The 55,893-nt window shown below is 47.7% G+C and carries 64 protein-coding genes and 1 tRNA gene (2 of these 65 running past the window's edge); 33 read left to right on the top strand and 32 right to left on the bottom strand.

The features are described from left to right. Positions 1-2,455 carry the 5' portion of an ATP-dependent chaperone ClpB gene (gene clpB / locus NWE96_02150; GenBank protein ID MCW3982780.1) on the bottom strand. The gene continues 140 nt to the left of window position 1, outside the view, so only the first 2,455 of its 2,595 coding nucleotides appear in the window; it begins with the start codon at positions 2,453-2,455; its stop codon lies off the left edge, out of view. A gap of 27 nt (positions 2,456-2,482) precedes the next feature. Between clpB and NWE96_02145 the strand changes: the two genes are divergently transcribed. From NWE96_02145 to NWE96_02135, 3 genes are all read left to right on the top strand, one after another. Then, a complete protein-coding gene (locus NWE96_02145) occupies positions 2,483-2,632 on the top strand; it encodes a hypothetical protein (GenBank protein MCW3982779.1) in 150 nt (49 codons plus the stop codon). Between the two features lie 86 nt (positions 2,633-2,718). Beyond that, positions 2,719-2,952 (top strand): AbrB/MazE/SpoVT family DNA-binding domain-containing protein, encoded by a 234-nt coding sequence (locus tag NWE96_02140; protein MCW3982778.1) that lies wholly within the window; start codon positions 2,719-2,721, stop codon positions 2,950-2,952. Next, positions 2,945-3,331, top strand: coding sequence for a PIN domain-containing protein (locus NWE96_02135; GenBank protein ID MCW3982777.1), 387 nt, complete (start codon positions 2,945-2,947; stop codon positions 3,329-3,331). Before NWE96_02140 ends, NWE96_02135 begins: the two co-directional genes overlap by 8 nt. Before the next feature lie 258 nt (positions 3,332-3,589). Here the strand turns inward: NWE96_02135 and NWE96_02130 are convergent, their stop codons facing one another. Both NWE96_02130 and NWE96_02125 read right to left on the bottom strand, forming a co-directional pair. Then, the gene (locus tag NWE96_02130) at positions 3,590-4,012 is read right to left on the bottom strand and encodes a hypothetical protein (GenBank protein MCW3982776.1); all 423 of its coding nucleotides are present in this window, start codon (positions 4,010-4,012) and stop codon (positions 3,590-3,592) included. Between the two features lie 200 nt (positions 4,013-4,212). After that, complete coding sequence (locus tag NWE96_02125) at positions 4,213-4,536, bottom strand: hypothetical protein (protein MCW3982775.1); 324 nt, start codon at positions 4,534-4,536, stop codon at positions 4,213-4,215. A gap of 564 nt (positions 4,537-5,100) precedes the next feature. Between NWE96_02125 and NWE96_02120 the strand changes: the two genes are divergently transcribed. The 10 genes from NWE96_02120 (at position 5,101) to NWE96_02075 (ending at position 11,412) form a co-directional block, all read left to right on the top strand. Beyond that, a complete protein-coding gene (locus NWE96_02120; protein MCW3982774.1) occupies positions 5,101-5,475 on the top strand; it encodes a prefoldin subunit beta in 375 nt (124 codons plus the stop codon). 18 nt (positions 5,476-5,493) lie between these two features. Next, on the top strand, positions 5,494-5,781 hold the full coding sequence (locus NWE96_02115; GenBank protein ID MCW3982773.1) for a DUF3194 domain-containing protein: 288 nt from the start codon (positions 5,494-5,496) through the stop codon (positions 5,779-5,781). Further along, complete coding sequence (locus NWE96_02110; GenBank protein MCW3982772.1) at positions 5,778-6,773, top strand: DHH family phosphoesterase; 996 nt, start codon at positions 5,778-5,780, stop codon at positions 6,771-6,773. Before NWE96_02115 ends, NWE96_02110 begins: the two co-directional genes overlap by 4 nt. A gap of 158 nt (positions 6,774-6,931) precedes the next feature. Further along, positions 6,932-7,783 (top strand): ATP-binding cassette domain-containing protein, encoded by an 852-nt coding sequence (locus NWE96_02105; protein ID MCW3982771.1) that lies wholly within the window; start codon positions 6,932-6,934, stop codon positions 7,781-7,783. Next, positions 7,780-8,604, top strand: a complete 825-nt coding sequence (locus NWE96_02100) for an energy-coupling factor ABC transporter ATP-binding protein (protein ID MCW3982770.1) — start codon at positions 7,780-7,782, stop codon at positions 8,602-8,604. Before NWE96_02105 ends, NWE96_02100 begins: the two co-directional genes overlap by 4 nt. Continuing rightward, positions 8,601-9,392 carry an energy-coupling factor transporter transmembrane protein EcfT gene (locus NWE96_02095; protein ID MCW3982769.1) on the top strand — a complete coding sequence of 264 codons (792 nt, stop codon included), beginning with the start codon at positions 8,601-8,603 and terminating at the stop codon, positions 9,390-9,392. The genes NWE96_02100 and NWE96_02095 overlap by 4 nt, the downstream gene beginning before the upstream one ends. 58 nt (positions 9,393-9,450) lie before the next feature. Continuing rightward, positions 9,451-9,678, top strand: a complete 228-nt coding sequence (locus NWE96_02090; GenBank protein ID MCW3982768.1) for a DUF433 domain-containing protein — start codon at positions 9,451-9,453, stop codon at positions 9,676-9,678. 13 nt (positions 9,679-9,691) lie between these two features. Beyond that, positions 9,692-10,048 (top strand): DUF5615 family PIN-like protein, encoded by a 357-nt coding sequence (locus NWE96_02085; GenBank protein MCW3982767.1) that lies wholly within the window; start codon positions 9,692-9,694, stop codon positions 10,046-10,048. A gap of 56 nt (positions 10,049-10,104) precedes the next feature. Beyond that, positions 10,105-10,980, top strand: a complete 876-nt coding sequence (locus tag NWE96_02080; GenBank protein ID MCW3982766.1) for a TIM barrel protein — start codon at positions 10,105-10,107, stop codon at positions 10,978-10,980. Between the two features lie 144 nt (positions 10,981-11,124). Continuing rightward, entirely contained in the window at positions 11,125-11,412 is a 288-nt protein-coding gene (locus NWE96_02075; GenBank protein ID MCW3982765.1) for a hypothetical protein, read from the top strand. 2 nt (positions 11,413-11,414) lie between these two features. Here NWE96_02075 and NWE96_02070 read toward each other — a convergent pair whose 3' ends face one another. The 4 genes from NWE96_02070 to NWE96_02055 form a co-directional block, all read right to left on the bottom strand. Next, entirely contained in the window at positions 11,415-12,884 is a 1,470-nt protein-coding gene (locus NWE96_02070) for a B12-binding domain-containing radical SAM protein (protein ID MCW3982764.1), read from the bottom strand. Positions 12,885-12,912: 28 nt separating this feature from the next. Beyond that, entirely contained in the window at positions 12,913-13,935 is a 1,023-nt protein-coding gene (locus NWE96_02065) for a cobalamin biosynthesis protein (protein MCW3982763.1), read from the bottom strand. A gap of 61 nt (positions 13,936-13,996) precedes the next feature. Further along, positions 13,997-14,506: an Lrp/AsnC family transcriptional regulator gene (locus NWE96_02060; GenBank protein ID MCW3982762.1), complete on the bottom strand. Its 510-nt coding sequence runs from the start codon at positions 14,504-14,506 to the stop codon at positions 13,997-13,999. Positions 14,507-14,509: 3 nt separating this feature from the next. Then, positions 14,510-14,992, bottom strand: coding sequence for an Lrp/AsnC family transcriptional regulator (locus tag NWE96_02055; GenBank protein MCW3982761.1), 483 nt, complete (start codon positions 14,990-14,992; stop codon positions 14,510-14,512). A 509-nt stretch (positions 14,993-15,501) separates the two neighbouring features. Between NWE96_02055 and NWE96_02050 the strand changes: the two genes are divergently transcribed. From NWE96_02050 to NWE96_02040, 3 genes are read left to right on the top strand one after another with little or no spacing between them, the layout of a single operon-like run. After that, positions 15,502-15,870, top strand: coding sequence for a hypothetical protein (locus NWE96_02050; protein ID MCW3982760.1), 369 nt, complete (start codon positions 15,502-15,504; stop codon positions 15,868-15,870). A gap of 17 nt (positions 15,871-15,887) precedes the next feature. Continuing rightward, positions 15,888-16,382, top strand: coding sequence for a GNAT family N-acetyltransferase (locus NWE96_02045; protein MCW3982759.1), 495 nt, complete (start codon positions 15,888-15,890; stop codon positions 16,380-16,382). Continuing rightward, a complete protein-coding gene (locus NWE96_02040; GenBank protein ID MCW3982758.1) occupies positions 16,379-17,434 on the top strand; it encodes an L-threonylcarbamoyladenylate synthase in 1,056 nt (351 codons plus the stop codon). The genes NWE96_02045 and NWE96_02040 overlap by 4 nt, the downstream gene beginning before the upstream one ends. A gap of 1 nt (position 17,435) precedes the next feature. Here the strand turns inward: NWE96_02040 and NWE96_02035 are convergent, their stop codons facing one another. The 4 genes from NWE96_02035 to NWE96_02020 all read right to left on the bottom strand — a co-directional run bounded on the left by NWE96_02035 (position 17,436) and on the right by NWE96_02020 (position 21,128). After that, entirely contained in the window at positions 17,436-18,335 is a 900-nt protein-coding gene (locus NWE96_02035) for a glycosidase (GenBank protein MCW3982757.1), read from the bottom strand. Positions 18,336-18,351: 16 nt separating this feature from the next. After that, positions 18,352-18,765, bottom strand: a complete 414-nt coding sequence (locus NWE96_02030; protein MCW3982756.1) for a CBS domain-containing protein — start codon at positions 18,763-18,765, stop codon at positions 18,352-18,354. Between the two features lie 70 nt (positions 18,766-18,835). Continuing rightward, positions 18,836-19,813 (bottom strand): hypothetical protein, encoded by a 978-nt coding sequence (locus NWE96_02025; protein ID MCW3982755.1) that lies wholly within the window; start codon positions 19,811-19,813, stop codon positions 18,836-18,838. Positions 19,814-19,820: 7 nt separating this feature from the next. Next, a complete protein-coding gene (locus NWE96_02020; protein MCW3982754.1) occupies positions 19,821-21,128 on the bottom strand; it encodes a glycosyltransferase family 4 protein in 1,308 nt (435 codons plus the stop codon). Positions 21,129-21,210: 82 nt separating this feature from the next. Between NWE96_02020 and NWE96_02015 the strand changes: the two genes are divergently transcribed. Beyond that, positions 21,211-22,104, top strand: a complete 894-nt coding sequence (locus NWE96_02015) for a glycosidase (GenBank protein MCW3982753.1) — start codon at positions 21,211-21,213, stop codon at positions 22,102-22,104. Between the two features lie 157 nt (positions 22,105-22,261). Here the strand turns inward: NWE96_02015 and NWE96_02010 are convergent, their stop codons facing one another. Further along, on the bottom strand, positions 22,262-22,516 hold the full coding sequence (locus NWE96_02010; protein ID MCW3982752.1) for a type II toxin-antitoxin system RelE/ParE family toxin: 255 nt from the start codon (positions 22,514-22,516) through the stop codon (positions 22,262-22,264). Next, positions 22,494-22,703 carry a hypothetical protein gene (locus NWE96_02005; protein MCW3982751.1) on the bottom strand — a complete coding sequence of 70 codons (210 nt, stop codon included), beginning with the start codon at positions 22,701-22,703 and terminating at the stop codon, positions 22,494-22,496. The genes NWE96_02010 and NWE96_02005 overlap by 23 nt, the downstream gene beginning before the upstream one ends. Before the next feature lie 140 nt (positions 22,704-22,843). On the opposite strand from NWE96_02005, the gene NWE96_02000 reads away from it, so the two are divergent. The 3 genes from NWE96_02000 to NWE96_01990 all read left to right on the top strand — a co-directional run bounded on the left by NWE96_02000 (position 22,844) and on the right by NWE96_01990 (position 24,478). Then, the gene (locus NWE96_02000; protein ID MCW3982750.1) at positions 22,844-22,969 is read left to right on the top strand and encodes a hypothetical protein; all 126 of its coding nucleotides are present in this window, start codon (positions 22,844-22,846) and stop codon (positions 22,967-22,969) included. 659 nt (positions 22,970-23,628) lie between these two features. Continuing rightward, positions 23,629-23,958, top strand: a complete 330-nt coding sequence (locus tag NWE96_01995) for a four-helix bundle copper-binding protein (GenBank protein MCW3982749.1) — start codon at positions 23,629-23,631, stop codon at positions 23,956-23,958. A 34-nt stretch (positions 23,959-23,992) separates the two neighbouring features. Next, positions 23,993-24,478 carry a hemerythrin domain-containing protein gene (locus tag NWE96_01990; GenBank protein ID MCW3982748.1) on the top strand — a complete coding sequence of 162 codons (486 nt, stop codon included), beginning with the start codon at positions 23,993-23,995 and terminating at the stop codon, positions 24,476-24,478. Positions 24,479-24,625: 147 nt separating this feature from the next. Here NWE96_01990 and infB read toward each other — a convergent pair whose 3' ends face one another. From infB to NWE96_01970, 4 genes are all read right to left on the bottom strand, one after another. Continuing rightward, positions 24,626-26,413 (bottom strand): translation initiation factor IF-2, encoded by a 1,788-nt coding sequence (gene infB, locus NWE96_01985; GenBank protein ID MCW3982747.1) that lies wholly within the window; start codon positions 26,411-26,413, stop codon positions 24,626-24,628. 126 nt (positions 26,414-26,539) lie between these two features. Beyond that, on the bottom strand, positions 26,540-26,740 hold the full coding sequence (locus NWE96_01980) for a hypothetical protein (protein MCW3982746.1): 201 nt from the start codon (positions 26,738-26,740) through the stop codon (positions 26,540-26,542). A 190-nt stretch (positions 26,741-26,930) separates the two neighbouring features. Continuing rightward, complete coding sequence (locus tag NWE96_01975) at positions 26,931-27,389, bottom strand: hypothetical protein (protein MCW3982745.1); 459 nt, start codon at positions 27,387-27,389, stop codon at positions 26,931-26,933. A gap of 241 nt (positions 27,390-27,630) precedes the next feature. Further along, the gene (locus NWE96_01970; GenBank protein MCW3982744.1) at positions 27,631-28,590 is read right to left on the bottom strand and encodes an elongation factor Tu; all 960 of its coding nucleotides are present in this window, start codon (positions 28,588-28,590) and stop codon (positions 27,631-27,633) included. Positions 28,591-28,848: 258 nt separating this feature from the next. On the opposite strand from NWE96_01970, the gene NWE96_01965 reads away from it, so the two are divergent. Both NWE96_01965 and NWE96_01960 read left to right on the top strand, forming a co-directional pair. Then, positions 28,849-28,926, top strand: a tRNA-Pro gene (locus tag NWE96_01965). Between the two features lie 146 nt (positions 28,927-29,072). Further along, positions 29,073-29,408, top strand: a complete 336-nt coding sequence (locus NWE96_01960) for a zinc-ribbon domain-containing protein (GenBank protein MCW3982743.1) — start codon at positions 29,073-29,075, stop codon at positions 29,406-29,408. On the opposite strand, the gene NWE96_01955 is transcribed toward NWE96_01960, so the two are convergent. Next, positions 29,405-30,097: a hypothetical protein gene (locus NWE96_01955; protein MCW3982742.1), complete on the bottom strand. Its 693-nt coding sequence runs from the start codon at positions 30,095-30,097 to the stop codon at positions 29,405-29,407. The genes NWE96_01960 and NWE96_01955 overlap by 4 nt on opposite strands. A 9-nt stretch (positions 30,098-30,106) precedes the next feature. Then, on the bottom strand, positions 30,107-31,531 hold the full coding sequence (locus NWE96_01950) for a B12-binding domain-containing radical SAM protein (GenBank protein ID MCW3982741.1): 1,425 nt from the start codon (positions 31,529-31,531) through the stop codon (positions 30,107-30,109). A gap of 389 nt (positions 31,532-31,920) precedes the next feature. Here NWE96_01950 and NWE96_01945 point away from each other — a divergent pair, with 389 nt between their 5' ends. Then, positions 31,921-33,081: a hypothetical protein gene (locus tag NWE96_01945; GenBank protein ID MCW3982740.1), complete on the top strand. Its 1,161-nt coding sequence runs from the start codon at positions 31,921-31,923 to the stop codon at positions 33,079-33,081. Between the two features lie 192 nt (positions 33,082-33,273). On the opposite strand, the gene NWE96_01940 is transcribed toward NWE96_01945, so the two are convergent. Continuing rightward, on the bottom strand, positions 33,274-33,495 hold the full coding sequence (locus tag NWE96_01940; GenBank protein MCW3982739.1) for a NifU family protein: 222 nt from the start codon (positions 33,493-33,495) through the stop codon (positions 33,274-33,276). Between the two features lie 186 nt (positions 33,496-33,681). Here NWE96_01940 and NWE96_01935 point away from each other — a divergent pair, with 186 nt between their 5' ends. Beyond that, positions 33,682-33,963, top strand: coding sequence for a hypothetical protein (locus tag NWE96_01935; protein MCW3982738.1), 282 nt, complete (start codon positions 33,682-33,684; stop codon positions 33,961-33,963). A 122-nt stretch (positions 33,964-34,085) separates the two neighbouring features. On the opposite strand, the gene katG is transcribed toward NWE96_01935, so the two are convergent. Continuing rightward, on the bottom strand, positions 34,086-36,254 hold the full coding sequence (gene katG, locus NWE96_01930; GenBank protein MCW3982737.1) for a catalase/peroxidase HPI: 2,169 nt from the start codon (positions 36,252-36,254) through the stop codon (positions 34,086-34,088). 71 nt (positions 36,255-36,325) lie between these two features. Here katG and NWE96_01925 point away from each other — a divergent pair, with 71 nt between their 5' ends. Further along, positions 36,326-36,760 carry a transcriptional repressor gene (locus tag NWE96_01925; GenBank protein MCW3982736.1) on the top strand — a complete coding sequence of 145 codons (435 nt, stop codon included), beginning with the start codon at positions 36,326-36,328 and terminating at the stop codon, positions 36,758-36,760. 11 nt (positions 36,761-36,771) lie between these two features. Here NWE96_01925 and NWE96_01920 read toward each other — a convergent pair whose 3' ends face one another. The 5 genes from NWE96_01920 to NWE96_01900 form a co-directional block, all read right to left on the bottom strand. Then, positions 36,772-37,149: a response regulator gene (locus tag NWE96_01920; protein MCW3982735.1), complete on the bottom strand. Its 378-nt coding sequence runs from the start codon at positions 37,147-37,149 to the stop codon at positions 36,772-36,774. Positions 37,150-37,206: 57 nt separating this feature from the next. Then, on the bottom strand, positions 37,207-37,452 hold the full coding sequence (locus tag NWE96_01915) for a hypothetical protein (GenBank protein ID MCW3982734.1): 246 nt from the start codon (positions 37,450-37,452) through the stop codon (positions 37,207-37,209). Positions 37,453-37,610: 158 nt separating this feature from the next. Then, positions 37,611-39,266, bottom strand: coding sequence for a hypothetical protein (locus NWE96_01910; GenBank protein MCW3982733.1), 1,656 nt, complete (start codon positions 39,264-39,266; stop codon positions 37,611-37,613). A gap of 101 nt (positions 39,267-39,367) precedes the next feature. Continuing rightward, positions 39,368-41,341, bottom strand: coding sequence for a ferrous iron transport protein B (gene feoB, locus NWE96_01905; protein ID MCW3982732.1), 1,974 nt, complete (start codon positions 41,339-41,341; stop codon positions 39,368-39,370). Positions 41,342-41,351: 10 nt separating this feature from the next. Then, positions 41,352-42,077 (bottom strand): metal-dependent transcriptional regulator, encoded by a 726-nt coding sequence (locus NWE96_01900; GenBank protein ID MCW3982731.1) that lies wholly within the window; start codon positions 42,075-42,077, stop codon positions 41,352-41,354. A 167-nt stretch (positions 42,078-42,244) separates the two neighbouring features. Between NWE96_01900 and rtcA the strand changes: the two genes are divergently transcribed. The 3 genes from rtcA (at position 42,245) to NWE96_01885 (ending at position 44,670) form a co-directional block, all read left to right on the top strand. Further along, positions 42,245-43,279, top strand: a complete 1,035-nt coding sequence (gene rtcA / locus NWE96_01895; protein MCW3982730.1) for an RNA 3'-terminal phosphate cyclase — start codon at positions 42,245-42,247, stop codon at positions 43,277-43,279. A 5-nt stretch (positions 43,280-43,284) separates the two neighbouring features. After that, entirely contained in the window at positions 43,285-44,355 is a 1,071-nt protein-coding gene (locus NWE96_01890) for a class I SAM-dependent methyltransferase family protein (protein MCW3982729.1), read from the top strand. Positions 44,356-44,469: 114 nt separating this feature from the next. After that, on the top strand, positions 44,470-44,670 hold the full coding sequence (locus tag NWE96_01885; GenBank protein ID MCW3982728.1) for a hypothetical protein: 201 nt from the start codon (positions 44,470-44,472) through the stop codon (positions 44,668-44,670). A gap of 4 nt (positions 44,671-44,674) precedes the next feature. On the opposite strand, the gene NWE96_01880 is transcribed toward NWE96_01885, so the two are convergent. Beyond that, positions 44,675-45,109, bottom strand: a complete 435-nt coding sequence (locus NWE96_01880) for a DUF371 domain-containing protein (protein ID MCW3982727.1) — start codon at positions 45,107-45,109, stop codon at positions 44,675-44,677. Positions 45,110-45,112: 3 nt separating this feature from the next. Then, on the bottom strand, positions 45,113-46,075 hold the full coding sequence (locus NWE96_01875) for a helix-turn-helix domain-containing protein (protein ID MCW3982726.1): 963 nt from the start codon (positions 46,073-46,075) through the stop codon (positions 45,113-45,115). Between the two features lie 220 nt (positions 46,076-46,295). Between NWE96_01875 and glmS the strand changes: the two genes are divergently transcribed. Beyond that, on the top strand, positions 46,296-48,125 hold the full coding sequence (gene glmS, locus NWE96_01870; protein MCW3982725.1) for a glutamine--fructose-6-phosphate transaminase (isomerizing): 1,830 nt from the start codon (positions 46,296-46,298) through the stop codon (positions 48,123-48,125). Positions 48,126-48,148: 23 nt separating this feature from the next. After that, complete coding sequence (locus tag NWE96_01865) at positions 48,149-48,289, top strand: hypothetical protein (GenBank protein MCW3982724.1); 141 nt, start codon at positions 48,149-48,151, stop codon at positions 48,287-48,289. A gap of 1 nt (position 48,290) precedes the next feature. Here the strand turns inward: NWE96_01865 and fen are convergent, their stop codons facing one another. The 4 genes from fen to NWE96_01845 form a co-directional block, all read right to left on the bottom strand. Beyond that, complete coding sequence (fen, locus tag NWE96_01860) at positions 48,291-49,319, bottom strand: flap endonuclease-1 (GenBank protein ID MCW3982723.1); 1,029 nt, start codon at positions 49,317-49,319, stop codon at positions 48,291-48,293. A gap of 311 nt (positions 49,320-49,630) precedes the next feature. Continuing rightward, on the bottom strand, positions 49,631-50,494 hold the full coding sequence (locus tag NWE96_01855; GenBank protein MCW3982722.1) for a hypothetical protein: 864 nt from the start codon (positions 50,492-50,494) through the stop codon (positions 49,631-49,633). 24 nt (positions 50,495-50,518) lie between these two features. Next, positions 50,519-52,798 (bottom strand): hypothetical protein, encoded by a 2,280-nt coding sequence (locus tag NWE96_01850; protein MCW3982721.1) that lies wholly within the window; start codon positions 52,796-52,798, stop codon positions 50,519-50,521. Positions 52,799-53,074: 276 nt separating this feature from the next. Continuing rightward, on the bottom strand, positions 53,075-53,248 hold the full coding sequence (locus NWE96_01845; protein MCW3982720.1) for a hypothetical protein: 174 nt from the start codon (positions 53,246-53,248) through the stop codon (positions 53,075-53,077). 133 nt (positions 53,249-53,381) lie between these two features. On the opposite strand from NWE96_01845, the gene topA reads away from it, so the two are divergent. The 3 genes in view from topA to NWE96_01830 are tightly spaced (each overlapping or abutting the next) and all read left to right on the top strand, a layout consistent with a single transcriptional unit that may run on beyond the window. Further along, a complete protein-coding gene (gene topA, locus NWE96_01840; GenBank protein ID MCW3982719.1) occupies positions 53,382-55,454 on the top strand; it encodes a DNA topoisomerase I in 2,073 nt (690 codons plus the stop codon). Next, complete coding sequence (locus NWE96_01835) at positions 55,451-55,693, top strand: hypothetical protein (protein ID MCW3982718.1); 243 nt, start codon at positions 55,451-55,453, stop codon at positions 55,691-55,693. Before topA ends, NWE96_01835 begins: the two co-directional genes overlap by 4 nt. Beyond that, a protein-coding gene (locus NWE96_01830; GenBank protein ID MCW3982717.1) for an OST3/OST6 family protein crosses the window boundary here: on the top strand, positions 55,665-55,893 show its 5' portion. The gene runs 194 nt beyond the window's last position; only the first 229 of its 423 coding nucleotides appear in the window; it begins with the start codon at positions 55,665-55,667; the stop codon falls past the right edge of the window. Before NWE96_01835 ends, NWE96_01830 begins: the two co-directional genes overlap by 29 nt.

The following is a 55,893-nucleotide window of genomic DNA, read 5'->3' as shown; positions in this document are numbered from 1 at the left end:
CTCCGAATTGTGGGTCAAAGCCAACTTTGGCAATGTGGTCGATGGCTTTCTTTGTGAACTCCACTTTAACGTTGTTCTTCTCAAGCATCCGCTGCACGGCTTGGAGTTGGTTTTCGACGATTTTTCGGACTTCGGCTTCGGTCAACGGCTGGAACATGATGATTTCGTCGATGCGGTTGAGGAATTCGGGGCGAATGGTTTTCTTGAGGAGACTCAGCACTTGCTCTTTGGTTTGGTTCCAGATTTCGTCGCGGTTTTGGGCGGTGGCGCGTTCGAGGTTTTCTTGGATGAGGTGCGAGCCGATGTTTGAGGTCATGATTATGATGGTGTTCTTGAAGTCTACGGTGCGGCCTTTGTTGTCGGTTAATCTGCCATCGTCAAGCACTTGGAGCAGAATGTTGAAGACGTCTGGGTGTGCCTTTTCGATTTCGTCTAGCAGCACCACTGCGTAGGGTTTGCGTCGGACGGCTTCGGTGAGTTGTCCGCTTTCTTCGTAGCCCACGTACCCCGGAGGCGCCCCCACCAGTCGAGAAACGGTGTGGCGTTCTTGGTACTCGGACATGTCGATGCGTATCATGTTGTTTTCGTTGTTGAATAGGAACTCCGCCAGCGCTTTGGCCAACTCGGTTTTGCCGACGCCTGTGGTTCCGAGGAAGATGAATGAGCCGATGGGGCGTTTGGGGTCTTGAAGTCCCGCGCGGCTGCGGCGAATCGCGTCTGATACCGCTTGGATGGCTTCTTCTTGCCCTACGACGCGTTTGTGCAGTTCGGTTTCGATGTTTAGCAGTTTTTCTTTTTCGCTTTGCAGCATGCGGCTTACAGGGATGCCTGTCCAGTGGGAGACGACTTCTGCGATTTCTTCTGCGTCCACTTCCTCGTTGACCAGCGGTGAATCCTTTTGGATCTCCGAGAGCTTCTGCTTGAGCGTCTCGATGGCGCGGTTGTTTTCTGGGATTCTGCCGTAACGAATTTCCGCTACTTTGCCGAGGTCGCCGTTGCGGTTAGCTTGCTCTTCTTCAAACTTGAGCTGTTCGATTTCGTTCTTTTTCTTCTGAATCTGCTCTACGATGTCTTTTTCGGCTTGCCATTTTGCGCGGAGTTTGTTGCGTTCTTCGCTGAGGTTGGCGATTTCCTGGTTGAGGGCTTTGAGTTTGGTTTCGTCTTTTTCGCGTTTTATGGCTTCCCTCTCGATTTCCAATTGGCGTATCTTCCGCTCAATGGTTTCGAGTTCTTCGGGGGCAGAGTTGATTTCTAAGCGGAGTTTGGAGGCGGCTTCGTCGATGAGGTCTATGGCTTTGTCGGGGAGGAAACGGTCGGATATGTAGCGTTGGGAGAGTTCAACGGCTGCGATGATAGCTTCGTCTTTGATTCGGACGTGGTGGAACACTTCGTAGCGTTCTTTAAGCCCTCTAAGGATGGAGATTGCTGCCAACGTGTCGGGTTCGTTAACCATAACAGGCTGGAAACGCCGCTCCAGCGCTTTATCCTTCTCGAAGTATTTTTGGTACTCTTTGAGGGTTGTTGCGCCGATTGCCCGCAACTCGCCCCTTGCCAGAGCAGGCTTGAGAATGTTGGCAGCATCCATTGCGCCTTCGCCTCCGCCCGCACCGACCAGGGTGTGGATTTCGTCGATGAACAGGACGATTTCGCCTTCGGAGGAGACGACTTCTTTTATGACGCTTTTTAGGCGTTCTTCGAATTCGCCTTTGTATTTGGCTCCTGCTATGAGTGCGCCCATGTCAAGCGAGTAAATCAGCTTCGACTTCAAATTCTCGGGGACGTCGCCGTTGACTATGCGGTGCGCTATGCCCTCCGCTATGGCGGTTTTACCCACGCCTGGCTCGCCGATCAAAATTGGGTTGTTCTTGGTGCGCCTGGAGAGGATTTGCAGCACGCGACGGATTTCTTCATCTCTGCCGATGACTGGGTCGAGTTTGCCTGTTTTTGCCCGCTCGTTGAGGTTAATCGCGAAACGGTTCAGCGCGTTGTAGGTTTCATCTGCTGTTTGAGAATTCACAGTTGATCCCTTCCTCAATTGCTTGATTGCTTCTTTAAGTTCGTTTTCCCTTACCCCGCTGCTCTGAAGCAAGCGAGAAGCAGGGTCGTTTAGTGAGAGGATTGCCAAGAGGAGTTGTTCGATGGAGACGAATTTGTCTTGGCTTTGGGCGGCTAGCTCTTGTGCCTTGTGGAGTGCCTTGTTGGAGTTTGTGGAGAGGTACGGTTCGCCGCCTGTGACCTTGGGCAACCCCGCAATCAGCCGATCCAGCGACGCCCCAAGCGTCTGCATATTGACGCCTAACTGCTTAAGCAAGTAGGGCACAACGTTCTCATCCACCGTCAACATGGCTTTTAGTATGTGGGCTGGTTCGATGGCTTGGTTCTGGTTCGAAGAGGCGATTTCGAGGGCTTTCTGGATGGCTTCCTGAGATTTAACTGTAAAATTGTTGAGACTCATCAATATTGGATTTTTAACCCGAAATATATGAACCTTATCTCAAAAGATACAGTTGCTTCGGCGTTTGAGATGCGAGAAATGGTTTGTGTGCCTGTGGTTGCGTTTGCCATTTTCGACGGCGGAGAGGTGGCGGTGGCGAGTGGCTACTTCGAGCGACTATGGATAGCCCTGAATTAGGTCATGAGTTTCTCAGGTATTTGGAATCATACCGATCTGCGAATCCTTAAGTAATACTTTTAAGTTTGTATTACTGTGCCTCAAGTATGACTACGGAAGAAGTTGTAGTTACAAGAAAAGGGCAAGTCACCATACCCGTTAAAATCAGGAGAAAATTCAAAATAGAGGAAAACTCCAAAGTCAAAATCGTCGAAGAGGAAGGCAAGATAGTCATAAAAAAACAGCCAAGCTTTCTTGATTTAATCGGAAGCAGTGCAGGAAAAGCAACCGTAGAAGAAGCAAAAAAATGGTTAGATCAAATGAGAGAAGAAGATGCCTAAACGTCTGTATGATACACGCTTCTTCGCGGAGTCCTTCTACACAACTGACCCACAGTTAGCCAATAAACTCAGGGAAGAATTTAAGTCACAAAATGAAAAGTTTGTTTCCTCTTTAACTGTCCATGAAATCTACCGACTCGTTTTGAGAACAGATGGCAAAGTGGTTGCAGCGTTGAGAAGCAGCACGATTAAGCGGGATTTTCAAGTTGTCGATGTCAACTACGAGATTGCTGTTAAGAGTGCAGAGTTGAGGAGCAAGCATCAGATGCCGATGGCGGATAGCGTGATTGCGGCGTCTGCTCAAATTATGGGGTGCCATCTTTTTTCGGATGATGCTCACTTTAAACAAGTTAAAGAATTACATACGGTTTGGGTGTAGGTTAACCGTTAAGTAGTTGGGGGTTTGATGGGCTCTGGGCTGCTTTGAAGGGATTGGTTTTGCCATCATGTTTGGTTTCTATTAGTGGTTTTATGTTGAAACCTATGGGGTAGAGGACCGCTAATAATAGCCTTGATTTGTCCAGTTTATTGTGGCTGTTCCGTTGTATTGTAGTTGGTATTTTGTGGTCGCGGGGTCCATTCCATTGAAGGTGGTGGTTGAGAATTCGAAATTCAGTTGGAAAACTTCCGATGGGGGTTAAGGTCCTACTGTGAAGGTTCCGCTGTTCTTTGGGTAAGTTGTTCCATCATATATGTAAACGGTTGTTCTTGGGGCGTATAGTTGCAGGTAGAATTTGGAATAGCTTTCGGTGATACCACGTCCATTGTGATATTCAGCGGTTACTGTTAAGGTGACCTTAGTTTTACCATTGCTTTCTTCTCGGTTGGACTCTGAATAACTGAGCGTTAATCCACTACTGGGAGGGGGCGATGTGGTTGTTGGCGTATTTGTGATTGGGGGTGTTGTAACTGATGGCATGGTGGGATACGGGCTGGTAGTACTCGATGGGCTGCTTGGTGCAAAGACACCGTTGTTCTGGGCTACAATAACAAATGCGGCTATGCTGAAAGCTAGGCTTAGTGTTACCATGGTGTAAAGGATGGTTGTGGAGGGTTTCATTGAAGGATTATAAGACTTGAGCTATATTGTTTACTTTTTGAGTAACCAGCTGCGACTGGATATTTTGCTTTTTGAGGTTTCTGCATTCGGGGTCAGGTGGGGCTCTATAAATAAGGGGGGTAGGTGCTCAGAGCAGCAAAGCCGCGCTATTGTACCTTTAAATAAGGGAGGGGAGGTCAGCGCTGAGACGTCGCGTGGTTTTAGTTCGGGTTTTGAGGTTTCTTTTTCTGAGTTTCTTGTTCTCTTAGCAGTTTCACGATGTAGATGAGGTTGAGGGTTGTTGTGGTGAAGAATAACCAGAAGGGGAAGTCTACGAAGACTGTGGTTGCGCCAGAGGCGATGAATGTACCGTCGATTATGGTACCTGCGTATGTGATTAAGCTGGTTCCGAGAAGGTTCCAGTGGACGTAGAGTAGTTCGTTTGGGTGGCTGTTGAATTGGTTGGCGATTGCGTAGCTTGTCCAGACGAAGAACCCTATCAGAATCGCGTTGGCGACCAGTATGGTCGCGAGTTTTTTTAGCATACAGGCACCGTCAGAGTGTATGATGGGGTGGTTTTTTAGATTTTTCTACAATGCCGCCGAGGTATGCTGGGTTTTTTGGGGAAAATTATATCGTTGATGGACGTTTTGTGTTGATATATGTCGGTTCAGTTGCCTTTTCCGATTATCATTGCTCGTGAAGGGAAGTGGTTTGTTGCTTCTTGCCCCCTTCTCGATATTGCTATACAAGGGAAGACTGAGGGGGAAGTTAAAGCGAATATGGTTGACCTTATCGACGATTACCTCAACGAGACCCAGACACGCTCAAACCTGCGCTTGAGGATTTATTGTCTCTTTCGTTAACAAACATCGCTGTTAAGGGTTCCTAAAGGGGTTCTGAATGCCAAAGCTTCGACCATTGCCTCAGTGAAAAGTAATTGAAATTTTGCGTTCAAATGGCTTTGAAGATGTTCGTTCAAGCAAGCACACGACTTTTAAGAAGACTGTTGATGGGTCTAGTAGAGAAATCGCAGCATTTCAAGCTGCAAAAACGCTGGAAACCCTTAATTAATAGCGGCGTTAATTTCTGGGTGGAAGGAATACACTTTGAGTGATGAATTATCCAAGTTACCGCCTAACGTTCAAGAAAGGCTTCTCCGCCTTCAACAGCTACAGCAAACCCTGCAATCCATCCTTGCACAAAAGCAGCAGGTTGACATGGAGAAAAACGAGGTAGAACAAACCCTCGCTGAACTCGCCAAAACCGCAGACGACGCAGTCATCTACAAAGCCATCGGTTCTCTGCTCGTCAAAGCAGAAAAAGCCAAAGTAACTGAAGACCTCAACGAACGTAAAAGCCTACTGGAAACCCGAAGCACAGTCATCGCACGCCAAGAAGAACGCATAAAAGCCCAAGTTAAAGAAGCACAAACAAAACTGCAAGAAGACCTAAGCCCAGTCTCAGGTCAACCTCTCTCCTAAACGGAGCCGTGATGCTTGATGGGTGAGCTCGGCTTTCCAGAGCTATCCACCGAGCAAATCGAACTTTTATGCCAAACAACCGAAGACGCAGCCCGCAAACACATCCTAAGCAAAGTTCCAAGTAAAGACGTGGAACGCCTCGACATAGCCGTTGAAGTGGAAGGCACAAAACCCGTCAACGTAACCGTCGAAATCAACCTTCTTTTAACCAAGGAAACTAAGGGTTTTGACGTGGAGGTTTTGGTGAAGGAAGCTGTTGAAGCTGCGCATAGGGCGACTGAAAACTTTTTGAGAAAACTAAAATGAGTCTAAAAAAGCTAATCCAGATTCTAAAAGACCAGCAAGCGTCCTTTGTGTTGCTGCTTTGTCATCGCAGTGCAGATGCAGATGCGATTTGTTCCGCTTATGGTTTACAGGGGTTGCTGAAGCGGTTTCTGCCTGATGTGGTGGTTGAGATTGGTTGTCCGCAGGGCATCAACAAGCCGTCTAAGACACTGCTGGAAAACCTGCCCATAACGGTGAATCTTAAACCCAACATTGAATCCGCAGAAGCCATCGTTTTACTTGACATGAATACCATCGAGCAGCTTGACGAAGTCGCCGACGTCATCAGAAAATCTTCTGCCCCAAAAATCATAATCGACCACCACGCTCCAAGCGAAGAGACACTTCAAATCTGCAAGCTCTGCGTAATCGACGATAAAGCTGCTGCAAACTGTGAACTCATCTACCGCCTCTTCGAGGAAGCGGAAGTGGAACCCAACCTCAACGAGGCAACAGCGCTCTTTGTGGGTATAGCTTTTGACACACGCCATTTTGCGTTGGCTAACTCGCCCACGTTTAGCATAATCGCTAACCTTGTAGCTGTAGGCATCGACGCACAAAAAACCTTGGCTCAATATGCCATACCCATCGACCCCTCCGAACGCGTCGCCAAACTCAAAGCCTGCAAAAGAGCAAAAATCGTCAAAGTCCAAGGCTGGATAATCGCCCTCTCCCACGTAAGCGCATTTCAAGCTCCCGCCGCTAAGGCACTGGTCGATTTAGGAGCACACATGTCGGCGGTGGCAGGTAAAAAGAGCGGAAAACTTGAGATATCCCTGCGTAGCGTCCGACAATTTAACGAGGGCGCAGGCATCCACCTTGGAACCGACATCGCCACACCCCTCGGCGAATACTTGCAAGGTGTCGGAGGAGGCCACGCAATGGCGGCAGGTGTCAGCGGCAAAGGCGAAATTCAAGATGCCCTCAAGAAGTGTTTAGCTCTCGTTGAAGAAAAAATAGCTAAACCCACTTAGACGCCGTTTTTTGGTGTTTAAACTTTTAGGGTTTGTTTAAACTGTTTAATGGAAATTCTTAATTAAGCCAAAACTGTTAAGAACAGAAAAAACCAAAGCTGAGTAGCTACGCTTAAATGAGCAAATACTCACGCTTAAGGTAAAGCAGGCACACAACTTTGGCTCTGATTGAAATCAAAAACCTCACCTACACCTATCCAGGCGCATCAAAACCCTCAATTCATGATGTGTCCCTCAAAATCGAGAAAGGTGAGTTCGTTTTGATTACGGGTCCAAGCGGCTGCGGCAAAACCACATTGTGCCGATGCTTTAACGGGTTAGTGCCGCATTTCTACCAGGGCGAAGTCAAAGGCGAAGTAACCGTCGCAGGGATAAACGCGCTTGAACATCACACTTACGAGATGGCTAAGCATGTGGGTTTGGTTTTTCAGAACCCAGAAAACCAGCTTTTCGCGCTTTCAATCGAAAAAGACGTCGCCTTCGGATTAGAAAATTTGGGTACACCAAGAGAGGTGATGCGCCAAAAAGTAGATTGGGCCCTCAACCAAACAGGCATCTACGACATCCGCGAGCGGTCTCCGCATGAAATCAGCGGCGGCCAGCAGCAGCGTGTGGCGATTGCGTCTGTGTTGGCGATGGAGCCCGAAATCATCGTCCTAGATGAACCCACGTCATTTCTGGATCCGCTTAGCGCTGAAAAAATCTTTGAAGTTATCTATCGACTCAACAAAGAACAAGGCATCACCGTTATACTCGTTGAGCACCGACTTGATTTAACTGCCAAATACACCAACCACCTAATCTTAATGGATCAAGGTACCATCCGATGCGAAGGCGACCCCCGAGACATCCTCAACTCAGAAGAAACCCGCCTAATCGGCGTCGGCATCCCAAAAGCCACCCTACTTTACCAAATGCTAAAGAAGGAAGGCTTCAACCTCGGCGACAAAACCCCCCTCTCATCTGAAGAGTTGGCAGACCAAATTTTGGAGGCACTGGGCCAGAAGTGATTGAAGCCGAAAACGTTCACTACAGTTACCCCAGCAAAGTCGAGGCGTTAAAGGGGATTTCGCTTAGCATTAAAGACGGCGAATTCGTTGCCATCATGGGGCAGAACGGCGCAGGCAAATCCACCTTCGTTAAACACTTCAATGGCTTACTCAAACCCTCAGTGGGCACCGTCAAAATCGACGGCGTGGAAACCACAAAATCCAGCGTCGCCGCACTGGCCAGAAACGTTGGGTTCGTTTTTCAAAATCCCGATCACCAACTCTTCAGCGAAACCGTCGAGGAAGAAATTTCGTTTGCTCTCAAAAACTTCGGTTTCGAACAAAAAGTCATCGAAGACCGCGTCACATGGGCACTTAACCTTCTCTCGTTAACGCAGTACCGCAAGACTTCGCCGTTTCTGCTCAGCGGGGGCGAACGTAAGCGGGTGGCGTTGGCTTCGGTTTTGGCATGGGATCCAAACACGCTGATTTTGGATGAACCCACCATCGGACAAGACCACGAACAGAAAGAGAAGCTGCGTCAATTCATCATGCAGCTGCAGACGCAGAAGAAGACCGTGGTGGCGGTTACGCATGATGTGGAGTTTGTGGCTGAATGCAACCCCCGCGTGGTGTTGATGAAAGAGGGCAAAGTGGTCGCGGACGGAGTGGGACGCGAAATCCTCACCGACCCAGCTATGCTTGAGATGTCCTCTATTGTGCTGCCGCAGGTAGCGCAGGTATTCACCAAATTGTCTGCGTTGGGGTTGCCTAAAGACATCATCGACCTCTACGAAGCCAAAGCGTTGCTGCTTAAAACTAAGGAGAGGTTGGCTAGATGAGTGTTTTTGACGGCTTAAAATTCCGCAAAGTCTCCTCACCCATCCACAACCTTGACCCCAGAGTAAAATTCGTCTATGTCATCTGCATCTTTGTTGCCGCCATACTCTTCCGAGACATCCTCCCGATGATTGTGTTGTTTGTGATGCAGTTGCCGTTTGTGTTTCTGGCGCGGGTTCAGCGGCAGTGGCTGCGTTCGCTACGTGGGGCGGCTTTTTTAGCGTCCTTTATCTTCATCATCAACATCGTCACAACCTACTTCACTAAAAGCTACACCTTACCAGTAGCAGACGTGGAAAACGCGTTCGCTATGACCATGCGCTTTGTGGTGCTGGTTGAGTCGTTCTCGGTCTTTTTCCTCACCACTTCACCCGACCACTTAGGCTTAGCACTGGAAACATCCCGTGTCCCATACGAATTCGCTTTCGCCTTCACCACAGCCGTCCGCTTCGTCCCCGTCTTGGCGGAGGAAGCCCAAACCATCATGGACGCCCAAAAAGCCCGCGGTTTAGAACTTGAGAAAGGCGGTTTGATGAAGCGCATACGCAATTACATCCCCATCCTGATTCCGCTTATTGTGAGTGCTATTCGGCGGAGTCTCGAGTTGGCAGAAGCCATGGAGTCCCGTGCGTGGGGTGCATGCAAGAAACGCACTAACCTCTTCGTGTTAAAGCTCCACAGAGGCGACTATGTGTTGATAGCGCTTACCATAATTGTTTTGGTGGGGGCGATTTACACGTATCTTTTCCTCTCTATTCCAACCATCGCCAGCTTAATCGGGGTAGCTTGAAGGAAAAAAAGCAACTGTAATATATTTAGTGCCTAATTGGATTATCAGGTGAGTAAATATGGAAAAGTTCATGGAGAGAATTGCAGTTGACCAAGAGATTCTGGGCGGTAAACCAGTAATCAAAGGGACGCGCATTCCAATTTACCTCATCGTAGAGCTTCTTGGTAATGGCTTATCAGAAAAAGAGGTTCTTGGGCAATATCCGAGCCTAAAAGAAGAAGATATCAAAGCAGCGCTTCTTTATGCCTCTAAATGCCTAGAGAACGAGGTAATTATTACCCTCTAAGAGAGTAGTGACTGTGCCGCGAATACTTGTGGACGAAAATGTTCCCAGAGATGTCCAAGAGTGGCTGGTCAAGAGAGGCTTTGACATAACAAGTGTGACTGAGACGCAACTTAGGGGCGCTAAAGACCAAGCCATAGGTAATTACGCGGCAAAAAATAAACTTGCAGTTCTTACGTTAGACAACCATTTCTCACAAGTCTACCGCTTTTTCAAGGGTAACCAACTTACCGTTATTATCATCAAAGCAAAACCCGCGACTCCCGTCAACATTATACAAACCCTTGATAATGCTCAGAAGCGAATAAATCTAAAAGAAGTAACGGGTAAGCTATTGATAATTTCAAAAAAGAAAGTCAGAGTGATTACCTGAATTTTATAGAAAGCCTTAATGATTGAAGTGCGACCTAACTTGTAAAGGTCTCTTCCATGTCTGAGCATACCCGTTTTGGACCCGCAGGTGTACCACCCATGTTTCGACTCTTAGGTGCCTCTACAGTTGACACGCCGAGGTTGCTGCGGGAAGAGGGTTTGGACGCGTTTGAGTATCAAGGGGTTCGTTGGGGGGAGAAGCCGCAGATAAAACAGCAAGATGCAATTCGACTCGGCGAGGAAGCACGCAAAAACGATGTCCGCCTAAGTATGCATGGCTCATACTACATCAACCTCTCAGGCAAACGGGACGTAGTCGAAGCCAGCAAACGCCGCCTAATCGCCGCCGCAACCGCCGCAGACTGGATGGGCGCATACGTGATGGTTTTCCACACGGGCTTCTACGGCAAATTCGAAAAAGACTACGCCCTTAAAACTTGCATCTCAGCCCTCAAAGAGGTCAGCGCCGAAATGAAAGCGCAGGGTTTGAAGGTGAAGTTGGGGCCTGAGACGATGGGGCGCAAGTTTCAAGTGGGCTCCATAGATGAAATCATAGCCATAAACCAGCAAGTCGAAAACACCCAGCTTGTCGTGGATTGGGGACATCTGCATGCGCTGCATCAAGGATCATTCAAAACCTCAGATGACATGCGCAAAATCGCCATTAAAATCGAAGAGCAACTTGGCACCCAAACGCTGCGAAGTATGCATTGTCACTTCTCAAAAATCGAGTTCACCGCTCAAGGCGAAAAACGGCACCACACCCTCGACGAAGAGGCGTTTGGGCCGGAGTTTCGGTTGTTGGCGGAGGTGATTTTGGATTTTGGGATGCATCCGACGATGATTTGTGAGTCGCCGATTCTGGATGTGGATGCCAGAAAAATGAAGGAGATGCTTCAGGAAGTTCAAGCTGAAAAACAGCAGAAGGCTTAAAAAAATCGTTAAGAGTCCTTCTGGGTTCTAGCTGTCGTTTATGCCGCTTCTTTGCTGCTTTTGAAGGGTGTTCTGGTGGTGGAACGTTTTGTTCTGCAGGGAGAGCTAAAGCCAACCTCAACAAGATAACTTTTTGGTGGTTGGATGAATAAAGGCGTGGTTTGTTTAGTCGTGTTCCTTACGCTCTTATTAGTGGAAGTAGTAGCTGTTGAGGTTGCCAGCGGTGCAGAAGATGCCACTCCAGCACCCACCGAAATTGTTACACCGTCTCCAAATCCACCCGAATCAAACGCAACCGCAACAGCCACCATGCAACCGCCTCAAACAGAACCCCAACCCCAAACATCGCTTGCGATGATAGTGACCGTGGTTAGCGTTATAGCTGTCTACTTAGCGGTGATTGCGGTTTTAGCCACAAGAAAAGGCAAATAAAGCTATTTTTTGAGCAGCATCTTCGCCGTCTTGTACGGGTGCCGCATCACCTTTAACACTTTCTTTCGGGTTACGGTGCGGTTTATGGCGTTAGCTTTCATACACAACTCGCTGATCTCCGCCGCCGTCCACTGAGGCGTCTCCACAAGCGGCTCAGTCGCAGCCAACGCATAATCACAGAACCCCTCCTTGATGTAGCCGCCTGCCTTTGCCTGCTCATAGAACGCTGTACCATACAGCGGCATCGCGATGCTAAAGATGAAACTCTCCGCACCGAGACGTTTGAGCTTGTATGCATAGCGGATGGTTTCTTCTATGTCCGCTTTGGTTTCACCGATTAACCCCAACACAAAGAAGCAGCCGACTTTGATGCCGACCTTCTTGCAAGCCACAACCGCCGCCTCAACTTTTTTGAGGTCAAGGCTCTTCTTGGCGATTTCGGTGACGACCCGCTGCACGCCTGATTCGGGGGCAACTCGGATTTTTTTGCAGCCAGCCCGCTTCATCTTCCGTAGCAACGCCTCATCAAGGGTGTCTGCGCGAACCCCGTTAGGCGTAAACCACTCAAAACGCAAGCCACGTTCAACAATCAAATCGCAAATCTCCTCCATACGCTTGCGGTCCCAAGTCATGTTGTCGTCAGCAAAATCAACCTGTTTGATGCCGTAGGTTTTGATTACGTGTTCCAGTTCGTCTACGACGTTTTTGGCGCTTCGTGGACGCCACTTTTTGCCCCAGACGAGGCTGTGAGTGCAAAACACGCAGTTGAAGGGGCAACCGCGGCTGGTGATGACTATGGTGTTGGGTTTGGTTATTTCGCCACGGAGCGGATTGGCTTTGACGGCTTGGGCGTAGATTTCCATGGGCAGAAGGTGCCGTGCAGGAAGAGGCAACACATCCAAATCCTCGATGAATGCCCGCTTGTTTGTGAGAACTGCTTTGCCTTTTTCTTTAAAACCCAATCCATCGATGCTTCTGAAGTCTTTGTTTTTTTGTTCAAGCGCCTCAACCAACTCGGCAACAGTGATTTCGGGTTCACCGACCACCACAAAATCCACATCCGCGTTCTCTAAGCAGTCTTCGGGTCGAGATGACGGATGCAGCCCAAACAGCACCACCACGATGTCACGGTTGACATTTTTTGCGATGGAAACCACTTCGTAGGCGGTTTTTGACCAGCCTGAAAAAGGAATCTCTACCGCCACCACGTCGGGTTTCCATTCGGTGAGGCGGGCTTCGATGGTTTCTGCGCTTAAGCCAACGCGGTATTTCGATTCGTCCAGTGACAGCAGGTTCTCCCAGCCCTCAGTTGGAGCATCGATAATGCTGACGACGTGTTTGTTTTTTTCCAAAACCGCTGCCACCGTTGCCATGACTATGGGTGGAAAAACGTTGGGTTTCCCCCAAGCTTTAGGTTGAATCCTTGGTGGATTGATGAGGCATACACGCATCGAGGGCACTTCTAGGCACAACTACCCTTTCTTTGATTAATACTTTGACCTAAATCGGCAAAAAGAACAACCGAACCACAACCAACACAGCCACACAGAGCAAACCCCACAAAACAATCGTTACATTCCTAATGCGCAATGCACCCAAGATTTTGTCGCCATTAAGTGGCTCCTGCGCATCCCCCAAAATGTACTGCCCCGGTTTCTCCAACTGAACCCGCAGGGCACCCGCGACGGAGGCCATGGGCCAACCGTGGTTGCGGCTGGGTGTTTTCTTGTGGTCGCGGCGGGCGATTCTCCACGCGTTCTTTGCATCCATCCGCAGTATCGCTGCGGCGACAATCATAAGCAGGGCAGTTAACCGAGTTGGAATAAAATTCACAAAGTTGTCTAGGTTCGCGCTGAACCAACCTGTGTTTATGTGTTCTTTAGTTTTGAAGCCCACCATACCGTCAAGGGTGTTGATTGCGCGGAAAGCTATGGCGCCTGTGACGCCGAAGAGTGCGAAGGACATCATGGGGGAAAGTTTGAAATCGATAAGGTTCTCAGACATGGATTCGATGACTGCACTGGCCATTTGGCTGCTGTTGAGGTTGCGGCTGTCTCTGCGTGAGAAGTGACTGTACTTTTTAGCTTCCGCTGCATCGTCGGCGTTTATGGCTTTGGCGGTGGCTTTTGCCCAATCTGTCTCCAGCTTAATGCAGATGGTCATCTTGAGCAGAATGATGCCGATGAAGGCGTAGAGGAGAATGTTGAGGTAAAAGGGCATGTAAGTGTAGATTGCCCAGAGCACAAGAAAAGTGGGAACAGCGAAAGCTGCGATGGTGGTTAAACCCAGCAGGGCGCCTAGGAATTTTTCGGTTTTGGCGTTGGGGTTTTTGAAGTGGGGCTCGATTTTCTTGATAAAGTTGCCCATAAGCACGGTTGGGTGCAGTTTAAACAGCAAGCGGTCGGGGTAGTTGGGTGAGGGGTCTCCGACGATTAAATCCAAAACGATGGCGAGAGTAAGCATGGCTATGGCGACTAGGATGTTTAGGGCGTTTTGTGTCAGCCATGTGAGGAGGTCAAGCATCGCTTCGATACTTGGGTGCTCAGTTTATATCGCTTACGGTAAGCGACTGCAAAAAAATGTTTTATTCAGAACTGGATGGTTTGGTGGGGCAGGCATTAGCTAGAGCTAAACACTTTGCACTTAAGACCTTGCCAAAGTTTTCACAGATCGGGAAATCGACCTCGCTCATGCAGGTAAATTCAACCCTTTCCACGTTAGGTGCCTTCTTGACTTCTTTGACTAAATTCAGAACACTTTTCATGTCAGTTACTGGTGCAATGTAGAGGACGTCGCAGGGTCCAATCGATTCGATTGCAAACAAGGTGTTTTTGAGGTGTTTTAGGTACTTTATGGTTTGTGTTTTGTCACTGTTTGAAGCAACAGTTATCATGAGGAATGCTTTGCCTTGATAGCCTAATTTTGAGAGGTCAATCGACACGACGGTTTTGGATATGATGCCCTCTTTTTTTAGTTTCTCAAAGCGTCTTCTAACAGTGTAGGGTGTTGTGCCAACTTTGTCTGCGATGTCGACAAATGAGAGTGAAGCGTCTTTGTAGAGTTCAGAAAGTATCAGGTAATCCAGTTTGTCCATGGGTTATTCGTCCTTTAAGGGTGTTAAATCGAGGTCTTCTATGTTTGTGTTAGGTCTTCCAGCCCAAACGTTCACTATGACTTTTCTAACTCCGGGCTGTTTTCTTATTGTTTCCACTTCTTCGTTTAAGGATGCAATTTTTTCTGCACAGACAAAAGCCGTTAAGTCAAATTTGCCTACACTGACAGAGGGCTCCATCAGGTCAGTTTCTTCCCTGAAAAACTTTAGTAAATCATCTATGTTTGCTTCGGGGCCAAGTTCGATTCCTATTGATGCAGCTATTTCTAACCCGAACTTTTCGATTGGCGCAAAAAGTGTGGCGCCTGTTATGACGCCTAATTTTTTGAGGCGTTTGACTCTATTGAGAACGGAGACGGAGGATATGCCGCATTTTTTTGCGAGGTCTTTTAGGCTTGTTCGGGCATCTACGATGAGTAGTTGGAGGATTTTTGCGTCGATTTCGTCTATATCCACTAGTGGTTTCATTGGTCTTGCAAATAATCAATGACAGTTAAATAAAGTTTATTAAAAAAATGCATGAGTGTTACCATAGTTTTTGTGGTTTATCAAAAAATCGAAAACGAAAAGTGGCTAATAAAATTCTTAAGTCGCTTCCAATCAGTTGTTTTATTAAAGTGCTGATTGGGTGTTGGTTTTTAATTTCTTTTAGTTCATGAATTTTTTTTAATGGTTTTAGGAATTCTTAGCCAAAACCAGAAGCAACGACAGCAATACAAGTATTTTTGTTAAAAAATTATTAGGTCAAGATTAATTAAAATAGAAAAACCAGAAGCAACTGCAAAGTATTATAAGTGCAAATCACTAAGTATGTATGTGAGGGCTGGGCTTTGGCGCTGAAAATAGCTATGGGATCTTCAGTTTTTCCTTTCTCCGGAAAAATCCAAAGCCCAGTCCAATCTCCTACATAGGAGAATGCTGATTGTAAAGTCTTTTTAAGGGCGAACGCCGCAATAAACCTGCGAGAGGGAGCAACATTGGAACGCGCCAACGTCATAAAAGAAGAAATACAGCAGCAAGACACACGCTTTTTGGCAGTCTACGTTGAAGCAAAAAACAGCATCATGATTATGCTAAGCGAGAAAGAGGATAAACTCGGCACCATGGCTATCGCGGTACCTAAACCCCGCGACTTAGTCGGCTCCGTCACTTCACAGGTTCTAGTCGGAGATAAACACATAATCTCTGCACGAATGTTCGCTGAGTACGTGGCTGCAAAGAAAGGCAAAATCGCCATGGTATCTGTCTATTTGGAACGCGTCAACGAGGTTCAGGCGCAGGAGTTCTTTATGCACCTCATCGAAAAGGTTCTCAAAACAGACAACAGAGAACCCACTGCAATCTAACCATGCCTGTGAAATAGATGATCCGTAAGCTGTCCAGCACAGATTTTCAAACCCTCTACACCATCATAAACGACGCCTCAGTCGCCTACAAAGGCAAAATCCCCTCGGACTGCTACAAAGAACCCTACATGCCAAAAGAAGAACTCCGAGCGGAAATTGAGTCAGGTGTCCAATTCTACGGTATCACACAAAACGGCGAGTTAGCTGCAGTTATGGGGATTCAACCAGTCGGCGACGTGACCTTGATTAGGCATGCCTACACTTTAACCCGTTTTCAGCGGAAAGGTTTAGGGGAAAAACTACTCAACTATCTGCTTAGCTTGGCCCAAACGGAACGGGTTTTGGTGGGCACTTGGGAAGCTGCGACTTGGGCGATTGGGTTCTATCAAAAACACGGTTTTGTGTTGCTCTCAAGGGAAGAAACAAATAAGCTTCTTCACAAATACTGGAACATACCCGAGAGGCAAGTTGAAACCTCAGTTGTCTTGGAGCAGAAAAGGCGCCGCCAATGAAAACCCAAATCATAAAGGTTGATTCAGAAAACCCCGACGTAGCGAAAATCCAGTCCGCAGCTGACATCCTGCGAAACGGCGGGTTGGTGGCGTTCCCCACAGAAACCGTGTATGGACTCGGCGCAGATGCCCTTAACGCTGAGGCAGTTTTGCGGCTTTTCAAAGCAAAAAAACGCCCCCTAGATAACCCCGCTATCGTACACATAGCAGACATTACCGAGGTTTATCCGCTTGTGGCAGAGGTGCCGAAAAAGGCTGAGTTGTTGATGGAGCAGTTTTGGCCTGGTCCACTTACGTTACTGTTTAAACGGTCGGAGAGGGTGCCGAGTGTTTCGGTTGCGGGTTTAGACACTATCGCCATCCGCATGCCCAAACATAAAGTCGCTCTCGCTCTAATTAAGCAGAGTCAGCGACCTATTGCGGCGCCAAGCGCCAACCTCGCAGGCAAACCCAGCCCAACCACCGCCCAACACGTCTACGAAGACCTAAACGGACGCATAGACGCCATAATAGACGGCGGAGCCACCAACATCGGTGTAGAATCCACAGTGGTTGATTTGAGTCGTGACCCTCCGACGCTACTGCGTCCCGGCGGAACCCCCTTTGAAGCCCTCAAAAAAGTTCTGAGCGATTTGCGGCTGCATCCCTTTGTGGTGGCTGAGCAGGAATTGCCGCCTGAAAAAGCAAGGTCGCCTGGTATGCGGCATAAGCATTATGCACCTAAAGCCGCTGTGGTGCTGGTAGAGGGCGATATCGAGGCGGTTTCTGCTAAAATCGTGGAGTTAACCCAAACCTACCGTGCAGAGGGGAAAAAGGTGGCGGTGTTGGCGACTGATGAAACTCAAACCAGATACCAAGCCGCAGTTGTAAAATCACTTGGGAGCAGATTTAACTTGGCAGTGGTAGCGCAGAACCTGTTTGGCTTGTTGCGAGCGGTTGACGCTGAAGGGGTGAATGTTGTGTTGGCTGAGGGTGTGCCCTCGGAGGGGTTGGGTTTAGCTGTGATGAATCGGCTGCGCAAAGCTTCAGGTTACCACATAATTAAAGCCTAATTTATTTGTGTACTAAGGCGAGGAGTTCGTTGAAGTTTATGGATGCAACGCATAGCACGCTGTCTGCACCGCCATAATAAAGGAAAAAGCGGTCGCCTATAACCACGTTACCGCAGCTGAAAACCACGTTAGGCACCTTGCCGAAGCGCTCATAATCAGCAACAGGAACCAAAATCGGAGTCTTCGAACGGTACAGCACCCTCTCGGGATGCTCCAAGTCAAGCAAAGCCAACCCCAACGAATACATCTTCTCCACACTCACCCCATGATAAACAACCAGCCAGCCCTCACTGGTTTTTATCGGGGTACCTGCAACGCCGATTTTCCAGTTATCCCAACCCACAACCCTTGGTTTCATCACACACATAACATCGCACCATTTCTCTAAATCCTCCGAGTAAGCAACGCAAAGGTCAGGTTCAATGCGGTGAAACATAACATAGCGGCCGCCTATTTTCTCGGGAAAAACCACAGCGTTTTTGTTTCGTATACCCGAAAACGGAAGTCTGCGGGTTCCCCAGTTCCAGCGTTTCTGGATAAAATCTTCCACGGAGATGTCTGTTAGGGCCACTTGATAGGATTGGAGGTGTTTGAACTCGCAGAGGGCAGTGTAGGTCATGACTAACTTTTTATCTATCAAGGAGAGTCTTGGGTCTTCCACGCCGTCTTTTTCACTTTCAAAGGCTGGCTCAAAAACGGGTTGCGGCAACCGTTCATCAATGGTGAAGCCGTCTTTAGAATTCGCGTAGCCAAGCCGTGAAATGCCGTCGTTGCCTATTGCTCTGTAGAGGAGGTGCACTTTGCCCTCGAGGTAGACGGCGGCTGCGTTGAAGACCTCTCTTGACTCCCAAGCATGCGCCTCTATGGGTTTAAGTATGGGGTTACCTGCAAAACGTTCCATAGCCAAAGCTCACCCCTCAAGTGGCGCTCGGTATCGGCGTCTTGATACCCATAATTTCATCGAAGAAGGCTCTAAGCGAGAACAAACCGACAAGTTTGCCTGTTTGGTCTGTGACTGGAAGGTGGCGTATGTCGTGGGAGAGCATGAGGCGTTTGGCTTCGTCGAAGGAGGCTTCAAAGGAGATGGTTACGACGTGGCGGCTCATGATTTTGCTTATCGGCTCGTTTGTGGGGTACTTGGCGGCTATTACGCGTATGGCGTCGCGTTCTGTAAAGATGCCTTTGCAGCGTTCTTCCTCGTCGATAACTATTATGGAGCCCACATGCATATCGTTTAGCAACTGCACTGCGTCCTGAATTAGCATATCTTCTTTTGCGGTAACAACCCTCTTACACATGATGTCTTTGATTTTAAGCATGGGTTCACACATTCAATCACCCAAAAAACAGAATACTATCCACTAAACCAAGGTAGTTCCATGCTTAAATCCTCTTCTGACACTAAAATCCCCTGCGCACTCCCTCAAGCCTAAGCCGAGCCAACAGATACGAGATTGAAGATTCGCCTCCTTGATTTGTGTTAACGGAATCTGCGCTTAAACCGTCGTAGCATCCACCAGTTTCGGGATTGTACATCATGATGTTGCGGCTGTTTCTACCTAAAAACCACCCGAAAACCACGTTTGCAACATCGAGGTAGCGTTCGTTTTTGGTTGCCAAATAGCCGTCTACGGCTGCCTCAACCATCGCCGCTGCTTCCAGTGGCTGCTGATCATAGAAGGGTCGACTTCCGCCACGCTTGAACCAGCCATCGTTACCAATGGGAACAAACACGCCGTCCACCAGTTGGGTTTCAAGCAGAAAAGTCATCGCCTCCTCAGCTACATTAAGAAACACGGGTTTCTTTACCATAAGATACGCCAAAAAGAGCGCCTCAACCAAGCGGGCGTTATCATAAGTCAAGTGGGGTTCAAACCAGCGCCATTCACCTTTGTTTTCGTCACGGAAATGCTGCACTAAAGTGTCGCCGAGTTTTTCGGCGTGCGCTGCGCTGTCGCCGTTGGGGACGGCTTGGCGGTATTGGTAGAGTCCAGCTATGGCGGCGGAGTAGAACCGGAGCGAAGTAGATTTCCAAACCCAAGGTAAACCGCGGTCAAAAATGTCTTTGGCAACCAACCGCATATCCCGAGGTAAAGCAGAATTCAAAGCACAACCACAAGCCCAGAGGGCCCGACCTGCAGAATCCTCCGAGCCATCTACATCTAGGTACGTGCGTTCATAGCTGAGGTAATTGTGGAAGTTGCCATCAGGTTTCTGCATGTGGTTAAGAAACGCCAGATAGATGCTTGCTAAACGCTCCACAGCTGGGTCGCGTTTTAGACGGTGGTACCTCACTACAGCGATTAATGCTCGGGCGTTGTCGTCGGTTGTGTAGCCTTCCCCGCGTTTAGGTATACATAATTTTGCGTGCTGGAACACGCCTGTGTCATCTGTAAACGCTTTGAGGTAATCGATTTTTAATGGGGGAAGCCGTATGGCACTTCGCCTCCGAATGCATGGTTAATTCGTCGAATAACTCGAGGTATTTTTGGGCGACATGGGACCAAGTGAATTTGCGGCTGTAATGGTACGCTTTTTTCTCAAGTGAGCGACGAAGAATAGGGTTCTCAATGACGGTAGTAACCTGTTCAGCGATGGATTCCGAGTCGTTAAACCTGCAGAAGAGCCCGCGACCTTCACCGAGGGCTTCTTTAGCGTGCAGGTAAGGAGTGGAAACAACTGCTTTTCCCGCCGCCAAAGCATAAGATAAGGTGCCGCTGCTGACCTGATTTGGCGACAGATATGGTGTTATGTACACGTCTGTAGCTTGCAAGTAAGTGTAGAGTTCAGTTTTAGAGAGAAAACGGTTTAGGAACCGCACATGGTTTCTTAATCCGAGGTTTTTTGCTTTCCTCAGCAGCGAGTTGCGGTATTGTTCGCCTTCCACTTTTTTCACTTGAGGATGCGTGACACCTAGTACATAGTAGACGAGACGGGGTTCCTTCTTTACTATTTTGGGGAGGGCCTCGATGACGTGTTCGATGCCTTTGCCCCTGCCCAGCAACCCAAACGTCGACAGGACGACTTTGTTTTTCAGCCCCAGTTTTGGTTTGACTTTGCTGCTGGCTACCAATGGCAGGTCTGGGCAACCGTGAGGAATAAGCTTCACCTTATTTGAGGGAACTCCATAGCTGCAGAGCAGCCCCCGCGTGGTTTCGTTGAGAACCACAATCGCCGTGCTCTTCGCAACCACATCGTGGAAGACTTCTTTGGCTTTGTTCTCAAAATTAGGCAAAACTGTGTGAAGTGTCGTGGCAACAGGCCGCTTTATGCGGTCAAGAAAGTTGCAGATGTATTCGCCTGATTCGCCGCCGAAAATACCGAATTCATGCTGAATGTTCACCACGTTAACAGAAGAGTTGTTGAGGAAATTCGCCATTAATACGTAGTCTTCGGCGAAGTCGCGGCCGATTTTATCCTCAAACCCCCCGAAAGTCGGTTTAGACAGCCGTCGGCCATCGATGGAGATGACTTTTTGGTTTCTTAATTTGCCCAGTTGCCCCACTGAGTTAACTAGATCCGCTGTGAAGGTGGCTATGCCGCATTTTCGAGGTGGAAATGTGCTGACGTAAGCAACTTCTTTAACGCCAGTCAACGTAGGAGTGCCTAGAATATAGTTTGCCAACAACAAATCACGCCATACCATAAAGATTTGGCTGTCTTTAAGCCGATGTGATTGTGCTTTGACAGTCACACAGGCGTTTTTGACCATACTTTGGGATGAAGTTTATATTTTACCCTGCTAGAGGACTGCTTCAGGAAGGGAGAGGGGATTAATGAAACGATTTGTACATAACCCCATATTAAAACCAGTAAAGACCAACTCTTGGGAAAACAGGTCTGTGTTCAACGCAGCAGCCATCTACAGCGACGGCTTAGTCCATATCGTCTACCGCGCACAGGGCACAGACATGGTTTCAAGACTGGGCTTAGCAACATCCAACGACGGTTTCACCATAAAAGAACGTTTTGACACACCAATCTTCACGCCAGTCAACCACGCGGAACGCGACGGCTGCGAAGATCCACGCTTAACGGTGATGGGCGACCAATGCATCATGGCATACACTGCCTATCGAAACCATGATTTTCCAGTGATATTCCAAATCTCACTAACCCAAATTAACCTCGCAGACTTCGTGAAACGCAACTGGAACTGGAAAGAACGCACCCTGCCGTTTCCAGGCGTCCGCAACAAAGACGCAGTTATTCTGCCCGGAAAAGTTGACGGCAAATACGTCATGTTCCACCGCATCGAACCCAGTATCTGCGTTTCCTACTCCGAGGACCTCAAACGGTGGCACGACTTCAAATCAATCATGGAACCCCGCGACAAGATGTGGGACAGCGTTAAAATCGGCGCGGCAGGCACACCCATCGAACTCAACGAAGGTTACCTGTTCATCTATCATGGTGTAGATGAAAAGAAGCACTACTCGCTTGGCGCTGCTTTGCTGGATAAGAGTAACCCTGAAAAAGTGCTGTACCGCTCAGAGAAACCCATACTGACACCCTGCGAAGACTACGAATGCGTCGGCGACGTACCCAACGTGGTTTTCAGCTGCGGAAACGTACAGTTAGATGACCAAGTCATCGTCTACTACGGCGGCGCAGACACCGTGCTCTGTGGCGCAAGCTACGAACTAAACGAATTACTCCCCAAAAAATAGAGCCCAAGCAATACCTTGCCTGTCCGCTGAACCTGTCTGGATATGTTTGCAATTTACCAGAGGGTTAGGCGGATCTCTGTAGAGTGACCTTTACCTCTTTTTCTATATATAAGGGAGGGGCGGTAGCGGCAAATCAGAAGCGTGGTTTTCAAAGTGGTTAGTGGTAGATGTTTTTTCGGTGTCCGACGTAGAGTAGGTGGATTTCCGTTTTTTTGGTTGTATAGAGAATTCGGTATGTGCCTATTCTTAGCGAGTAGATGCCTTTCCAGTCGCCTCGCAGCGGTTTGCCAATGAATGGGTCGGTTTTTAGCGCCAGGGCATGTGTTAGAATCTGGATTTGGGTGTTTTTGTCAAGTTTTTTGAGTCCCCTTGAAAAGGTTGGAGCGACTCTAAGTTGGTACCTCTTTTTCAAGGCCAAGCTCTCTTATGAGTTCTTCTATGGGTCGCGATTTTCCGTCTTCGACTTCTTGGAGGGCTTTTTTTAGTTCTTTGGCGGTGGTTTTGTCTTGGCTGACTTCAATGGTTTCTAGGAGTGCTTTCATGAGGGTTGCGGCGCGGGTGAGAAGTTCTTTTTCTTCAGCAGTCAAAATTGTAGTCATAATGCGAGGTTCACCTTTGCTTTGTATATGGGTTTAGTGGTATCTTAACTTTTGCCCTGCGGGAATTGCTTTGGTTGTTGATGGTTTGTGAAAACAAAAACACTCACAGCAAAGCGCCACACGGATAATCAGTTTTTCCTATGTATTCTTGTAGAGAAAAACTCCGCTGCCACATCCAAACAGAATCCCACACACAAGCCGAACCCAAAAAGCAACCGCAACCAAACGCCTTCTTGTGGCATCCAAAAACCGCCACAATCACATAAAGAGAGGAAGGCTATTCTGTCTTAAATAAGGAGAGGGGGTCAGCTGAGAGCAGCAAACATGGCTGTTCCATGCCAACCGCGCCCACCAACCTGAACTGCTTGCGAAAAACCAACCAGTTTGCTGTCGCCCTCATAGCCAAAGAAAAAGCAGACACCTAAAAACAAGTTGCTGATTGTTGATGTACTTAGGCTTTTTCTGCAACTACAACTAAAAAGAAAAAACAGTGAACCAACCAAAGAAACAAAGACAAATCTTTATCTTTTGCTTTGATGTAGGCGCAGATTGGCAGTCACATATTTTTAAATCAAACCCGAACAGACATATTCATGTAACCTATCACAAAGTCACAGCTATACCCAAACGACGCAAAAATCGATGTTTGCTTTGTTCTTTGGTGGCGGATTGATAGGGAGGTGAAGGTTTGTCCAAATCATACAGTTATGAACCCCACGAAAAAACCACCTCAAGCTCAAATTATCTTGGAGAAGCCTCTGCCAGAGACATGCGCCCCATACATGAAGACGAAGAAAACCCAGAAAACGAAGCACAAACCATAGAAGACGCCGAAGAAGGCTGGCAACAGAAAAACCCGTCCCCTGTGGCTGGACGAATTGTTGGATCAATGGAGGAATTAGAGCAAATCCAAAGCTCAGAATTGATGACTATCCAAGAGGTCCAACAATGCATCAAAGACTCACTGGACTGCTACCAAACCTGCACCAACACCACAATCCACTGCCTAAACCTCAGAGGAAAACACGCCGAACCCGACCACATCAACCTTCTCATAGACTGCGCAAAAATCTGCAACCTCAACGCCGACTTCATGCTACGCAACTCCACCTATCACCCTCAAACATGTGGTATATGCGCGGACATCTGCGACGAATGCGCCGACGACTGCGACAGATTTGAGGAGGACTTCATGAAAGAATGCGCGAGTGTGTGCAGGCGTTGCGCTGAATCTTGTAGGGAAATGGCGAGGTAACAGTATCTTTTTTTGGGGGATGGGAGGTGATTGTATGGAAAGTCCAGTTTTACAGGATGAACTCAGACGGGAACAAGAAAAAATAAGAGACAACGCAACCATCTACGACATACTGAAGCTAGAGCATAAAGATGTAAAGAAACTGTTTAAACAAATCGTCGATGAGGAACGCTATCAAGACAAAATCTACAATCAGATTAGGACAGCTTTGCAGATACACATGGCGGGCGAAGAAAAACTTCTCTATCCACGGTTAGAAAACAACGCGGAAACAAGGCTGCTGACGCTTGAATCATACGAGGAACATGAAGTTAGCAAAAAAGTGATGAACGACATAGACGACACAGAAGACACCGAAGCTAAACTAGCCAAAGTTAAGGTTCTAAGCGAAACAATAGACATGCACGTTGAGGAAGAAGAGAAAGAACTTTTCAAGAAGGCTAAAAGAGTCCTCTCAGAAGAAGATGAACAGGAAATAGCTAGACAGTTCATGAACGAGAAAACGGAGAGGTTGCCATAATTGTCTCTTTTACAAACGCAAAATCTTGTTCTTTAAATAAGGGAGGGGAGGTCAGCTTTGAGACGTCGCGTGACTCCATCAGGTGCGGATACGGAAACGTATGCGCCCCAAAATGAGAAAAAACAAAAAAACTTAGCAGACCCAACGCTACATGACGCCTGCCCAGAAGGGGATTTTTTTACGCATCATATTTATGTATTCTTTAAGTACATCTTGCTCCTCAGCAGTTAAATCATCCAGATGCGCCGTAAGCAGTTTTTTAGCGTCGTCCTCAGGCACTTTCACAAACAAAACATCCCTCTCGAAGATGTGACGCCCCGCGATGGGTTTATCCATCGAAATCGCCACCTCTGCACCTGCTTTTGCTTCGCCTATTGCTTTGCCTTTGTCCTGAATCTGCTGGATTTCACCTAAATCAGAACCGTCCTCTTTTCTGATAAGCGAAACTTTAGGTTTAATTCTGCCTCCTTGAATTTCCACCCCCACAACCAACGGCTTCGCGCGACGGAAAATACAGTTAGGTAAAACCATAACTTTACCCGGTTTAACCAGCGCCTCAAACTCTTCTGCGCTCTTTGCTTCCTTTTTAGCCTTAACCCATTCAAGATAGCCGTCGATAAGGTTGTAAATAATTGGGTCGCGGAAAATTTTAACGCCATTAGCCTCCGCTTCAGCTTCCGCGTCGGGCAACGTTTTGACGCCGAACGCCAAAATCGCGCCTACCAGCGGTTCACGTTGCTTCACCACTGAAGCTTCGATTACGTCGCGTTTACTAATGTCGCCGATGTCTGCACTTCGAACCTGCACGTTGTTGGCTTTGAGGATTTCAGCCATCGCCTCCAAAGAGCCAAGAGTGTCAGCCTTAACAATTACGCCGTCGATTTCTTTGGTGATGCGGATTCTGCCTACTTCCTCAGTGATCATTTCACAATACTTCGAGGCTTCCTCGCCTGCAGGCACAGCAAGTAGTGGTGCACCAGCCAACGCGCACTCCAAACCTGGCGCAACAATCTTCACACCTGCACTAGCATAAACACAATCTACGCTGCTGAATTTGTCACGTGGGTCACGCATTTCATCAAGCGGTTTAGGCACCAAAATTGTCCTAACCCGCGCAGAAATCGGGCCATCTTTCCCACCGACCACAACTAAATCATCCTTATGCAACGTACCATCATAAATGATGGTGTTAAGCGTCATACCTAACCCTGGTTCCTCTTTGACCTCCAAAATGGAGCCTTTCGCGGGACCATCAGCCGTTTGCAGACGCTTCTTTAGAAACTGCTGCGTTAAACCAACCAAAACCATAACCAACTCAGCGAGACCTTCACCAGTTTTCGCGCTAGTCGGCACCAAAGCAACGTTTTGAGTGAAGTCGCGGATGTGGTCAAAGCGGTCAGTTTTGAATCCGAGACGGCTGAAGTCACCCATAACTTGGTAGAGACGATTGTTGAGTTCCTCTTGAACGTAACTCGATTGCGAAGCGTTAGATTTCATAAAAGGCGTGTTCTGCTGAGGTTTCCAGCCAGGTATACGGTCAATTTTGTTAACCGCCACAATGAACGGGGTTTTTCGGGCTTTGAGAATTTCGATACACTCAAAAGTCTGCGCCTCAAACCCACGCAACGCATCCACAACAAGTATAGCAATGTCGGCAACGCTTCCGCCCCTGCGCCGCAAGTTAGTGAAAGCTTCATGTCCAGGCGTATCCACGATGAGTAAACCTGGAATTTCTATACCAGTTTTGAAGCTGCCCATGTAGGGTCCAATTAGCTGTTTTAGGGTTTCGACAGGGAAAAAGCTGGCACCTATATGTTGGGTCATGCCGCCTGCTTCACGGACCTGCACGTTAGTCTTGCGTAACTCGTCAAGCAGTGAGGTTTTTCCTGAGTCTACGTGTCCGAGAACACAAACTATGGGTTGGCGTATGGGCATCTTCGTTTTTCTCCTATAGTAAGGGTTGATTGTATCAGTTTTTGTTAATAAATTCGCTCATTTAATTTTGTGTTTTGGGTAACTAATCTACCTTTGCATGCATTGGAAAGAAGAGAATAAGACGGGTTATTGTGGCGGTTTTACCAAGAGCAAAAACAGGCCAACGATGACCAAGACTATGCTTATGACGCCGAAGAACAAGCCGAATCCGCCTAATTCGGCTGTGGTCGCGGTGAAGTAGAGCAAGACTGCTCCGATTACGATGAGAAGTAAACCGATTAGCCTCTCAAATAAGGATACCCAGAATGTGTCGCCTTCATCACTCATAGCTCATGTTTCCCCTGTATGCCTGTTTTGTTAGTGTTTCTCTGATATAAACCAGAAGGCTTATTTTAAATTATTCCATAAATCAATGAACTGCGCCACTCCGAAAGTTACCTTTTACAATTTCCTGATTAGAAGTTACGGATGACGCAAAAAAGGCCTATTCTAAATTAAAGCATACAACACACAAGGACTATTTTGATACCGAAAAAACCGCAGCGGTCGGTTGCAAAGGGCTTTTTGTAGTTTGGATGCGTTTCCAGTACCACAAAAGAGCAGCCACAACCGCGATTCGGATGTAAATTGAGAGTGCCATCATCCAAGAATAAACGGGGATCTCGGTGAAGCCCAAATTCAAGCTGAACAATTTTTCACCCTGCGGAATTAGCCATAGACTGTAGTACCTGTTTATGTCATAAGATACGCCGAAGATGTATTTGGTTAAACCATAAAAAACGTCGTTCATAAGCGACGCGAACAAACCTAACCCAACTGTGAGGCCCCAGTTTTTTAGGTTAAACATAGAGAACCCAACAAAAGGTAAGAAATACATCAAAACCAGCCATACATGATAGCCGTAAGTAAACCCTGAAGACGCCACATCGATGTAGTTTATGAAGACTAAGCCATAAATCGCGGCGAAGGCAACCAAGCATACAAGTTTGCCATCAACACCCAGAGATACACCTAACTTTACGCGTATAGAGGTGTCTAGGGCTTGTAAGCGAGAGTTGTCTTTAGTCTTCAGAGGTGTTTCCCGAAAGCCGCTTGAAGGCTGATCAGTAATAAACGTTGTTTACATGGGCTCAGAAATTCGGGACAATATCACAAATATGAATTCCCCAAGTATAATCGGTACGAAGTGCGCTCGGATGGGAACATACAAGTTACGGCTATGTTAAGTCGAGTGTTCCCGCCACCCGCAGTTTAGCGCCCTCCAAGTACATCAAAACGGCCTTATCACCAGGACGATAAACCAACGGTTTATCCAAAGCTAAGGTAAGGTTCGGTTTTCTAAAGTCTCCTCCCTCAGTTGCAGCTTCGATTTTAGCCGTGACGAACTGAGCCCAGTGACCAACATGCATAACCATACCTGCCTTGATGGGTGTTTGCCAGTACTTGACAAGAGAAGCAGTGGTTTCAAGTTTATTCGATGTTTTGATTGCGGGATCGTTCGTTAAAACGACGCCTCGATCCAAATCTTCAACTTCCACGTTCTTAAGTGCGAAGCCAACGCGGTCGCCTAAAGAGGCAGTTTCAAATTCGTCGTCATGCTTCTGGATGGAGCGAACTTCGGCAACCTTAGAGCTAGGCAAAGCTTTCAGTTTTGCATGCTTCACGACAGTTCCATACACTACTATACCTAAAACGACAACACCGACACCTTTCACGTTGAAGGCGTGATCAACTGGCACTGCTCCAACCGCTTGCCCCTCGACGGGTTTTACTTGAGCGGCTTCCGCGAGAAGTTTCTCACGTAACACGTTAGTGTCATCCGTCAAGAATTCGAAACCTTCGATACTTGTGCCTTTTATGAGTGGCTCAATTTTTTCTTTAGGAATATAATTGCGAAGCACAAAGTACCCCGTTTTTATGCCTGCACACTGAAGCATAACCAGCTGTTCGCCAAATGTGGCGTTTAATTCGTCGACAACCACTATGGCTTTGGTAGCTAAAGCGCAAGTGTAGAATAAGGGCGCTAAACGTTCAGGGTAACGTGTAGGCTCGATTAAAGTGACAGTTGCTTCGCCTTTTTTGACGTCGTAGAGCGTTATGTCTGTGGATGTTCCTTTTTTACCGATTCCCCCACTGTAACCCACTGGTCCAAGAACGGCGACTGTAATGTTTCCCATGAAACTACACCTATAGTTACCCGCATTGAGAGCCAACCATAAAGATAAGCGTTATGAATAGTCTTTTACTGAGCTATGACTAAACTGCACCCGTTCCAGATGGCATATAGAGGCAAGTAACCTAAGTTATGCATATTTTTAGGCAGAATTTCATCATCCACAAAAAGCATCGGCTACATTGCTGAAGCGTGGTTTGGCTTTTGGGGTTGACAAGGTTTTTATGGATGCAGAGGAAATACTGTTCCACCCAACCAATGTGGGGCCTTCGGCTAGCTTGGTCCAGGCTTGTAGACTTGGGCTCTATAGACTCCGGTTCAAATCCGGGAGGCCCCACCACCAACTAAGCCTTCAATTTTTAAGATTTTAGAAGTCTTTCAAATGGATTAATGCCCTTTTGATGAGTTGTTTGCTCTTGGAGAATCCTTAGTTACCGCAAATCTTAAAACTAAATCGTTCCCTCTTCTGAATTGAGGAGAGCAGGTATGGTTTATTGTAGCAGATGTGGCACTCAAAACCCTGACACTAACGTTCATTGCGCTAACTGCGGCGCCCCCCTCTACACTGTCGGCGAACGTTACCCTGGAAGCGACCGAGAACACTACCGCAAAATGGAAAACGAATGCTTCGGCTTGCCCAACGGCAACATGATAGTAGGCATCGTAATAGGCACAATCATCGTGCTTATCGGATTGAGTTTCCTTCTGCAAACCTATGGCATAAAATTTGACTTCTGGCCCTTCATCATAATAATCATCGGCGTCCTCATCGTCGCAGGCGCCCTGTACAGCCGCAGGCAATACCGACCTAACCCAACTTAACCGCAGTCGCCACACACCAGACAGATCCGTTTATTGTGCCATTCAGAGAGCAAAATCCTAAGCCACAAAAGGAACACAATTAACCCAAGCACATAGACATCAAGCAGTAAGCTCTGCCCCAACAAATCCGCCGCAACCAGAATACTAAAAGAGGCAATCACAAAAACGCCGTTCACAGCCATTTTAGAGTAACCCTTCATTTTTATCTGCCCCAACCCCAAAAGCATCAAAACCTCTCCAGCCACTAAAACACCCAAACTTCCAGACCCAAAATCAAAAAACCCTAAAGAAAACAAAACAACCCCCACAAGGGCAACTATTGTACCTATCAGCAAACCGCTGCATGCAGCACAAAACGCCCTGCCCCTGATTGTGATGCGGTTGGCGTTGAATTTTTCGCAGTCTGGATGATGACCCCTAAACTGCACCGTGGAAGAGGCGGAGGCATTGGGGTTGGGAGAAACGTTTGGTTTTTTGAACATCAAGCGGCACCTCCGGGGGTAAAACACGGCAACTACTCCCAAAACGCAGACTGCACTGTATAGGGCGCTGATGAGTGGGCGGCGATAGGGCATTTGGTCTGCTTGCAAGTTAGGCTCAAGTAAGATGAGGGGAACCACTGCCAAACCGAAAACTGCCACAGCAACCAAAAACAGCAAGAAAAAACTGGAAGGCACAGTTCCACGCATAACTCTAGCCTAGAATAGTAATTTGATTTTTCCCATTACACCCCATGTTGCCATGTGTCTAAAGGTGCGGCGTTTCATGGGGTTGGCTGCGAATATTCCTCGGAAGCGTCTGCTGTAAGAGCCGTAGAAGTCGCGGTAGCATCCGTAGAGTTCCTCCTGTACCTCGTGGGTGGAGAGGGTTTCAGTGGGCATGATGGCGTGGATCATGTCGTAGTGGCTCCAGTTGCGGTCCTCTATCCAGCCGTTGCGTTCTGCTTCAGCGTAGACTTCTGTGCCTGGAAAAGGGGTTAGGATGCCGAACATGATGAAGTCGGGGTCTAAGTCGTTAGCGAACTCGCGGAGTTGGCGGATAGATTGGCGGGTTTCTTTGCGGTTGCCGATAATGACCATGGCGTGGGCGAATATGCCGTTGTCCTGCAGCAACCGCACTGCCGTCTTGGCGTCGTTTGGGGTGATGCCTTTCTTGAAGTAGTCCAGTGTGGAGGGGTTGGAGTTTTCTACGCCGAGCAAAACCCAGCTTAACCCCGCCTTCGCCAACCGTGGCAGCAGGTCTTTGTTGCGGATTATGTCGTCGCATCGGGCTTGCACAAACCACCAAGCGTCTTTTGGCAGTTTTTTGGCAATAATTTCATCGGCGATTTGGCTGGGACGCTGTCCAGTTCCAAAGTTATCGTCAGTCAACCAAATCATCTGGCTCCCAAACTCCTCGCTGCAGTACGCCATTTCGTCTGCGATGCGTTTGGCGGGTTTGAGCCGCCAGCAGGCTTGCCAGTGACGCCACTGTGTGCAGAAGGTGCATTGGTGGTTGCATCCGCGTGCGCCTTCGATGAGTGCGTATGGAGAGTTTTTGCCGCCCATGATGGAAAAGTGGTATTTTGGCATGTTGTCTTTGACGAGGTGGTAGCCTGGAAACGGCAAATCCTCAAGGTTTTCGATCAACGGTCTCGAAGCGTTATGTACGACTTCTCCGCGGTTTCTAAAGGAGATACCTTGAATTTTTCCGTGAGGCGCACCGTTTTGCCGCGCTTTAACCAACTCGGCTAACGTCTGTTCGCCCTCGTTGCGGACGATTACGTCAAGTTCAGGATAAAGCTGTAGGCTCTCTTGAGCAGTTGCAGTGAAATGCTGACCACCTGTAACAGTGAGGGCTTTTGGGGCGACCCGTTTGGCTGTTTCAAGAGTTTTCACAACAGGATAGGTGTTACATGTCGCCAACGAAGCACAAGCCACCACATCGGGGTTAGAATCGGCAATGCGCCCTTCAAGTTTTTTCCAATCTACTTTTTCGGCGTTACAGTCAAGGATTTCGATTTGGACGTTTAGGTTTTGCTTTTCTAGATACGCGGCGAGTTGGATGATGCCATACGGCGGCGGCAGGTATTCGCCCATGACAAACCAGATGTCTTTAGGCGGCTCGATGAACAGGACTTTCAAATGCGCAGTCTCCCAATCACTGATTAGCGAGTTGCGCTTATTAGACTGCCGCAGATTTCCTAAGCGGCAATACTTTGGGCTTCTGAATTGGTGTGATCAGGTTTGGAAGTTAAAAAAGCTTTCAAAAATGTGTATTTCTACTCTTTTAGTTTAGGCAATGTTAGTTGTCCATTCGATTTTAGTAGAGTGGATTTAACGCAGTTTTGGTGTGGCAGCGGAATTTGTGACTTAGGCTTTGCAAGCATTGCTTTTTCGATCTGCTAGTTCATGTTTTAGGATTCGGCGACTCCTGTTTAGAGATTGTTCTCTTAGCGGAACACTTTGTTCCCTGAGTAGAGCTAAAAGGGACTTATTGTTGATTTATGCTCACTGGACTAGGCGGTCTCAACATGAAAAAATCAATCTCTGCCACGATGATAGTGTTATTAGTACTATGCGTTTTCTCTTTAACGCATACTTCGGCGAAAGCAAGCGAAATTGCCTCTAAGAATTCTCTCTTTGACCATTTCGACGGAAACAGAGTTAACGACATGAAATGGACAGTTCAAGAGAATACCAACATGTCAGGTCTTCCAGCCTTCGGCGGATCAGTTACCGTTGCGGACAGTCAAGTGACTCTTGCGAGCACTGGCGACGGTACAAGTTTCCCCTGTATCACAAGTGCCTTCAATCCTTTCCCCGCCTCAGGCGACTTTGTAGTTGAATTTGACTTGACATATGATTGCATAAGCGACTGGGGAACTGGTCTGTGGATTTCTAGGGGAACGTTTGGGAACAGTTCTGCTGACACTGTTCTGCAGGTTTGGGCAGATAACGAAGCAAGTTGGACACGAACAGCAATCCGTGTCTATCTCTTAGGCAGCCAAGTCTATCGATCTGTGGTTTACGGTTGGGAACCAAGCGCTGACACCCAGACATTCAAGTTGGAATACATTAAAGGTGTCTACACATTGTTTGTAGATTCAGTTAAGGTTGCCACTGAGTCTTCAGCGATTAGACCTGATACTGTGGGGTTTGGGCATCCTCCAAGTAAGGGTATTCCCGTTGCGCATGAGCGTGCAATAGGGAACGTGGGCGGGTGGTCTTCGTTCAAAATTGATTTCATAAAGGTGTCGCCTCCCGTAGTCATTTCTATTTCAACAAGTACCGCTCAGACGGAGCTTGGTTTCGGAGTAGACATCAGCGGTACCCTTTGCAGCCAAGAAGGAACACCTCTGATTGGCGAAACGGTGATCCTTTCATACATGGTTCCAGCTGTCGGTGAGTGGAACCCATTTACATCAGCGGTGACTAATCAAGACGGGTCATACATCGCAACATGGTTACCAACCGCAACAGGTGCGTTCATGGTAAAAGCCGAGTGGGCGGGCATTGAAGCGTTTTCTGAAGACATTAGCGTTGTTGGAAGCAACTCTTTTTTTACACAAACTACTGCAAGCTTAGGGTTAGTTTCGCTTTGGGTCATACTTGCGGTGGTTATTTCTGGGTATCTGGTTTACTTTAAGAAACACCACAGGGTTAGAAACCATGAAAATAGCAAACAGCAATAACACTGTATCTTGAAAATACGACGCAGAAGTGGGCTAAGAATTGTGCGGAGTGCATAGTGTGATGGCGAACCATCAAATGCATCCTTCTTAGCCCACCCAACAATAAGCCAATTTATGCACTTATGGTTTATGAAAACAGAATCTATAACAAAAATAAACTTGAGCAGAAAAATTGGTTGCGATGCGTTACCTTTAACGTACCGCTTCAACGCTTTGAACTTCGGGGACAACTGCTTTTAGGTGTGCTTCGATGCCGTTTTTAAGCGTCATCTGAGACATGGGGCAGCCTGCGCAGTGCCCGACTAAGCGGACTTTTACGATTTTGCCTTCAACTGCGACGAGTTCTACGTCTCCGCCGTCCATCTGGATTTGGGGGCGTATGTCGTCGAGTGCTGCTTGTACCCGTTTTTGGATTGATTCAGCCATAATACTTCACTTACCCTTTGAAGGATTATTTTGCCTAATAAAAGATTCCTATTGCCAACACACTTTACCCATATTCAATTTAAACGCAGAATATGGTCTTAATTTGGGAAAGATTCTGAAAAACCGATTAATATAGTAGCCACCAAAACTAAAAAACAAGGGAGATGTAAAAGAATGAAGCAAAAAAGAACCAAACAAGTCACCGCGTACAAGGTGAACCTCTCGATGATGGATCGAAATGGGGCGTTTCGCTGCCCAGAGTGCGGAGCAAAAATCTCGCCAGACGACTGCTCAGACGAGGTTTACTCGATTCTGGACATAAACGTCAAAGACTACGTTTTAGACGAAGTGGTCATCCGATGCAACAAATGCACAAGCCACATTCACCTGATGGGTTTTCAGCCCCTCCAGCAACTTTTAGAGAACAAACAAAACAGAACATCAAAACAGTGCTAGCCGATCTGCTTTTTTAGTTCCAACGCGAAACCATTCTGTTTCTCCGACTCTTTGCTGGTTGTTATAAAAAGAACACAAAAAAGAGGGAAAAAGGTTTACCTTATGCACCTTCGGGGTTAAATTCAAGCCAGGTCAAAGCGGTCAAGGTTCATAACCTTACTCCACGCAGCCACGAAGTCCTGCAGAAACTTTTCCCGAGCGTCCGAAGCGGCGTAGACTTCCGCTAAGGCCCGAAGCTGGGCGTTTGAGCCGAAGATGAGGTCGACACGGGTGCCTGTCCATTTCAGTTCTCCAGTTGCGCGGTCGCGTCCTTCGAACAGGTCTTGGTCTTCCGAAGTTGCCTTCCATTCAGTGTTCATGTCAAGTAGGTTTACGAAGAAGTCGTTGGTGAGCGTTTCTGGCTGCTTGGTGAATACACCGTGCTGGGATCGCCCAAAGTTGGCGTTCAAGACACGTAACCCTCCAATGAGAACTGTCATTTCAGGTGCGGTTAGCGTCAACAGTTGTGCTCTGTCAACCAGCAACTCCTCAGCAGATACTGCGAATTTGGTTTTTTGGTAGTTGCGGAATCCGTCCGCGACTGGTTCAAGAACCGAGAAGGACTCCACATCGGTTTGCTCCTGCAACGCATCCGTTCGCCCCGGAGTGAAAGGAACAGCTATGTCGTGCCCTGCTTTCTTTGCAGCCTGCTCAACGCCTACGCATCCGCCTAAAACAATTAAGTCGGCGAGCGAAACCTTCTTGCCGCCCGTCTGCGCACTGTTAAACTCCCGCTGGATTCCTTCAAGAACCTGCAACACCGTCTGGAGTTGAGCTGGCTGGTTGACTTCCCAATCCTTCTGCGGAGCCAGCCTGATACGTGCCCCGTTGGCGCCGCCGCGTTTGTCGGAGCCGCGGAACGTGGATGCCGATGCCCAAGCGGTTGAAACAAGGTCTGGGATTGACAAACCAGACGCAAGAATCTTAGCTTTGAGGTCTGCGATGTCCTGCTGGTCAATCAACTCGTAATCCCTTGAGGGGATGGGGTCTTGCCAAATTAGGTCTTCTGCTGGAACTTCTGGACCAAGATAACGAGATTTTGGACCCATGTCGCGGTGGGTTAGCTTGAACCATGCTCTAGCGAATGCGTCTGCAAACTGATCGGGGTTTTCGTAGAAGCGCCTTGAAATCTTTTCGTAAATGGGGTCGAAGCGCAATGCGAGGTCGGTGGTTAACATGGATGGCGCGTGCCGCTTTGAGGGGTCGTGCGCGTCTGGTACGGTGCCTTCGCCTGCTCCGCCCTTGGGTTTCCATTGATAGGCGCCTGCGGGGCTTTTGGTTAGTTCCCATTCGTAGGTGAAGAGGTTTCGGAAGAAGTTGTTGCTCCACTTAGTTGGCGTCTGGGTCCAAGTTACTTCTAGGCCGCTGGTTATTGTGTCGTTACCTTTGCCTGTGCCGAATTTGCATTTCCAGCCGAGGCCCTGCTCTTCGATGGGTGCAGATTCAGGGTCAGGTCCCACGTATGAAGCAGGACCTGCGCCGTGGGTTTTTCCGAAAGCGTGACCACCAGCTATGAGCGCTACAGTTTCTTCGTCGTTCATCGCCATGCGAGCGAAGACTTCGCGGATATCTTTGGCTGCTGCAACTGGGTCTGGGTTGCCGTTTGGACCTTCGGGATTGACGTAGATTAAGCCCATCTGTACAGCGGCAAGCGGGTTTTCAAGTTCTCTCTCACCTGAGTAGCGTTTGTCTCCGCCGAGCCATGTGGTTTCGGAGCCCCAGTAGATTTCTTCAGGTTCCCAAATGTCTTCGCGTCCGCCGCCGAAACCGAAGGTTTTAAAGCCCATTGATTCGAGTGCGCAGTTGCCTGCGAGTATCATGAGGTCTGCCCAGGAGATTTTTTTGCCGTATTTCTGTTTGATTGGCCAAAGTAAACGGCGTGCTTTGTCGAGGTTAACGTTGTCTGGCCAACTGTTGAGTGGGGGGAATCGTTGGGCTCCTGTGGATGCGCCTCCTCGGCCGTCGCCTTTGCGGTAGGTGCCTGCGCTGTGCCATGCCATGCGGATGATGAGACCGCCGTAGTGGCCAAAGTCGGCTGGCCACCACTCTTTGGAGTCAGTCATCATTGCGTAGAGGTCTTGTTTTAGGGCTTTGAAGTCGAGTTTTTTGAATTCTTCTTTGTAGTTGAATTCTTTTCCCATTGGATTTGATAAGGGAGAATGTTGATGTAATTTGTTTAGGTTAAGTTGGTTTGGCCACCAATCGCGGTTTGAGGTGCCTTTGAGGCTTAGAAGTCGGTTTTTTTCGTTCATAAAAAAAACTCCTGTCTACTTTAACAATCTTGAAAAATGTATTTAAGAATTATTATTACCTAATATTAAGTATGCAACCACCGAAAACAGAAACCACCATCATTCAAGCTCTCCGCAGCAAAGGCTACAAAGCCACCCCCCAACGCATAGCCATCTGCAAAACCGCCCTCGCCAGCCGCGAACACCCAAGCCCACAAAAAATCTACACCGAAATCAAAAAAACAAACCCAACCGTCAGCCTCGCAACCGTCTACAGCACACTGGGCATCCTAAAAGAAGGCGGCTTAATACAGGAACTCAACTTTCCTCAAGGACAAACACGCTACGACCCCAACCTGGAACCCCACATAAATTTGGTCTGCACTAATTGTGGAAAAATCTTTGATTTAGATGACCCCACTGCACGGGAGTTGGTGAAGAGGGCTGCGGCGAAAGCGGAGTTTACTCCTACTGCCCAGCGGGTGGATGTCTATGGGGTTTGCAAGCATTGTACCCATAAAACCTGAACCGACATCTGTTAGAGTGTTTCGATGTTGCGGTTTTTGAGTTTGTTATCTATTATGCTTAGAAGCTGGTCGGGTTGAATCGGTTTCCCTAAAAGAGCATCTGCTCCCTCGATGCTGCCTACTGAAGCTTTCCCAGTTAACATAATCTTAACCGTGTCTGGAGATGCATTGTTTATGACGGAAAAAAGCTGGGTGCCTTCCATGTCGGGCAAACAAAAATCAATCAGCGCCACATCGAAGTGGTTGCATGCGATTTTTTCTATGGCTTCGGTGCCCTTTGCCGCCACAGCGACGGTGTAGCCTTTGCGCTGAAATATGCGGCTAAAAGTCTTCAGGATGCCAACGTCGTCGTCGATTATGAGAATGGACGGCTTGCTTTGATTAAACAATTAACCAAAAGCCTCTACTAAACAATAATGGACGGCTTGTAATAAAATTTTTGCAAACTAACACTCAAGGGGTGGCTGTTTAATCCAAACCTTCGAGGCACTCTGCACTTTTATCCGCCCCTCGGTCTGCATCAACCTAACCTGCAAATCAACCAACCGCCCATCAGAGGTATGGAATTCTTTTCTTATGGCGTCCTCAAGTTTGGGCACATTTATGTGCTCAACTGAACCAACTATGCTCCAAAAGTGCTGCTGTATCTTCAGTCTCTTGTGCTGTGCCTCCAAATCCAGAACCTTTCCCATGTGGCGTTTACCTTGCGCAGTAGGGGTCTTGGTTCTTTTCTTTGTGGTGTCTTACGCATTCGGTGCATTTACTGTGACGGGGGCAATCACGTTTTGGACAAGGACAATGAGGTGCCTCAACAGACATAACAGAAGATACTCTACATTGAAATATAAAGTTAGGTTGTCTCTTTTTTAGTTAATTTGAACAGGCTCAGAACATGTTGTTTGAAAAAGTCACGGAATGCTCTAAGCTTGGAAACCACGAATTCCCATGCGTTCTCTATGAAGTCGATTACTTTATTGGGTTTATAGCAGGATTCCTCTGTGGCTGCCGGTGCATTGGCTGTTTCGGTGCGGTTTGTTTTTGGCTGCTTTTTACCGTTTGTAAACATGACTAAAAAGACCATTATTTCCACGCGGCCCAAAAGCATCAGGAACATAAACAGCCATTTTAGTTCTAAAACCAAATCTGGACCGACTACGCCAGTGCTTAAACCAGTTGTGGCTAAAGCCGAGGTGCAATCGAAAATTGCATTTATCGGATCATAACCATAGTAACTAACAATGAAAGATGCAATAAAGATGGCGCCTGCTGTCAAAAACACCGTGCTTGCTGCTTGAATGACCTCGGGGTTTGTATAGTCTTTGCGGAAGAGGCGTATCTTGCTGTCTTTTCCAACTACAGTGAAAGTTAACGCTTTGGGGACGCTTTTGATGAGCAGCAGAAACCTGTAGACTTTGATGCCGCCAGCGGTAGAGAAACTTGCTCCACCGATAAACATCAAGGCAACCAAGAAAAACTTCAAAGAATCATCTAAGCCGCTGATGGATATGTAGCTGAATCCGCTGGATGACAGCGCGCTTATGACATGAAAGCCCGATTCGTAGAGGGGCAACCCAAAGAAGGATACCAATAGCACAGTCGAGATGGCGATAATTATCAAAAAGAAAGTGGTTTCAGAGTTGAGGAAGTCTTTGAATTTTTTGTTGTAGAGTTTGGCTAATACGAGTAGGTTGGAAGCTCCAAAAATCATGCAGATTGGAATTATGAAATTGAAAGGTGACTGCGTTATCAAGGTGGCTAAGTCGGGCACTGGAGAAAAACCACCCGTGCTCACGGCAGAAAAAATCAGCGAGGACAAGTTGATTAAATCATGATAACCAAAAAGGTATCCTACTGCAACCATGAACGCTGTAAATAAGCTGTAAATTGAGATGAGAAAGAGGAAGGTTTTTCTGATTTTGTGGTTGTTTTTGGAAAGCCCCATTGTTTTTGCGAATTCACGCAGTTTGGCTTCAGGATAGAAAAAGGCTAGTAAAACGATGACTATGCCTAAGCCACCGATGAATTGAGTCAGCGACCGGTACAAAATTATTGACTGGGGTAAAAGTGTGATGTCGGGTATAACGGTGAAGCCTGAGGTGGTGAAGCCTGCAACTGACTCAAAAATGCAGTTTGTTATGCGGTCGAATAGTGCGCCGTCTGGGACTCCTATGTAGAAGTAGGGGATGGAGCCTATGATGCTTATTATTACGAAAACCAGAACTAGCAGAGTACAGGATTGTTTGAAGTTCATTTCTTTCTTTTCGCACAGAGAGTTAGCAAAGAAACCCAGAACGAGGAAAGCTGTTGCGGTTATAAATAGGGCTAAGGTTGCTTCGGTTTCGTGTAGAATGAAGCCGGCGACTATTGGAATTAGGATGAATATGCCTGAGATTTGTAGAACAAACCCCATGTTAGCAAGCAAGATGGCTATTGGTGACTTCATTAGACTTAAGATAGATGACGTAATCCCTTTAATGTCTTTCCCAGAAACCTCTGGTTTGTTCATCGCCATGGCTGTCCAATGGATGAATGTTTAAAAAAAGTGGAAAAAACTCGATAAATATTTCGCATTTCTTGGATGGTAATGTGAAAAAAATTAAAAAAAGGTTAGAAAAACAGGGCAAGTAGCCTAAACGCTAAGCCACCGATCAACAACGCCGCCCCAATGTTCGCCGCAGTTATAACCGCCGTTGCTTTCCCGCCGAACTCCTTGCCCAAGATAGCCACCGTGGCAACACAGGGAATGTAGAGCATCGCAACCAACGCCATAACCACCAACTGCACAGGCGTGAAACCCACCAGCAAATTCGAAGTGCCAAGTATTGACACTGCGCCGACGAGCACGAATTCTTTTCGAACCGTACCCAAGATCAACAGCACCCCCGCAAAAGCAGGCAACCCCAGCCACCATACTGTCAACGGTGCTAATGCGTCGCTGATGGGTGTGAGCACGTTGAGGGCGTAGAGTGCTTGGATGAGGGCGCTAAACACGATGTAGATGGGGAATACTACATAGATTATGGATTTTGTGCGTGTCCAGGTCTGCTTTAGGACAACTTTGGCGGAGGGTCGCTTGAAGCTACTCATCTCCATGATTAAACCTGTGGATTTGCCTGGAACCGCCTTCATGGCAACGCGCCCTAACGCAAAGATGACCACTAAGTCAACCACATAGAGCAGCAGCGCCCAGTGGATACCCACGAATAAGCCCACCATGCCGAATAGGATGATGGTTCGGGCTGAGCAGGGTGCAAAGGTGATGGCGAACGCAGCCAGCAACCGTTCGCGGCGGGTTTCCATGATTTTGCAAGCTTGAATCGCTGGCACGTTGCAGCCGTACCCCAAAATGATTGGGATCAAGGCTTTGCCATGTAAGCCCATCTTGTGCATGGCGCTGTCCATCATAAACGCCACACGGGTTAAGATGCCTGAATCTTCCACAACAGCCAATAGCAGGTAGAAGGGGATTACGAATGGGATGATTAGGGTTAAGCCCGCAACGATGCCGCCCCAAACACCGTTGAGGATGATCGCCAGAATCGGCAACTCAGAGGTCAACGCGGGGTCAACGGGTTGAATCATGTTCAACCCTTCTGAGATGAGACCTGAAAGCTCGTTGCCCACAAAAAACGTCCACAACAGCAAACCAACGATAACGCCTGCTGAGGTGAAGTAGCCCCAAACTCTATGCGTAGTTACATACTCAAGCTTATCTGAGAAGGTGGTCCAAATCTCGTTCTGCTGAAGCGCCGAAGCAGCAATCGAACTTGCCAGTGCGTAGCGTTCTTGGGCGATGATTGAGAAGCAGGGCTCTTGGCAGTTTTTCTGCAGTTCCGCCGCAATGGTTTTCGATGCAACCGCTATAGTTTGCGATTTAGCGGCGACGGTTTCAGTTATTTTTGAGTCGCCTTCCAGTAGCTTAATCGCTAGCCAACGGGAGGGATACTGCAAGCCAAGGTTCTCTTTGTCGATTAATGCTTGTAGTTGTTCAATCTTTTCTTCCAGTTCTTTGCGGTATTTGAGGGGGTGAGGTTTAGACTTGTGAGTGGCGACTTTGACGGCTTCGCGGACGACGTCATAGATGCCTTCGCCCCGTGTTGCAGTCGAGAAAACTACGGGGACACCTAATGCACTTTGGAGTTTGTCTTTGTCTATTATCATGCCTTTGCTCTTGGCAACGTCCACCTGGTTTAAGCAAAGAACCATCGGTGCCTGCATCTCAAGCAACTGAAGCGTAAAGAACAAATTACGCTCCAAAACCGAGGCATCCAACACATTGATAACGACATCAGGCTTCTCCAGTGCGATGTAGTCCCGCGAAACTAACTCTTCCATAGAAAAAGTCGAAAACGAATAGATGCCTGGCAGGTCGATGACTGTGATGTCGTAGCCTTCGAAGCTCAAAGTACCTTCGGCGCGGTCGATGGTTTTACCTGGCCAGTTGCCGATGATTTGGTTGGAGCCTGTGAGCTGGTTGAATATGACACTTTTGCCAACGTTTGCGTTGCCAGCTAAAGCTATGGTTAGGTGCTTGCTGTTTTTGTCGACTGGTTTTAGTTGTTTTTTCTGCTTAGAAAACATAGAATTTCACCTATGCGTTGGCTTTGGGTGTTGGTTCAACGAAAACCTTAGAGGCTATACCTCTGCCAATGGCTAGTTTGGAGCCGCGAACGGAGACTTCCATGGGACCCTCGAAGGGTGCCGCTTTGATTAATGTGATTTTTGTGCCAGGCGTTAAACCCATATCAAGGAGACGTTGAAGCACGTTGTGGCCGCCACGGATGAACTGAATTTTGCCCTGCTGCCCATCTTTGAGTTCACTTAGGGCGAGTAGGTTCTCTTTTCGTTTTCCTACTTCTTCTAAGCCCTGTGCGTGGAGTTTCATGCAGTCCTCGCATGTGGTAAATGGCAGGTCGCATGCGGGTATGGTTTTTCCGTCGTCGCTGCAGGTGTCGGGGTGTTTGAGGAGGCGGCAGAGGGATTCTTCTGCTTCGTCGGAGAGGGTGTGTTCCATTTGGCAGGCTTGGGAGTGGACTTTGTCTTTTGTTATGTGGAGGACTTCGGAGAGGAAGGTTTCCAGTAGGCGGTGTTTGCGGGTTACTTTTTTTGCTTCTTGGAGGCCTTTTTCGGTGAGGGTGCTACCATGATATGGGGAGTAGTTGATGTAGCCTTCGTCGGAGAGTTTTTTTAGCATCTCGGTTACGCTTGCGGGTGCGACGTTTAGTTTTTGGCTGATTTGGGTGTTGCTGACTAGGTCGCCGTTTTTGGATAGGCTGTAGACGGCTTTGAGGTAGTCTTGGGTTGATTTTTGTTCCATGTATGCTCATCTCCGATTTTTAGGCATGCCTAAAAGGGTTAAACTACCCTAATAAAGTTTTAGGCACACCTAAAAAATCTGAATGAACAAACCCACACTCACACAACAAAGAACAAAACAACACAACCAATTCATTTTTTTAACTAACACACGATATTGAAAAGTGTATGATCGAAATTGACGGCAGCCAAAAAAGCGGCAGCGGCACCATACTCCGCCTATCAATAGCCATCGCCGCCATCACCAAAGAACCACTCCACATTACCAACATTCGCCAAAGCCGACCACAACCCGGCCTCAAACATCAGCACCTTGAATCAGTGTTGACAGCCGCTAAACTCTGCAACGCTGAAGTCAAAGGCGCCACCTTGGGCTCTAAAGAACTCTGGTTTACACCCCACGACATCTGCGGCGGCAACATAGAAGCAGTCATCGAAACCGCAGGAAGCATCCCCATGCTGTTTCTCTCCACTCTGCCAATCTGCCTCTTCGCCAAAACCCCGGTGCGGTTGCATGTAGCCAAAGGCGGCACCGACACCCGCCACGCCCCAACAATCAATTACCTACGAAAAGTGCTCTTGCCAACACTGGCTAAGATGGGTGTTGAAGCGGAAATTAACTTACAGAAGTATGGATATTACCCCAAAGGTATGGGTGAGGCAACTATAACTGTGAAGCCAAACGTCAAGTTAAAACCGTTTGCATTTGAAACCTTCGGCAACCTCAAAACCATACAGGGCGTTTCTGTCTGCACTTTTCTAGCTGACCGACAGGTTGCTGAGCGCCAAGCCAAAGCAGCTCAAACCCAACTCGCACAGAACGGCTACAAAGCCAATATCCAAGTCATCAACGACCAATCAAATCCCATCCAGAAAGGCAGTTCCATCGTGCTCTGGGCTGAGACTGACACGGGTGTGCTCTTGGGGGCTGACGCCATTGGTGAATTGGGGAAGATGGCTGAGGATGTAGGCAAAGAAGCCGCCCGAACCCTACTCGCTGATCTTTCCGCTCAGGCGACGGTTGACGAGTTCCTCGCGGACATGATGATTCCCTACATGGCACTCACCGAAGGCAAATCCGTCTTCCTCGTTCGAGGTATCTCTGAACATATTGAGTCCAACATTTGGCTCATGGAAAAAATGCTGAACACCCGATTCAGTATCCAAAAAGTTAACAACCTCTACCGAATAGAGAAAAGCTGAAGCATATGACTAAAACCTCGGTTTGCCTCAAAGTGCCCAAACAGCAAGGAGAAAAAACCATTGCCCTAGCAGCTAAGCTTGGGTTGATTAACAAAGTTTTGGGCATAACCCGAGATGATAAGTTCCTTTTTGTTCCTTTGGTTAGACAACCAGACAACGCCGAGTTAACGGCTCTACAAAACGGTGTGTCCCTACTTGAAGTTACCCGCAGCGATTTTGAAGAGAAAAAGCAGCCGTCCGAAACCCTCACCCAAGCACTCCAAACCAAACTGCCCCCAGAATTGCTAGCGATGGTGCCTCAAGCGTTTGACATAGTCGGCGACATAGTCATAATCGAAATCCCACCCCAACTCAAACCACACCAAACCCTAATCGGCGAAACCATCCTGCAAACCCACAAAAACATCAAAACCGTCTTGGGCAAGGCAGGCGACATCAGCGGCGTCTACCGCATCCGCGACTACACCTTCATCGCTGGCATACAAAAAACCAGCACCATTCACAGAGAATTCGGGTGTGCATACCATGTGGATGTGGCTAAGGCGTATTTTTCCCCTCGACTCAGCCATGAGCATATGCGGGTGGCGTCCCAGGTGCAATCAGGGGAGGTTGTGGCAGATTTGTTTGCGGGTGTGGGGCCGTTTTCGGTTTTGATTGGCAAACAGTGCCCAGAAGCCAAGGTTTACGCTGTTGATTTGAACCCCGACGCGGTGGAGCTGCTCAAGCTAAACGTTAGAGTTAACAGGGTTGATAATCGGGTGTTCGCGGTTTGTGCGGATGCCAGAGAAATCGCTAAGGGCAAACTCAAAGGAGCCGCAGACAGGGTTATAATGAACCTTCCTGAAACCGCGATTGAGTTTGTGGACGCCGCCTGTAACGCCATCAAACCCGAAGGCGGAATCGTGCATTTTTATGGTTTTGTGCGGGCACCTGACGCTGTAGAGAACCTCAAGCAACGCTTCACCGAGCAATTCAAGGGATGCAGCAGAAAAGTCCAAAAGTTCCTCTACGCTAAAGCCATCCGTGAGACAGCTCCGTTTGAGTCACAGATAGTTTTAGACGCAGAAATCAAGTAAAAGTTCTGTTTGTCAGCTTGGTTGCCTCCTCTAAGTCTTAGAGTCTAAGCTCTTAATGGTAGGGCTATAACCGCCTTAGCCATACAACCTACTCGGTGACCCCAGTTGGTTCAGATGCCAAATGAAGAACAAAGACTAAACCGAAAGAAACTCTTGGTTCTAAAATCCACTATCTTAACCCTCTATGCAGTTTTTGTTGCCCTAATAGCCGTGGGTCAAACAATGGCAAATAACGCTGCATCGTTTGGCGGGTTGATGGCTTTCACAGCAGCGGCAGCTTTGACAACCTACTACATGGTGCTGACACAGCCCTAATCGGTTAGGCTTCTACCGTTAAGGTTAAGGTGACTTGCTGTTTTGGGTTTTTTAGTTTCTCCACAACTGCTCTTGAGATGTCGCTGGATGACTTGTCAGCTTTTACAGCTAAGGTTCTATCTGAGAAGAATTCGCTTTTCCGTATCACCAAATCGTTTGGGTGATCTAACGTCAACTCTGGAGAACCAAAAGCGTTTATTTGCCCCACTAAACCGTCCACTTCGAATTCTATGGTTAATTTAGCGTTTGGCTGACGCAGGGCACTTTTGAATTCTTTACTTAAATCAGCCACTGACTTGTCCGCATCTACCGCCACGATGCAGTCCCCTCTTTGGGTTACATTACGCTCCTTGGTGATCATGAATGTGGTCTGGTGACTTGCCCGAATGTTTGGGTGACCAAACGCATGAATGACTTCAACTACTTTTTTGGGTGCCATTACTCACTCACGTACCTCGATTGAATCGACTTTGCCGTCGCCATCTAAATCAAACCCAACGATAACCACAGCAAACGTGTCTTCGCCCTTATATTTTTCAAGCGTTTTCTGCCAAAGGTTCGTGAGGGCGATGACGCAGGCTTTTGTTCCTACAGCTTTGTTGCCCGCTAAAATCACGATACGTTTGGTGCTATCCCATGGGTTCACTATTTTGGCAACTAACCCCGACACGTCGGAGGTGTAAACTTGTCCAGTCTTAGAAGAAGAGAGACCGCCCAGCAAGAAGCCCTGCTGAGACGACTGCATAATAAACTTGATTGGCAGGTGCTCATTGATTTCCTGCGTTAAGAGGTTCGTTCCGGGACCGCCGACCAAAATTAGGTTGTTTTTTTCCTCTTTCTCCACTTTGACGTCAACGTCGAGTTTAACCGCGAATTCAGAAGGCAACTTGGCGAACTGCCCCAAAAACAACGCCAAATGTGCGGCGTAGTGGCCGTCGCGTGCGCTGGTTTTGAATGGGCCGTGTGGTTGGGGGCTGCCGACGACGATTTTGCCGTTGAAGGTTCCGTCTTTTATGAATTCTTTGAAGAATCCTTGCAGTTGGTCACTTACTCCCAGTGTGCAGAGGTTTTGTATGGCTCTGTAGCCTTCGGGGAATTCTATGCCAAATGCGGATGAGGCGGTTTTGTAGTATTTTGCTGTGGCGCCTTTTTTGTTTTCTTCTTTTGTGACGGTTATGGCTCCTGCTTTGGCGAGTTTGCGGATGTGATAGTAGACTTTTTGTTCGTGGATGTCGAGGTGTTTGGCGATTTCGAGGGGGTACATTTCTTTGGTTGAGAGTAGGGTGAGGATTTTCCAGCTGAGGGGGCCGAGGATGTTTTTGAGTTTTTGTGAGTCGTTTAGTATGGTGATGTCTTTGATTTGTTGGGTTTTGCCGTCGTCTTTGAGGAGGAGTTTTTTGGTCATGTTGTTCATTGCTTTAACGTCTGCGCTACTATAAAAAATTTATTTATAATGGTTACAGATTTCCAACCTTGCCAACTGTAGCAAATAGTAATATTCACAGCAAAAACCAAGACAACCCATAAAACATTTTTTTTAGCAGTCGCAGTCCATTATTAAGAAACCTTATAACCAAAATTCACCTCACCATACCCAAACATCAATCAAAAGGCACGTAAAGCGTATGTGTGGAATATTTGGTTGCATTCTAAAAGACGGCACAGCAGCCCCCCTAATTCATTCTTCCCTAAAAAGACTCGAATACCGCGGATATGACTCAGTCGGCATCGCCACCATAAGCAACGGCACCGTCCACCTAAAAAAAGACAGCGGCAAAATCGACGAAGTCCACAAAATCCTAAACCTCGATGATCTACCGGGGACCATAGGAGTCGGTCACACCCGCTGGGCAACCCACGGTGCCCCCCTCAAAGTCAACAGCCACCCCCACACAGACTGCACAGGCGAAATCGTCGTCGTACACAACGGCATCATCGAAAACTTTCTTGAATTAAAATCAGAACTCACAAACCTCGGCCACACCTTCGTGTCCAAAACCGACACCGAAGTCATGGCGCACCTCATCGAGGAAACCCTCAAACAAAACCCCAAACTATCTTTTGAGCAAGCCGTACACGAAAGCCTCAAACGTGTTGAAGGCTCCTACGCATTCGCCATCCTCTCCACACGTGAACCTGACAAAATCATCTGCGCCAGAAATGAAAGCCCACTGGTTTTAGGCATCAACGGGCACGGCGTTTTCTGCGCTTCAGACATCCCAGCGTTTTTGGAAGTAACAAACAAAGCCGTCATGATCAACAACGGCGAACTCGTCGTCCTAAAGGCAGACGGATACGAAATCAAAAAAATCTCCGACGGCAGCCAAATCACACGTGAACCCATTACTGTGGATTGGACTCCTGAGATGGCGGTAAAGCAAGGGTACCCGCATTTCATGATAAAAGAGATCCATGAGCAGCCCGAAGTGCTCCGCAACACCCTGCGTATCCAAGACCACTACCTTGACCTTCTCTCAACATTTCTTGACCGCGCGAACGAGGTGTTTTTGGTGGCTTGCGGAACCAGCTACCACGCCTGCCTCGCCGCATCATACATGTTCTCCAAACTGGCGTTTCTACCAACATACCCCGTTTATGCTTCTGAATTCTTGGAGCAACATGGCAAATCCGTCAACATCGACAGCACCATCCTCGCGGTGAGCCAGTCAGGCGAAACCGCGGACACCATCGCCGCCGTTAGCTGTGCCCAGCAACGTGCAGCAACCATCCTCAGCTTAACCAACGTCATCGGCTCCAGCCTCACACGCATCAGCCGAGTCTACATCGGCACACAAGCAGGCCCAGAAATCGGCGTCGCAGCAACCAAAACCTTCACCTCCCAACTCAGCGTGCTCGCGCAGTTGGCGCTCAAGTTGGCTAAGAAGCGGGGTAAAATTTCGCAGGACGAAATCGACTGCCTAGAAGCAAAACTCCAACTCCTCCCAGAAATGGTCAACACAATCGTAACGACTCAAGAAGAAAAAATCAAAGGCTTAGCCAAAAAATACGCAGACGCAAAAATCTTCTTCTACTTGGGCAGAGGCATAAGCACCGCCACCGCGTTTGAGGGCAGACTCAAACTCATGGAAATCGCCTACATCCCCTCAATAGCGTTCCCCGCTGGCGAAAGCAAACATGGCCCCATCAGCCTCATCGAAGACGGCTTCCCGGTCGTGTTCGTATGCCCCAAGGATGACACTCACCGAACTGTAATCGGCAACATCATGGAGATGAAAGCCCGCGGCGCCCACATCTTAGCCATCATCGAGGAAGGCGACCAAGAAATCAAATCCCTCGCAGACGACTACGTCGAAGTCCCCAAAGGCATCCCCGCCGTGCTCTCCCCAATTCCCTATGCAGTGCCACTTCAGTTGCTGGCATATTATGTTGCTGTTGAAAAAGGCCTCAACCCAGATATGCCCCGAAACTTGGCGAAGTCAGTTACAGTCAAGTAACCCCCAATTTTGAGGTCGATAAAGTGAGTGCTCTGCTGAATCGAGACGCAACCATCGAAACAGTCCTCAAAAAATGCTCAAACTGCGGGCACCCAAGAGGCAGCCACAGAAAAGACAGAGAATGTACAGTACTAGGATGCATCTGCAAACAGTTCAGCCAATAAACTAGCCGAACCATTTTTCCAGCGAAACCTTTCCCTTCTGCTTCTTGCTACCTGTAGTCATCCGTTCAAGGGATTTTTTGATGCGTTCCTCGCCGAACTCTTTCTCGCGACACATAAAGTCGATGATGCCCTGCTCGTCAGGGTCTCTCCATTCGAGCTTGTAGTTGTCGGTAACTTTGGGGTGGAGAAAGATTTCTCTGATTTGGTTGGGTTCACATGGGAAAGTGGCGTTTTTGATGTAGGGTAAGGCGGCTTCTATGGTGCCGTGTTGACGGATGAGTTTGAGGGCGGTTTTGGGGCCGATGCCTTCGATGCCGTCTGGGTTAAAGTCGGTGCCGATTAAGATGCCGACGTCGATTAGCTGTTCGTAGGTTAACCCGCATTCACTCAATGCCTTGGAGAGTTCAACCACTTCGGGCACAACTTCGATGAACACTTTGCCCCGCCTTCTTCTACCAGAAATCGTAACATTACGCAGTAACCTCGGCGCTCCAAAGAGGAGACTGTCGTAGTCTTGGCTGGCACAGTAATCCGCAATGCCTTTCCGCGTCATATGGGCGGCTTGGGCTTCACCTTCGCTTGGCGCCTGCACCCACGGTAACCCCATCAACCCCAGTAGCTTCTGGCTTTCATCTAACATGTAGTCCTTCATGGTCGTTGAAGCCTGTGCATACATGCGGGCTTCTTCGGGTTTGCCTTCTTTTACGGCTTTTTCGTAACGAATAGCGGCTTCTACTTTGATTTGGCGGCGGCGTTCAATCTCTGCTGCCTTGAGCACTGGAGATTCGCCGTCGAAAACGTAGACGGGTTTTAATCCCATTTCGACGAGGTTGCTTGTGCGGTAGAAGAGACCGCTTAAGTGGCTGGTGATTTTGCCTGTGCTGTCCTTTAGGGGGGTGCCGTCTGGTTGGCGTATAATGCTGAGAAACTGGTAGATGGCGTTGTATGCGTCTATGGCTATTATTTTGCCTGAAAGGTCTTCGAGTTTGATTGGGGTTTTTGGTATGAGGTCTTTGAAGTTTACGCCCAAAAGGACACCACACAAAGCATAGGAAAACACAAGTTAAAGAGGTTTGCGAATCGACGCAATAAGCTACCTTCTCAGGTGCTTTTTGCTTTTTCCCAAAAGAAAGAAAAACCTCTTTTGCCCACATAATCACGCTTGCCGTGACTTTTGTTCTTTATATAAGGGAGGGGAGGTCAGCTTTGAGACGTCGCGTGATTCCAGCAGGTACGGATACGGAAACGTATGCGCCCACTAAAAGGGCAAAAAACTGAAAGCACAGAATGACTAATTGCACAGAGGAGTTCAAAACAAAAATTTAACTCAGTAAAATAGCTCTATGAGAGAACTTGTAATAACAAACCTATGAGGGTGAAGACAGCGACAAGAGCAGCAATCACTGCCACAACCCGCCGTTCACTCATAGGTCGCTTGTACGTTATCACAGTAACTAAGCTTCTCATGCTGTCTGAGCACAGTTTTTTGCCGTCAAAACTAACTGAGGCTTTCTTGCGGGTGAAGAACACGGAAAGCAGGATGATTGAGCTGTTGAATATGAAAGGTATTATGGAGATTATGAGGTTGACTTTCATGTCGGAGAGGATAGCGAAAGCCGCGATAGTCATGCCTATAGCAAACGAGCCTGTGTTACCGACAAAGATTTTTCCTGACAGGTTCAGGGCTGCAAGCACGAGCCAGAACAGCAGGGGCCCCACCATGAGGAGCCAGTTTGGAGAAAACACCATCAGGCCTGCGATGACTATGGCGGGGCAGAGTGTTTCTAATCCGTTTAATCCGCCAAGTTGGTTTACGGTGTTGGTAACTATCATGACGATTAAGGGGATTATTAGGTAGAAGTATAGCACACCGAAGTCGATGATACCTATGAAAGGCAAAGTAATTGATGTTCTTGCATGTATGAACTGTGCGTAGTAAATCAGGGGCAAAGCAGCAATCAGCGGCATAAAAGCCTTGTAGCGCCACTTCAAATCTATCCAGTCATCCATCATCCCCATAAACCCGCCGAACAAGACGCAAGCAGCTAAAGTGAAAGCTGCGGAAACTGGTTCAGGGTGGGAACTCTGCTGCAAAAAATACACTAAGAAAAGATAAACGGTTGTGAATAGGACGTAGAAAACGCCTAAACCGTTAGGTACTAGGGGACGACCAACTTTGTGTTGGTCGGGAACCTTGGGGAACAATTTGCCGCTTCCTGTTCAGTTAATTTAAGGGTTGGCTGCGTTGTATGCTGCCCAGTCAATCTGATAGATTGCTACGATTGGGATTAAGCCGCTGTATTGGTTGGGTGCGATGTCGAGTCCTGCGAAGTAGGCTTCTTTGAAGTATTTCGGTGCAGCCACGGTTATGTCTGGGGTCACGGTGTAGGTTCCGGTGGCTGAGACTCTGGTGGCGTATGTTGTTCTAGCGTAACCCAACAGTTCGTATATTACGCTGTTTTGGCCTTTAGCGTTCCAATCCCACATGCCAGTTGTTTGGTTGGATGCACCGAAGTAGCTTTCTGCCCGTTTATCGGTTGAATCGTACCATGCGTTTGCTTCGTCTATGTAGCCTTGCTGGATGAGGCGGTCCATGCCTTGTGAGGAGATTCTGGCCATCCAAACCCATTTGCTCTCGTCACCATACGAATAGGGGTATAGGATGTATTGGTTTGTGCCAGCTTGGTAAGCGTAAACGGTGGTGAATACCGCGATGTATTTCACTCGTTCTTGACCGTAGCTTTTGGTGATCATGTTTAGGCATTGGTTCTCGTTAGACATGAACATGAACCCGATGTTTTCGATCTGTGTAGCGTTAACTGTGGTGTTGTCTGCCAGTGTTGTTACGTTTCCAAGGTCACTTAGCCAGTTACCATAGTCCCACCAACTCACGACGACGTCGCTTCGTTTCGCATTATTGTTTAGCCACTGGATGGCGTTAAGCCATGTGTCCACGTTGTCGGTGAGTCCTGCTCCGCCTAATGGAAGGCTTGAACTGCTGATAGCAGTCGGTGTAAAGGCTTGTGACACTGACCGTGGCATACCGCCTGTCTGAGGTGAAAACGCAAAGTTGGTTATCAAAATCAGGAATATGAGTATGATGGCAAATCCGCTGTATTCTTTGCTGACACGTAGCATTTTACGTTTAGATTTAACCATGGCTCTTGAAGCTTCATGCAGTTGATTAACGAAGGGCTTAACCATACCCATGATGCCTATTCCCGCGATTATGGCGAATGCAGGACCCAGAAGCACCAGTAAGCGCACCATGGAGTTAGCGAAGTATAGTGAGGTTACTGCGAATAGGAGGAGGAAGATGTTTCGGTTTGTAGGTTTCTTAACAGTGAAGTACAAACCTATTAGGAAGAAGAGTATGCTGATTCCGAATTCCACGTAGAGATTGCCCCATGCAGAGATTCTTTGCTCAGCTACTGAATCGACCAAGGGTGAGGCAGCCCTGATGAATGGGTCTAGAACTGTGATGAATTTGCCTGCGAGGCTGCTAAGTGCGCCTGTTAGGCCTAAAGCGGCAACTGCGCCGACTATTGCAACTATGGAGGCAATTATGAGGTATAGTTTGCTTTTTGCAGATATGTTATTGCGCAACAGTTCTGCCACAATCAAAACCACAAAGACCGCTGCAACAGGCAGAATTGCGCCTGAAGTGAGGTAGTTTAAGCCCAGATAGGGTACTTTGGTACCGATCATTAACGCTAAGCCGAAGGTTATGCTGTAGTTGATGAGCATTCTTTGGCTGTACCGTTTCAGCAGAACTAAGACGAATACGAATAGGACAGATAAGCCGATGACGAAGTACGCTGCACCCCAGCCCATTATGAAGTAGGCTAAAGCTAAACCAGCGCCCACTGAATAGAGCAGTGAGGCTTTGAGTGAACGGTTCCCGTCAAGTGAACGCATAAAGAGGAACATGAATAAAACTAAACCAAGAACACCTGGAACTTCTGTGTCGAAGAAACCCAGTGAGCTTCTCTGCAGAAAAGAAGGCACCAGTGCCAAGAATAAAGCTGCAAATAAGCCAACTCCGCGCCCGCCCATATCTTTTCCTAAGAGGTATATGATAAAGCAGGAAAGTGCGGCCATGAATGCGGGCAGTATTGCACAGAAAGTCATCAAATCGAAGTGCCCAAAGACTGAAACAATACTGTATAGTACTGCTGCGGTTGCGGGTAAAGCAGGTAACGAACTGGACATGTCTAACCCGTTTGGATACCACTTCATTGTGTCAATCCAAGCGGTCGGATAATACGGAGAAAGCAAACCGTAATCTAACATGTGCCGTGTGATGCTGAGTTGGTAGTAGGGGTCGAACTCGTTTAGCAGCGAGGTTCCTGCAGATAGGTTTTCCCAGCGGAGAGGCAACATGCGGATAGTGAACGCGATGAAGAAAATCAAGATGAGTGTTGCGTATACAAGGATTGTGCCGTGGCTAAGGTTTATTCCAAGCCTGCTAAAGACATTGCCAAGTCGGTCTTTGATTGTTTCCCCCACTTTAAGCCATCTCGTGTTTAGTGTATGTTGGATTGTACTATTTTACACATTGGAGATTTATTTATGGCTTTCCAAAACCAAGTTAATGACATACAAACATTCTGCGCGGTTTAATCTTCAGAGGGTTTGTAAAAAAACGGTTGTGAATAATTGCTTTTGAGTTTTAATTTAGTCAAAACCGAAGTCTAAAGGGTACAAACCACTCAAATCAACTAAAGATAAAAAATCAACTTTGGAAACTTTTTGGCACCCTTTAAACTTGAAAAAGAATTTTAGTTAACGCCGTTTGTTTACAGCCGTGACTTCGACATCAAGCGGTAACAAGGACAGTTTTCGGTTGCATTTTGGGCAGTTCCCGCCGTTTTCCTGAATAATTTCGTCTGGAGGCCTCAACTCGGGGCCTTCGTATAGTACGTGGTGACATCCATGACAAATAACTCGTTGCGGCATGCCAGTTCCCCATAGCATAGGATGTTATGGAATATTTAATGATTGCTAAACAGGACGCTGTGACAAAAAGTTTAGCTGTGAAGGTTTTATTTGACAGTTCAACCTCAATTGTTGATGCGTGGTTTAGAGGTAAGTGGAAAAATATACTTTAATCGTAACAGAAAAGCCTGATGCCGCCGAAAGAATAGCCGCAGCCCTTGACGTGCAGGGGAAACCTGAAAAAAACCAGAAAATGGGAGTTCCATTTTTTAGGGCGCAACGAAGGGGAGAAATCGTGGTTGTTCCAGCAGTTGGACACCTCTACACGATTACCAGTAAAGACAAAAAGAGAGATTACCCTGTTTTTGATTACCAATGGGTGCCACGGTGGCAAGCAGAGAAAGGCGCAGCGAAAATCCGCACGTGGCTCAAAGTGATTTCTGAGTTAGCGGCAGACGCTGAAGGCTTTGTGGATGGCTGCGATTTTGACATCGAAGGAAGCATAATCGGTTACACTATTCTCAAGTATGCCTGTGGAGAAAAACAGCAAGTTGCCAAACGCATGAAATACTCCACCTTAACTACAGAAGAACTCCAAGAGGCATATGACCACTTGCTGCCGAAGCTTGATTTTGCGTTGGTGGAGGCTGGGTTAACGCGGCATGAAATCGATTGGCTCTACGGCATAAACCTCTCCAGAGCACTAACAACTGCAGCGAAACAAGTCAGCGGTCAATACGCCACTCTAAGCACTGGTAGAGTGCAGGGTCCAACATTGCGGTTTCTGGAGGAACGCGAAAAAGAAATCCAATGTTTTGTACCTACACCCTACTGGAAATTAACCGCAAAAATCAGCATAAACGACACAGATATAGATGCGGAATACCTCAAAACTTTGGAGACTCTCAAAGAAGCTACAGAATTAAAAGAGAAAAGTAAAGCTAAGCAAGGTACAATAGAAACCGTAAAAGTTACAGAAGCCTTGCTAAGTCCACCTATTCCATTCGACTTGGGGGCTCTGCAAAGTGAAGCCTACAAACTTTTCCACCTAACACCAATTCGGACTTTGGCGATTCTGCAACGCCTCTACATAGCCGCATTGATTTCTTATCCAAGAACAAGCAGCCAAAAACTGCCGCCCTCAATCGGCTACTGCAGCATCCTCAAGAAACTTGGGGCTAATCCAGCTTACAATCGACAAACTGCAGAGTTGTTAGCTAATAAGGATTTGAAGCCTAACGAAGGCAAAAAATTTGACCCCGCCCACCCAGCAATATACCCTACAGGCAATTTACCCCAGAAAGCCATAGATGACGCGTCAAGAAAAGTCTTTGACTTGGTGGTTAAACGGTTTTTAGCGGTTTTTGCGGAGCCTGCACTTAAACAGAACGTTGACGTAACAGTTTCAATTAATGGGGTTCCGTTTGGGTTTTCTCTGGCAAGGACATTGAGTGAGGGCTGGATGAAATATTACAAACCCTACGTGCAGGTAAAAGACGACAAAATGCCGACTTTGATTGAAGGACAACTGGTCGATGTTAAACGGGTAAGTCTAAAAGAGCTTTATACGCAGCCGCCGCCCCGATACAACCCCCGAAGTCTGCTCCTCAAGATGGAGAAGGAGGAAATTGGAACCAAAGCCACCCGAGCCGCAATCATAGAGACACTTCAAGAACGCAAGTATCTCAGGGGAGCAGACAACTTTGCAGTCAGTGATTTAGGCTTCACAGTTATCGAGGTTCTGCAGAAGTATTGTCCTATTGTAGTTTCTTCTGAGATGACACGGAGTCTTGAGGAAAGGATGGATTTGATTCAACAGGGCAAAGAAAACAAGCAAACAGTACTGACTGACGCTGTTGAGACTTTGAAGGCGGCCACAGATGAGTTGAAGTCAAAGGAAAAGGCAGTTGGCGCCCAGCTAAGTCAGGCGTTACAGAGAGCGCGGTTGGAGGAGCGTACAGTTGGTTTTTGCCCGAACTGCAAAAGCGGCCAGTTAATTATTTTGCAATCCCAAAAAACAGGCAAACGCTTTGTAGGCTGCAACAACTACTTCCAAGACAAATGCAACACTACTTATCCCCTCCCCCAAACAGGCACAGTTAAACCCTTAGCTAAGCCATGTAAAAACTGTGGCGCCCCCGTCGTGTCAGTTTATATCCGTGCAAGGAAGCCGTGGCGGCTCTGCCTCAACCCAAAGTGCCCCAGCAAAGGAGCCTCAAAACCATGAAGTGCAACGTTTGCCAGCGGGAAGCACAGGAGCGGGGTTACTGTGCTCTGCATTTGCAGGCGTACCATGCTATCCGCAAGAAGTATCAGATTTGGGTTAAGGCTTCGGGCGTAGGTTGGAAGGAGTATTTGGTTCTGATTCAGAAAAATTCATTAACTGGGGAATGGGCTAAAGATGTAGCAAAGCAACTAATTAGGGAAGAGGAAAAAGATGTCGAACAAATTAAAGAAAACATCTGAGGATATGTCGTTCTCGCTTAGCCGATGGTTCCGCAAGTTATCAACCAACGCGCCATCAACTTTCATAGTTACCGTGGTCGTAATTGCGTATGCGATTTTCCTCTTCGGAGGCGGCTTATACACCTTAATCAACAACCCTGTTGCTTCATACTACACAAGTTCAGGCGGATTCATGTTCCTCTACCCCGATATAAGTAGCC

Source organism: Candidatus Bathyarchaeota archaeon (assembly GCA_026014685.1).
In the GTDB taxonomy this organism is placed as follows: Archaea; Thermoproteota; Bathyarchaeia; order Bathyarchaeales; family Bathycorpusculaceae; genus Bathycorpusculum.
This window is presented reverse-complemented; position numbering and strand designations above follow the sequence as displayed.

Coding starts and splice junctions, on each gene's coding strand:
- NWE96_02145 (MCW3982779.1), top strand. CDS start 2,483: ATGAACCTTATCTCAAAAGATACAGTTGCTTCGGCGTTTGAGATGCGA.
- NWE96_02140 (MCW3982778.1), top strand. CDS start 2,719: ATGACTACGGAAGAAGTTGTAGTTACAAGAAAAGGGCAAGTCACCATA.
- NWE96_02135 (MCW3982777.1), top strand. CDS start 2,945: ATGCCTAAACGTCTGTATGATACACGCTTCTTCGCGGAGTCCTTCTAC.
- NWE96_02130 (MCW3982776.1), bottom strand. CDS start 4,012: ATGAAACCCTCCACAACCATCCTTTACACCATGGTAACACTAAGCCTA.
- NWE96_02125 (MCW3982775.1), bottom strand. CDS start 4,536: ATGCTAAAAAAACTCGCGACCATACTGGTCGCCAACGCGATTCTGATA.
- NWE96_02115 (MCW3982773.1), top strand. CDS start 5,494: ATGGGTGAGCTCGGCTTTCCAGAGCTATCCACCGAGCAAATCGAACTT.
- NWE96_02110 (MCW3982772.1), top strand. CDS start 5,778: ATGAGTCTAAAAAAGCTAATCCAGATTCTAAAAGACCAGCAAGCGTCC.
- NWE96_02095 (MCW3982769.1), top strand. CDS start 8,601: ATGAGTGTTTTTGACGGCTTAAAATTCCGCAAAGTCTCCTCACCCATC.
- NWE96_02090 (MCW3982768.1), top strand. CDS start 9,451: ATGGAAAAGTTCATGGAGAGAATTGCAGTTGACCAAGAGATTCTGGGC.
- NWE96_02080 (MCW3982766.1), top strand. CDS start 10,105: ATGTCTGAGCATACCCGTTTTGGACCCGCAGGTGTACCACCCATGTTT.
- NWE96_02075 (MCW3982765.1), top strand. CDS start 11,125: ATGAATAAAGGCGTGGTTTGTTTAGTCGTGTTCCTTACGCTCTTATTA.
- NWE96_02065 (MCW3982763.1), bottom strand. CDS start 13,935: ATGCTTGACCTCCTCACATGGCTGACACAAAACGCCCTAAACATCCTA.
- NWE96_02060 (MCW3982762.1), bottom strand. CDS start 14,506: ATGGACAAACTGGATTACCTGATACTTTCTGAACTCTACAAAGACGCT.
- NWE96_02055 (MCW3982761.1), bottom strand. CDS start 14,992: ATGAAACCACTAGTGGATATAGACGAAATCGACGCAAAAATCCTCCAA.
- NWE96_02045 (MCW3982759.1), top strand. CDS start 15,888: ATGATCCGTAAGCTGTCCAGCACAGATTTTCAAACCCTCTACACCATC.
- NWE96_02040 (MCW3982758.1), top strand. CDS start 16,379: ATGAAAACCCAAATCATAAAGGTTGATTCAGAAAACCCCGACGTAGCG.
- NWE96_02035 (MCW3982757.1), bottom strand. CDS start 18,335: ATGGAACGTTTTGCAGGTAACCCCATACTTAAACCCATAGAGGCGCAT.
- NWE96_02030 (MCW3982756.1), bottom strand. CDS start 18,765: ATGTGTGAACCCATGCTTAAAATCAAAGACATCATGTGTAAGAGGGTT.
- NWE96_02015 (MCW3982753.1), top strand. CDS start 21,211: ATGAAACGATTTGTACATAACCCCATATTAAAACCAGTAAAGACCAAC.
- NWE96_02005 (MCW3982751.1), bottom strand. CDS start 22,703: ATGACTACAATTTTGACTGCTGAAGAAAAAGAACTTCTCACCCGCGCC.
- NWE96_02000 (MCW3982750.1), top strand. CDS start 22,844: ATGTATTCTTGTAGAGAAAAACTCCGCTGCCACATCCAAACAGAATCC.
- NWE96_01995 (MCW3982749.1), top strand. CDS start 23,629: ATGACTATCCAAGAGGTCCAACAATGCATCAAAGACTCACTGGACTGC.
- NWE96_01990 (MCW3982748.1), top strand. CDS start 23,993: ATGGAAAGTCCAGTTTTACAGGATGAACTCAGACGGGAACAAGAAAAA.
- infB (MCW3982747.1), bottom strand. CDS start 26,413: ATGCCCATACGCCAACCCATAGTTTGTGTTCTCGGACACGTAGACTCA.
- NWE96_01980 (MCW3982746.1), bottom strand. CDS start 26,740: ATGAGTGATGAAGGCGACACATTCTGGGTATCCTTATTTGAGAGGCTA.
- NWE96_01970 (MCW3982744.1), bottom strand. CDS start 28,590: ATGGGAAACATTACAGTCGCCGTTCTTGGACCAGTGGGTTACAGTGGG.
- NWE96_01960 (MCW3982743.1), top strand. CDS start 29,073: ATGGTTTATTGTAGCAGATGTGGCACTCAAAACCCTGACACTAACGTT.
- NWE96_01955 (MCW3982742.1), bottom strand. CDS start 30,097: ATGCGTGGAACTGTGCCTTCCAGTTTTTTCTTGCTGTTTTTGGTTGCT.
- NWE96_01945 (MCW3982740.1), top strand. CDS start 31,921: ATGAAAAAATCAATCTCTGCCACGATGATAGTGTTATTAGTACTATGC.
- NWE96_01935 (MCW3982738.1), top strand. CDS start 33,682: ATGAAGCAAAAAAGAACCAAACAAGTCACCGCGTACAAGGTGAACCTC.
- katG (MCW3982737.1), bottom strand. CDS start 36,254: ATGAACGAAAAAAACCGACTTCTAAGCCTCAAAGGCACCTCAAACCGC.
- NWE96_01925 (MCW3982736.1), top strand. CDS start 36,326: ATGCAACCACCGAAAACAGAAACCACCATCATTCAAGCTCTCCGCAGC.
- NWE96_01915 (MCW3982734.1), bottom strand. CDS start 37,452: ATGGGAAAGGTTCTGGATTTGGAGGCACAGCACAAGAGACTGAAGATA.
- NWE96_01910 (MCW3982733.1), bottom strand. CDS start 39,266: ATGAACAAACCAGAGGTTTCTGGGAAAGACATTAAAGGGATTACGTCA.
- feoB (MCW3982732.1), bottom strand. CDS start 41,341: ATGTTTTCTAAGCAGAAAAAACAACTAAAACCAGTCGACAAAAACAGC.
- NWE96_01900 (MCW3982731.1), bottom strand. CDS start 42,077: ATGGAACAAAAATCAACCCAAGACTACCTCAAAGCCGTCTACAGCCTA.
- rtcA (MCW3982730.1), top strand. CDS start 42,245: ATGATCGAAATTGACGGCAGCCAAAAAAGCGGCAGCGGCACCATACTC.
- NWE96_01890 (MCW3982729.1), top strand. CDS start 43,285: ATGACTAAAACCTCGGTTTGCCTCAAAGTGCCCAAACAGCAAGGAGAA.
- NWE96_01885 (MCW3982728.1), top strand. CDS start 44,470: ATGCCAAATGAAGAACAAAGACTAAACCGAAAGAAACTCTTGGTTCTA.
- NWE96_01880 (MCW3982727.1), bottom strand. CDS start 45,109: ATGGCACCCAAAAAAGTAGTTGAAGTCATTCATGCGTTTGGTCACCCA.
- NWE96_01875 (MCW3982726.1), bottom strand. CDS start 46,075: ATGACCAAAAAACTCCTCCTCAAAGACGACGGCAAAACCCAACAAATC.
- glmS (MCW3982725.1), top strand. CDS start 46,296: ATGTGTGGAATATTTGGTTGCATTCTAAAAGACGGCACAGCAGCCCCC.
- NWE96_01845 (MCW3982720.1), bottom strand. CDS start 53,248: ATGCCGCAACGAGTTATTTGTCATGGATGTCACCACGTACTATACGAA.
- NWE96_01835 (MCW3982718.1), top strand. CDS start 55,451: ATGAAGTGCAACGTTTGCCAGCGGGAAGCACAGGAGCGGGGTTACTGT.